This is a genomic window from Celerinatantimonas sediminis (assembly GCF_046054195.1).
Taxonomy (GTDB): domain Bacteria; phylum Pseudomonadota; class Gammaproteobacteria; order Enterobacterales; family Celerinatantimonadaceae; genus Celerinatantimonas.
Map to the genome: position 1 here is coordinate 57,672 of NZ_JBEQCS010000007.1, position 57,671 is coordinate 115,342.

Sequence of the window (57,671 nt, forward strand, 5' to 3'; positions counted from 1 at the left end):
TGATACTAAAGTGCTAAAAATATCTAATGAATTAGTTTGAGTAAATAGGCGTAAAGTATTTCTGTTTCATGCAGATATATGTGTTAACTCACTTTTTAAAGTGATGAATGATTCTGATTAGAAATTGATTTTCCTTATCTTGTCTTGCTCATCTCAGTGGTGCTTGTCACTTCAGTAAATTTTTACATGCGTGTGAGGGAGCAATGTCGGTCTTAGTCAAGAGTAGTAGTTCAAAAGGAGTTAACGCATGAAGCGTTTTTTTGAAAACCTCTCAATAGGTAATAAATTAGCCTCGGGGTTTGGCGTCGTCTTAGTTCTCACCGCAATTGTTGCCTGGACAGGCTATTATGGTTTGGGGCGGCTCACAGAGCAAACCCATCATATGAAATATCTCTCTGATATGGGTGAAACTTTTCTTAAGCTCAAAGTTGATCGCCAGCAATATATCAACACGCATAATGAAGCTGACGCAGATACCTTTACTAAAGAGTTAAATAACTATCGAGAATTGCTCGGACACTATCAACAGACTTTAGGAGCTAATGCTGGTTACGATACAGCTAAGACCCAACTTGGGCAGTATGAAGATTCGTTTAATCAGCTACGCAGTAAAATCAAACGAGCCAGTGCTCTGACTGCTCAGTCGTTTGAATATGTTGAACAAATTGCTAATGATTTTCCAACGTTGATGCAAAGCTTGGCACAAGCTAAAGATAGTCAGGCATTGCTGAATGCTGCTAAAGCAGAGCATATGTTTGCGCTATTAAATACCACGTTGCAGATGGAAGCAGTCCAAAATAAACCTCTAACTGTCAGCACTGCTGAAGAGCAAGCAAGCCAAATTGATAGTCTTTTAGATGAGATCACAAGCTCCAATGCTGCGAGCACATCGACTGTGTCTGATATTAAATCCATATTGCACAGTTATATGCAGTTGGTACACGAATACAGTGTACGCATGAAAGAAGCCGTTCAGGAACAACACAACTTTGCGGCCATTGCGGCGCAAATGAATGTCCATCTTGATAAAGTCAGAGCCACTCAGCGCCAAGAGCAGTATAAGGTCACAGACCGCACCTCCAAGACATTGCTTATTGTGTCATTGGTAGCGATTTTATTGGGAATTTTCTTTGGTTGGTTTATTCGCTATCTAACCATTATTCCATTGTCTAGAGTAATGGAAATGGCAACCCAGCTGGCTGATGGTAAACTGGCGAATATTCACGATATTGAGCGCAAAGATGAACTGGGCCAATTGCATAATCTGTTCGCTAAGTTAAGTAACAATATGCGTGAAGTAATTGGCGATATTATTGCTGGGATGAGCCAACTTAGCAGCGCCGTAAATCAGTTATCTAAATCGATTGCTCAAAGCTCCGCTAAAATGAGTGATCAGCACCAAGAAACTGACCAAGTGGCAACAGCCATTAACGAAATGGCCGCAACTGTGCATGAAGTGGCGAATAATGCTGAATCAACTGCACATACAGCGATTGAGACTGACCGACAAGTTGAGCAGGGCAACGAAATGGTTCATGGAGCAGCGGCTCTGATTGCAGGCCTTGCCAGTGAACTTAATAAAACCACTGAAGCGATGAATGAACTCAAACAGGACTCGGATAGTGTTGGGAACATTTTAAGTGTGATTAAAGATGTGGCTGATCAGACTAACTTGCTAGCGCTTAATGCTGCTATTGAAGCAGCTCGGGCCGGCGAAGCTGGTCGCGGCTTTGCGGTGGTGGCAGATGAAGTGCGTAATTTAGCAAGTCGTACCCAGCAGTCGGCCGAAGAGATTGAAATACTCGTAAATCGCTTGCAAGTGCGCGCTGATAGCTCTCTTGAAATGATGATCCAAAGTCGTGATAAATCAGCCGATAATGCCGATAAAGCGCAAGGTGTGATTACGGTCTTTAAACAGATTAATGAATCAATGACTCAGTTGCAGGATATGTCGCAACAAATTGCAACAGCGGCCGAAGAGCAGAGTCAGGTTTCTGAAGATATTAATCAGCGGGTGATTTCTGTTCGCGATCTTGCCGATGAAACATCTAAGGCTTCGCAAGAAGCTGAACAAGCGATTATCAGTCTGAGTGCGTTAAGCACACAGATGAAACAACTGACTGAACGTTTTAGTCTTGCTGATTAAAACTGGCAATGAGCCGCTTTATGCGGCTCATTTTGATGGCTACAGTTTAGAAAATGCGTAATCAGCGGCATCCAAGGTAGTGTTGATTTCCCGTTGGCCGTGAGCGGCTGACATAAAGGTTGCTTCAAATGGCGATGGTGCTAAATAAATTCCCTGTTCCAGCATCAGGTGGAAGAACTTATTAAAGCGTTCCTTGTCGCTTTGGCATGATTCACTAAAGCAAGTAACCTTTTCTAAATCAGTAAAGAAATATCCCATCATCGCCCCAACTTGGTTGACGACCAGATTCACACCATGTTTTTTCGCTCTATCACGCAGCCCCTGGGCGAGTTGCTCACTTGCTTGTTGTAAATGCAGATGAACATTTTGATCGCTAATTAAGTTCAATGAGGCATGTCCGGCTGCCATGGCAACTGGATTTCCTGATAATGTCCCAGCCTGATAAACCGGCCCAATTGGGGCAAGATAATCCATCACATCGCTGCGTCCACCAAATGCACCGACTGGCATCCCACCACCGATGATTTTACCCAATGTCGTTAAATCAGGGGCGACGTTGTAATATTCCTGAGCACCGCCTCGAGCCACACGAAAACCGGTCATGACTTCATCAATAATTAATAAACTGCCATATTGATCGCACAAAGCGCGAAGCCCCGGTAAGAATTCTGGTTGCGGTAAGATACAGTTCATATTACCAGCGACTGGTTCGACAATAATTGCGGCAACTTGTCCTGGGTTTTGCTCAAACAAAGTTTTAACTGAATCCAGATCGTTATAAGTGGCAGTTAAGGTGTGCCGTGCAAAATCAGCGGGTACTCCAGGTGAGTCAGGTTCGCCTAAGGTCAGTGCTCCAGAGCCGGCTTTAACCAGAAGTGTGTCAGCATGACCGTGGTAGCAACCTTCAAACTTAATGAATTTGTCACGATTCGTGTAGCCACGAGCCAAGCGGATAGCACTCATGGTGGCTTCTGTGCCTGAGTTGACCATGCGCACTTTTTCCATCGAAGGCATCAGTGCGTGAATTTGCTCAGCGACCGTTGTTTCAATCGCGGTCGGTGCTCCGAAGCTCAAGCCATGGCTTACGGCATCAATCACCGCTTGGCGAATCGCTGGATGGTTATGTCCCATGATCATCGGTCCCCAAGAGCCTACATAATCGATGTAAGCCTTGCCATCAACATCATAGATATACGCGCCGTCAGCACGGTCAATAAAAAGTGGCGAACCGCCTACACTCTTAAATGCACGAACTGGCGAGTTTACGCCCCCGGGAATAGCCTTGAGGGCTTGTTGAAATAGTTCATCTGAACGAGACATAAGCGAGATCCTTGCCCGTAAAATTAGTGAATTGAATAACCGCATATCATAGCAAACTTTGCATATACGCTAAACGAACTGCTATAAAATGATTCATTATATATACCTGTTTTAATCCCGATGGTAATACTTGAACTCTTTACTCAGGTATTGGATAATTTATTCATCTACAAAGTTTGAGGTAATAAACGTGTCTGATTCTATGCCTGTTCCGATTCAGTTTACTGATGCGGCAGCTGCTAAAGTCAAAGCGCTGATTTCGGAAGAAGAAAATCCAAATCTAAAATTGCGGGTTTATGTCACTGGGGGCGGATGCTCTGGGTTCTCCTATGGCTTTACCTTCGATGAAAAGGTCAATGAAGGCGATACTAAAGTCGATAATGACGGCGTATCGATGGTTGTTGATTCAATGAGCTTGCAGTTTTTAGTTGGCGGTATTGTTGATTATACCGAAGGGCTGGAAGGTTCTCGGTTTTTAGTGAATAACCCTAATGCCAAGACCACCTGTGGTTGTGGCTCTTCATTTTCTATCTAATCATCTTCTTTTATAAACTCACACAGACATGCACCGAATGATTCGGTGCTGTGCTGTTTTAGTGCAAATGAGTATCTTCGGGGCACGATAAGCTGTCACCATTTAAAGTTCGAATGATTGTGGCTCTGAGGGTATTTCATCCTGCGAGTATTTTTGCGTGAGTGAATCATCCTAAATTCTATTTTTTATATATTTTTATATAGATATTTAAACTCATATAAACATTAAATTCAGAATTTAAAACTTTTATCTTATTTTTTTATGAAATTTTTAAAATCTTGGTATGAGATTTTCATATGTTATAGCGTGGACTCAACATCCACCGTTTCTTTTAGTTAACGCTCATTGAGTGTTTCGATGAGAAATGACATGGTTCTACTAAAGAAGTGTTCTCGCTTCTCCTTTTGCTCTCACCCCGTTGGCTTCAGCGGGGTCTTTTTTTATCTGCAATTTATTATCGCCATCTCATGAGTTGTTTTTAAATCAACTTAACATCATGAATAATCAGTAAATATATTGAAAAACCTCACTGATTATGTGCATTATTGAGTCTTCGTTGATTCTAATGTAAATGGTCCATGGCAAATCCGTATCGCCATATGTTGGCAAATCCTGGCGCTGTTGCGTTGATGATAACCAGCTTTTTTATCAAGCTCCCTCAAGCGATGGTCAGTATAGGTCTTATCACGATGCTGGTGCAGCATCAAAAACTTTATTGGTTAGCTGGTGGTGTTGCAGCGACTTATACCCTGGTTAACGCATTTTTAAGTCCTCAAATTTCTAAACTAGTTGACCGTCTTGGGCAAAGCCGTGTTTTACCGTTTGTCACCGCCTTTAGCCTGATAATGTTGCTCATATTGCTTGGTTGTGTTCATTTGAATGCAGCTCTGCCATGGTATTTTATTTTTGCAGCCCTTAGTGGAACAATGCCAAATATGTCGGCAATGGCACGTGCGCGTTGGGCAGAATTGTTTCGTGGTCGTTCAATGCTACATACTGCGTTTTCATTGGATTCGGTTTTAACCGAAGCGGCCTATGTCATTGGTCCGACATTAGCCATTGGTCTTAGCACGAGTTTATTTGCCGAAGCAGGACCTTTGTTGGCGGTGGTTATTCTAATTTTTGGACTTACTGTTTTCTTGTGTCAGCGCAAAAGTGAGCCGCGAGTTAATAAAAATGCGCCCTATCAAAAGGGCTCAGCGTTGGCGATTCCAAGCATCCGCTTAATTTTGCTCTCTTTTATCGCGATGGGAACGATTGGTGGCTCCGTTGATGTCGTCGTAGTTGCTTTTGCCAAAGCCCAGCACATAGCTCAAGCTGCAAGTTTTATTTTAGCTGCCTATGCGTTTGGCTCAATGGTCGCAGGATTAGTGTTCGGACTGGTGAGGGTGAAAATTCCCATGGAAAACCAACTGCTTATCAGTGCTATCGCAACATCAGTAACTATTATACTGCCTGCGATTTCCCCTAATGTTATGATAATGACGGGGGCGGCATTTATTGCTGGGATGTCCTTTGCCCCTACGGTGGTGATTGTGATGAGTCTATGCAGTTTAATTTTGCCATCATCAAAACTCACTGAAGGAATTACTTGGGTTTCAACTGGCCTTGGTTGCGGTGTTGCTTTAGGTGGAATGCTAAGTGGCCGCGTGATTGACTCATTTGGCGCTCGCGCCGGGTTTTGTGTGCCTGTTTTAGCCGGGTTTGTGGTGGTATTTGCGGCTATTTTAGGCATGCGTGTTTTGCGCCAAGGCCAAGCATCGCTTAAAGAGATTGAAGTATCTGCCACATAGTTATAGGTTCTCCTAAAATATTAGAGGCTAACGATGAAATATCGCTCTTCATTACTTGCTGTGACTGATTCTCTAAATTCCAGTTATCTATGATGTCGATATCGGGCATTTAGCTCCTAACTTGCTCTGTTCCTAATTGGGCTTTGTCATGGCGCTTATGCTCAGCTTAATGTCAGTACCGAAAGTAGAATTCACTCAAGCCCTTAATTTAAGATGATTGCATCAAGTTAGAGCATTTTACCGCTGTTATTTAGTGGGATGACACATAGTCATTGATCGCTTGAGCGGGTGGAATTGCAAAATGCGCTTTCATGCGTTTTACTTCTTCTGCAGGTGGCAAGCCAAATAGTCGTTTAAATTCACGATTAAACTGTGATGGACTCTCATAGCCAACCGCATAACTGGCGCTGACGGCTGTCATCGATTGTCGAGCCATCAGCATTCTTGCTTGATGTAGCCGAACGGATTTGACGTATTGCATCGGTGGCAAGGCTGTTATGGCCTTAAAATGGCTATGAAACGTTGGAACGCTCATACTGACTGAGTTGGCAAGCTCGGGCAAAGTTAATGGTTGTTTATAGTGATTGTGAATATATTTAAGCACCGAGTTGATCTTAGCAAATGGCCCTTGCATGGATAACGCCGAGCAAATGACATTTCCCTGTTCTTTACTTAAGAAATGAAAATAAAGCTCTTGTAATAATGTTTGGCCTAACACCGCAGCCTCAAGTGGCCGACTAAGAACTTGTAAAAAGCGTAAAACGGATGCTTTTAAAGCATCATCCATTGGTGTAGACATCATACTTTGTGGCGCTTCTTTGGGAAGCGTGAAACCATGCTCTTGCATTTGTAAAAGCATTTTAGACGCGAGCTCAAAATCAAGGTGGATATAAATCGCGAGCAGTGGCTGTTCTTTACTTGCGATTGTTTGCATTGTAAAAGGCACGGGTACTGAAACAGCCAAATATTGCTGGGCATCATAGATATAACACTTGTCGCCAAAGTATCCTTTTTTACAGCCTTGGCAGACAATGACGATTCCTGGGTCATACAACACTGGGGTTTGAGATAAATTTTGATCAGAGCGTAATAACCGAACATCTTTTAGAGGTGTCAGATTGTAGCCCTGCGTTGGTGCTAGAGCTTTAAATAAGCTTACAATCTGTTCCTCGCGCGAGGTCTCTTGAGCCATGACGTCTCCTGATTATTTTGACTGTTTATCCAAAATCATAAAATTAGGCAATTATTTTAGAATATCAGGCCTAATTTACCACTATTTATAATAATATTATGTCACTTCTTGATTTTCTAGGAGTGACATAATGTCAATGAATAAAACTATTTTAATCACCGGTGTTAGTAGTGGTTTTGGGCAAGCTTTAGCGCAGCAAGCGCTTAAAAGTGGAAATACCGTGATAGGGACAGTGCGCCGCGAATCTGATTTACAAGCCTTTGAAGCGCTTGATAAAGAAAGAGCAATTGGCCGAATCCTCGACGTCACCCAAAGCGATGACATGAGCGAAGTCATTGCTGAGATAGAGTCATCTGTTGGTCCGATTGACGTGTTGGTAAACAATGCTGGATTCGGCCATGAAGGGGTGATGGAAGAGTCATCAATGCAGGAGATCAGACATCAGTTTGATGTTAACGTATTCGGGGCAGTTGCCATGATGAAGGCTGTAATCCCATTTATGCGTCAACGTAGAAAAGGGCATATCTTAAATATCACCTCAATGGGTGGGTACATTACGATGCCTGGAATTACCGACTATTGCGGTAGTAAGTTTGCGTTGGTTGGAATATCAGAGGCGCTTAGCAAAGAGCTTAAGCCTTTTAATGTCTTTGTGAGCTCTGTGGCGCCGGGATCTTTTCGGACTGATTGGGCCGGACGTTCAATGTGCAGAACAGCTCGTTCTATTGCTGATTATGATGATAGTTTCGGCCCTATTCGAGAGGCTCGAGAGGTTAAACATGGTCAACAACTAGGGGACCCAATTAAAGCGGCGCAAGCAATGTTAGAGCTAATCCAAAGCGAAACGCCTCCTGCGCATTTGTTGCTTGGTTCTGATGCATTAGGTTTAGTCAGAGAGCATTTAGCAAGCTTCAGTGAAGATATTAACCGTTGGGAAAATTTGACTCGTTCTACAGACGGTTAACGCGCTCAAATCTATGAACTATTTCAAATAGGCTTTAAATTAAATGGCTTCTATTTAGAAGCCATTTTGTGAGTGAGCAATTTTTTCGCTCGCTCTTAGAGCATTGAGTTGTTGGCACAGTTGCCCAATGCCTTTGACTAAACGCGGCCCAAAGCGGCTCATCCAGTCTGGGTTTAATTGAATCAGATGATGTTTAGCTGGCGTATGCCATTGTTGCCAGATTTTTGCACCTTGTGGGTTGTTGCTCGATAATAAAATGGCCTGAGGTCGCGTTGATAAAATCTGCTCTAAATTCACCTGGGGATAGGCCGTTGCTGCATCGGCAAATACATTACTCGCCCCGCAAAGCGTTAGCGCATCATTAAGCCAACTTTTCTTCGAAATGGTGATAAACGGATGATGCCAAATCTGATAAAACACTCTTACTTTGGTTTTCCCTGCATAGTTTTTGGCAAAGTTATCCAGTTGAGCTTGCTCTTGCTGGGCAAGTTTGTGCGCCTGCTGTTCTCTTGAAATAGCTCGGCCAATTTTTTTAGTAATCTCTGGTAGCTGGGCAATATGTTGCGGTGATACATCCACAATTGGGATATGAAATTGGCGCAGCGTTGCTAATTGTTGCGGCGGATTGCCAGCTGCCCAGCTTAAAATAACGGTTGGTTTCAAAGCGAGAATTTTTTCTATATCAAGATGTTGATAGTCGCCAATAACTGGTTTGTGTTGAGCCTGAAGTGGATAATCACTATGGGCAATAACTCCCACTAAGTCAGAGCCTGCTCCCAACGCATAGACAAATTCAGTCAAATTTGGGGCAAGACTAATAATTCGCTCAGAATCTGCCTGAACCTGATGTGAGCCCATCAATAACAGAGCGAATAACGTAGCGTTTATAAACCGGTGATGATGTAGCGACATAATAATAATGGATAAACAACAAGGACAAGATAGTAACCCGCAACTAGATAACAGCGGATACACAGCTGTTTAAAATCGCTGGTTAATGCGGCCTGATTTTTAGGGCCGAATAAGGCAAAGGAACTGACGAGCCCTTGATAATAGCGTTGTCCACCTAATTGGGCATTTAGCCAACTGGAGGTCACTCCAATCAGGCGACCACTAGGGGTTCTTGGCCAGCGAAAACCTAATTGATACTGGCGCCAGTTTTTCCCAGGCGAGCCAATCAAGCACATGAGCCAAGCGAGTAAAAGATCCGGTAAATAACATAGCAATTGATGAAGCTGGTCAGCACTTTTACCAAATTGCTGATAATCCGCTATTTTGCGGCTCCAGGTTTGGTGTAGTAGTTCGATGATGCGGTAAAATAGTGCTCCATAAATGCCCAATAATGCATACCAGAAAAGCGTTGCAAACCAACCGTGGGCGAGGCGAATAATCAGTGATTCACTAGCCGCTGCTGTAATTTGCGCTTGCGAAAGTTGGTGGGTATCACGCAGAACCCAATTTGCTAGCTGCATCCGCGCTAACGGTTCTTGACCATTTTGCAGTTTCTCGCTCACCTGTTTGAGATCGTGCATCACCGGGCGCCATGTGAGCAAGAAAAACAGAATGACAATATCTAATAACAGCGGCATATCAGCTAATACTGATAACCCCCAGTAGATGAGCAAAATGACGGCTATCAACAGCCACATGGCGATTGAACCCGCTAATTGTTGCTGTTTGAGGCCGTTTTCGGCGCGATTAACTCGGGCCGATAGGGCTTTGGCAAATACTTGAAAATAATGAAGAGGATGCCAAGCCTGTGAAGGACCTAGCAACCATTCTGCAACGGCTGCGCCAATGGGAAGAAAAAGAGCGACGACGCTTAGCCATTGCTCGTTCATTAGTTGAGCTCGTCAAGCAATGCTTCAACCAGTGCGGTTGAGTTTTCAGCAGCCGTTTCCAAAAATTCATCAAACGATTGTGGCGATTCTTTGCCTGCGATGTCAGATAGTGCTCGAATCACAACAAATGGAACTTTTGCAAGGTGACAAACTTGCGCAATTGCCGCGCCTTCCATTTCAACGGCTTCCATGCCAGGGAAATTATCCCGAGCCTGTTGAATTCGCTCCGGCTGACACATAAAAATATCACCGCTGGTAATCAGCCCTTTGACAATTTGATGATCGCTTACTTTGCTTGCAGCGCGCTCTGCAGCATTGATTAGAGCTGAGTCAGCTTGATAGCGCGGTGGGTTGGCTGGAAGCTGGCCGATTTCATAGCCAAAAGCGGTGACGTCCACATCGTGATAAGCCAGTTCACTTGAAATAACCACATCGCCGACATGCAATTTAGGATTAAAACCACCCGCAGAACCGGTGTTGATAACAGCACTTGGTTGATAGCGCTGCAGAACAACACTAGTGGCGATAGCCGCCGCGACTTTACCAATTCCTGAGCGAGTAATGACAACATCATGGCCATTGAGTTGGCCGGCGTAGAATTCACAGCCAGCAAAAGTATAGGTATCTAAATTGGTCAGCTTATTGCGAAGAGCAGTGACTTCTTGCTCCATTGCTCCGATGATGGCGATTGTCATAAATATCTCTTGAGAAAAGGAAAATGGTTGCTGGAATTTTAGCAGGGAGTTGCTTGCTCTTCCATGCTTGGTGTTTTACAAACACTTAAAACGACGAAAGCCCGCTTAAAAAGCGGGCTTTCTGAATCTGGCTCCTCCTGCTGGGCTCGAACCAGCGACCTGCGGATTAACAGTCCGTCGCTCTACCAACTGAGCTAAGGAGGAATTTTGGTGCCCAGAGGCGGAATCGAACCACCGACACGAGGATTTTCAATCCTCTGCTCTACCGACTGAGCTATCTGGGCGACGGGTCGCTATTAAACGTTTTTTGCAGATTGAAGTCAACCCTATTTTTACTGATTTTGTTCGTTTGTCTATGTTTCAACCAGTTTTGTCTTATTCTATGGTTTTAAATGGTGCTTAACACTAAAAATCACGATTGTGCGAGTAATCAGACTACTCATTTAATGAACACTGTAATAATATAACGGCCTATTAATCGAACAGCGGTAAGTTTATGCAGCAGCCATTAGCCCATTTAGTGCAAAGTGCCGAACGTTATTGTGAACAGAATCGACAGCGTTTAACGCCAAATCGGCGTGATGTTTTGGCTATTTTAGTCGATAGTCATATGCCGATGAGTGCTTATGACATTCTGGATGCGATGCGCGCGAAACAACCATCGGTTAAACCGCCAACGATTTATCGAGCTCTCAAATTTCTACAAGATGCCCAACTGGTTCATTCGATTGAATCAACGAATCAATTTTTGGTTTGCTCTCATCTTGATAGTCCCCATCAACCGCAGTTGCTGGTGTGTCAGGTTTGTGGGCAAGTCGAAGAGATCCCATTGAGTGAACACATGCAAGCTCACTTAAATGAGAGTGCTAAAGAACATGGGTTTCATCTGATTCATCATGCAATTGAACTGCATGGGATCTGTCAGCATTGCCAAGAGTCATCTCTATCATCAAACAATCACATCCTGTAGATTGAGAACAAAATTTACGGTTGGTTTGTACGCTAGCTGAGACGATGCTAAGTGAAGCTGCTAAGATAATTGAGAGTCATAAAGTGATTGTGATGATGCTTGAATCTTTGTGTCACAGGTAAAATTTTTGCATACGAGTGTCACAGATTCGCTAAGTTTCAGTATAAACTCGTATCGAATGGTCTCTATATTCAAACTCGTCTATTCAATGCTAAAACAAGCCAATACTCTGATATAAGGTCTAATTGAGTAAGAAGTTATATGCCTTTAAAGAAGTTTAACCAAATTTTATCTCGCTGGCGGCAATTACCGAAACGACATCGGCGAGTGTTATTTTCACTAGTCGTTATCGTTATCGTTGCTTTGTGTTGGTCCCCATCTTCAAATCTCTCGGGCGAGGTCAACTTGCCTCATGGTGAACAGGCCGACAGTTCAAGTGATGATTTTGTCTCTAATAGCCCAGAAATGAAGCCAGCAAGTGATGCTCAGGTGCCAGACAGTGAATATACCATTGTCAGTGGTGATACCTTGGGCGGGATTTTTGCAAAGCTTGGGCTCAGTCAAACGCAGATGCGTAACATCTTAGAAAGTGACCAAACTCAGGCTCTGGATACATTAAATCCTGGCGATAAGCTGCGTTTTTGGCGGGATCAAAATAATTTAACTCGCTTTCAGGTGTATTTTAACCCTGGTTATTACGTTGATTTTAATTTACTTGAAGATGGTAGTTACGACTCAAAAGTCATTCGTTTAGAAGGCGTCTGGAAGCAGCGTGTCGTTAGTGGTGAGATTAAAGGGAGCCTTTATTTATCTGCGCGAAAACTGGGTTTAACACCAGCACAGATTGAGCAAATTGGCCAAATGTTTAAAGACAAAATCAACTTTAGTCGAGAACTTCGCTCTGGTGACCCATTTAAAGTTGTCATTGAAGATCAGTTTGTTAAAGGCCAATCTACCGGTGAGAATAATTTATTAGCGGTGCAAATTATCAATCAGGGACGCCATTTTAATGCGTTTTTGTTTGATAATGGTAAATATTATGATGAAAAAGGCCAAAGCCTGACACGAGCATTTTTGCGTTATCCGACCAAGCGTCATTATCGCATTAGTTCACCATTTAATCTGCACCGGCGTCACCCGGTTACTGGGCGGATTATGCCTCATTATGGCACTGACTTTGCCTGCCCTGTCGGCACTAAAATTATGGCAACGGGCGATGGCGTAGTAACGCGGGTGATTCGTCATCCATATGCTGGGTTGTACATTGTGATTCGCCATGGCAGCACTTACATCACGCGCTATCTGCATTTGAGCAAATCTTATGTGCACCGCGGTCAGCCAGTCAAACGTGGACAGGTGATTGCCTTATCGGGGTCCACTGGGCGTGTTACTGGGCCTCATCTGCATTATGAGTTTCGGATCAATAATCGCCCGGTCAATCCGATGAGCGCTAAGATCCCAATGGCGGCGGCAGTTTCACGCAAAGATATGCCTGAATTTAAGAAAAATGTTGAAAAATTATTGGCGGTAATGGCTAAAAGTTAGCCGATTGAGAGCCGTCATAACTTGAAAAGCCTGCGATTGCAGGCTTTTTTACTTTAACTCTGTGGCGCTTCGTTCATGGCATTGTTGAGCAAGTCATGCAGGCTTGCTAAGACTTGTTTATGTCGCAGTTGGCCCAAGTATTTGCCCTTGGCGTCAATGACTGCAAGATCGCGTTGTTTAGCTGGGCCTTCAGCTATCACTTCACTAAATGGGCGCTCATCGGTGATAGTGGGCAATAGATCTAAAAACTCATTCAACTGGGCACTTTTTTGCTGTAGTGCTCGGTTAACCTGATAGAGCGATAATCCGCCGACAAGCTTTTTCCCATCGAGTAGGTAAGCATAACTACTGCGAGCCTGTTGCATCGCTTTTAAGGCGCTATCGGGCAGGGTATGAATATCTAGCGTTAGTGTTGGCCATTTAGCCAACTGACCAGCGGTTAATGCTTGCAGTGGATTGATGTTAGCCACCAGTTTGCGAAGGGCCGGTAAGTTATCCTCAACCAGTAATTTAGCCGGAGTTCCGTGCGTGGTGCAGTTACCCTTTTCAAATAGCAATAAATAATCCGCTTGATGGCATAAGCTTGCCAAATGAGTGGTATGAATGACTACAATGCTTTGGCGGCTTTGACAGAGCTGATGCAAACGCGAATGCCATTTTTCTTGTAAAGGCTTAGGCAATTCATTGAGTAAGGAGTCGATAAGTAGTAATTCAGGCTGACATAGATAAGCGCGCCACAAAAGCAGTTGAATGTGTTGGGCATGGTTCAGCTGTTGCGGCGTTTTATCTAAGTGCTCGAGCAGGTTATCTTCTTCAAGAGCTTGTTGAATTCGCTCTTGGGCTTTGCGCACCGAGTAACCACGAACTTGTAAGACAAACAAAAGATTATCATTAACGCTTAGCCATTCGAGTAACGGTAGCCGCCATGAGATCAGCATTACCCCTTTATGGCGCCATTGCTCAAGTGCATTGGCTTGCTGAGGAATAGGTTCGCCGTTGTAGCGAACTTTCCCTTGTAGAGGGCTTTTTTCTCCGAACAAGACTTTGAGCATCTCCTCGCTGCCAGAACCAATGTCGCCATAACAGGCAACCAGTTGGCCACCGCCAATAGTCAGCTCGACTAAGGTCTTAAACTTTTCTGCTAATGCGAAGTTAGATATCTGAATTTGACTCATAAGACCTCTTTATGAGCATTATCGATGCTCCATAATAGCAGTTGTACTAACACTAATGTTGCAATGGATTGGGCCACACCCACGAGTTGCCCTTGGGTTAATCCTTGATAAAAATGTTGCCCCAGTCCAGGTAAGCCAATGATCCCGGCAAAAGCACAATAGAGCAGGCTCAGTTGCAGTGTTCCTGCTCGCCAGCTGTTGAGCCGAGGGGTTAACCAACGTTTGGCGACCCATTGCATCCGCTGACTTCTATTGGCTCCAAGCATTTGAGCCTGTTCCAACGGTTTGTTGGGTAACTGGGCAAATAATTTGAGTCTTTGGCAAATAAAAGCGGGGATCAGGGCGATGAATGCACTGATGAGCCCAACTAACCAGCTAGGATGAAATATCACAACAGAGCAGAGGCCGACATAAAGTGGCCAGTAAAAATGGCAGCGATTGGCAATTTTTAAGCAAGTGGTACTTAGCATTAAATAGTGTGTTAAAGCCCGGCACAGAGCAAAACTGGCCAGCCAAATCATAAACCACCAACCTAACTGTTCAATGAACAATCCCCAAAGATCTAATCCATAGGCAATAAAAGGAATAATGATGGCCGCAACTGCTGAAAGAGGGCGTTTGCGAGCTAAACTAATCACCAGTGCCACAGCGATAATAGCCCAAAAAGGCACGAGCATGAGTAAGTGGTTCAGCCATTGCACAAATTGCTCGGGGGCGTTGACGGATAGCCAAGGGGCAGTGGCTAGTTTTTCCCATAGTGGCCATGGCACCATGCTAGCTAATCTCCTTTTATCACTCGGTTAGCGTTACGAGTGTGAATAAGTGTTCGGTCCAATGAAAAAAGCGCTCTAAATCGCTCTTATCTATCACCCAAGTTTGCCGATTATCCCCTGGGTGACATTGTAAGGCTTTGGCATCATGCCATAGATTTTGTTCAATCCATAATTCAACCTTCTGATCTTTATCAAAAATTAACCCTAATGGCGAGACACTCCCCGGCGTTAAGTTAAGATATTTTTGCAATCTACGCGCTGAGGCAAAACCAAGGCGCTTGGTCTGGTTGTCACTGGCAAGCTGTTTTAAGTTGACTTGAGTATGCGCTGGAACAACCAGTAAAAAATGACGCTTACCGGGATTATCTTGTAAAAAAAGCGTCTTTATTCGCTGCCCTGAGCGCACTAAAGCAAGCTCATCAGCTCGATGGCAATTGTCTAATGGCGGATGCTCATAACATTGATAGGTTATATTTAGTCTGGCTAACGCGTCCGCGATGCATTGCCGTTTTTCTAAAAATGGATCGTATTGATTCATCCATTAAGAATAACACGGTGTATCGTCGCTGCAGCATATTTTGCATATAAAGACATACAGTTATGAATTTCTAATTGTAAGGGTGAGGGCATTGATAGCTGTTTTGTCAGCATAAAAAAGCCCTGCAAGCAGGGCTATATGATTAGCTTTAAAACTTACAAAAAAAATTTTTAGACTTCGAGATAATCTAAAATACCTTCAGCAGCTTTACGCCCTTCAGCAATGGCTGTGACTACCAAATCAGATCCTCTAACTGCATCACCGCCAGCAAATATTTTGCTGTTGCTTGTCTGATAGGCAAAATCGCCTTGTTCAGGAGCCTTAATTCGGCCGCGCTCATCAGTTTGAACGCCTGAATCAGTTAACCATGATTTTGGATCTGGTTTAAAACCAAATGCCATGACGACAGCATCGCACTCAAGCGCGTATTCACTACCTTCAATAGGCTGTGGACGGCGACGGCCATTGCTGTCTGGTTCACCTAATTCAGTTTTAACCACTTCAATCGAGCTAACTTGATCATCGGTTGTATTGATAGCCAAAGGTTGCAGGTTCCAGAGAAATTCAACGCCTTCTTCTTTGGCATTTTTTACTTCCCGTCGAGAACCCGGCATGTTGGCTTCATCACGGCGATAAGCACAATAGACCTTACGAGCACCTTGGCGCACGGCTGTGCGAACACAGTCCATTGCTGTATCCCCACCGCCTAGAACAACAACGGTTTTATCTGCAAAATCAGTGTATGGATATTGTTCACTATCGAAATTAAGCAGGTGGTTGGTATTGGCAATCAAAAATGGCAGTGCGTCATAGACGCCTTTGGCATCTTCATTAAGCAACCCACCGCGAATGTACTGATAGGTACCAACGCCAACAAATACGGCGTCATACTGCTCAGTGAGTTCATCAAACTGAATGTCTTTGCCAATCTCAGTTGAGAGGCGAAACTCAATGCCCATCCCTTCAAAAATTTCTCGGCGGCGCTGCATCACTGATTTATCAAGCTTAAAGGCCGGGATCCCAAAGGTGAGTAGTCCACCAATTTGTGGATGACGGTCATAAACAACGGCTTTGACACCATTACGCGCGAGAATATCAGCGCATGCAAGGCCAGCAGGTCCCGCGCCAATAACAGCCACTCGTTTATCAGTTTGCTCGACATCGGACAGATCGGGTTTCCAACCCATCGCGAATGCTTTATCGGTGATGTATTTTTCAACATTACCAATAGTTACCGCACCAAAACCATCATTTAACGTACAAGAGCCTTCACACAGACGATCTTGCGGACAGACGCGTCCGCATACTTCTGGCAGGCTGTTGGTTTCATGGCACAATTCAACCGCTTCTAAAATCCGTCCTTCATTGGCTAATTTTAGCCAGTTCGGAATATAGTTGTGAACGGGACATTTCCATTCACAATAAGGGTTACCACATGACAAACAACGGTCAGCTTGTTGCTGGGCTTGATTGTCATTAAAGGGTTCATAAATTTCAATAAACTGCTGACGTCGCACCGGAATTGGTTTTTTCGGCGGATCAATACGCTCAACATCAACAAATTGAAACACATTTTTACTCATCTGATGTTTGTCCTCTGTTCTTTATTGCGCCTGGATCCGAAGTTCGGCCGCTGACTGGCTGGTATGACCAAGCAGTGACTTCACATCCGAAGATTTCGGTTTAACCAATTTGAACATTGGTAAGTAATGCTCAAAATCAGCTAAAATCGCTTCAGCGCGCGGGCTGTTTGTTTCGTGCCAGTGCTGGTTAATAATGCCACGCAGATGCTCTTGGTGAATGGCCAGCTCACTGATATCGATAAGTTCAACCATATCGGTATTGGTGCGATGATCAAAATCACCTGTTTCATCTAAGACGTAGGCAAAACCACCCGTCATCCCAGCTGCGAAGTTAACCCCCGTACGACCTAGAACAGTGACAATTCCCCCTGTCATATATTCACAACCATTATCTCCAAGCCCTTCAACGACAGCATGAGCCCCAGAGTTACGAACGCCAAATCGCTCACCAACTCGTCCGGCTGCGTAAAGTTTGCCGCCAGTTGCACCATATAGGCAAGTATTCCCGGCAATGGTTGCCAGATGAGATTGGAATGCAACGCCAATATGAGGTCGAATAACCAGTTTACCGCCAGTCATTCCTTTACCAACGTAGTCGTTAGCATCCCCAGTGAGAATCATATTCACACCGCCTGCATTCCAAACCCCAAAGCTTTGGCCCGCGGTTCCATCGAAATTAATCTCAATTGGGTCGCTGGCCATCCCTTGGTTACCGTATTTTTTCGCAACCATGCCAGAGAGCGCTGCGCCAACTGAACGGTCAGTGTTGCGAATTTCATAGCGCAGTGATGCACCGGTTTTATTTTCTACGGCAGCTTTAGCATCAGCCACAATTTTTTGATTGAGAGGGCCGTTATCAAAGGTTGGGTTTGATGTCTGACAGAACAATCCTTCGTTATGCGGTGATTTTGGTTTGTATAAAATCCCGCTTAAATCCAGTTTGCTTTGTTTGCTGGTGTAACCTTCAATGGCGCTGAGCAACTCAGTTCGGCCAATCAGGTCAGTTAGTTTGCTGACGCCACAAAGAGCGAGTAGTTCGCGAACTTCCTGTGCTAAGAAGCGGAAGTAGTTCATTACCATTTCTGCTTCACCGGCAAAGTGTTTACGACGCAGTGTTTCATCTTGGGTCGCAACGCCAGTTGCACAGTTATTTAAGTGACAAATTCTAAGGTATTTACAGCCTAAGACCACCATTGGTCCAGTGCCGAAACCAAAGCTTTCAGCTCCTAAAATTGCCGCTTTTACAACATCTAATCCAGTTTTTAGACCGCCATCAACTTGCAAGCGGATTTTATGGCGAAGACCATTTTCAACCAGTGCTTGCTGGGTTTCAGCAAGGCCTAGCTCCCACGGACTTCCCGCATATTTAACCGATGTTAATGGGCTTGCCCCTGTGCCACCGTCATAACCAGAAATTGTAATAAGGTCAGCATAGGCTTTTGCAACACCTGTGGCAATCGTGCCAACACCTGGTTCAGACACCAGTTTCACCGAGATGAGTGCACTTGGATTAATCTGTTTTAAATCAAAAATCAGCTGCGCTAAATCTTCAATCGAATAGATATCGTGGTGCGGCGGTGGTGAAATCAGTGTAACCCCTGGTACGGCAAAGCGTAATTTGGCAATTTCAACACTCACTTTATGACCTGGCAGCTGACCACCTTCACCTGGTTTAGCGCCTTGAGCGACTTTAATCTGAATCACGCTCGCATTCATCAGGTAATGAGGCGTTACGCCAAAGCGGCCAGATGCAATCTGCTTAATTTTAGAGTTACGATCACTATTAAAGCGATTTGGATCTTCACCACCTTCACCAGAGTTTGATTGTCCGCCCAACCGGTTCATCGCTATCGCTAATGTTTCGTGAGCTTCTCGGCCAAGTGCGCCGATAGACATCGCGGCGGTATCAAAACGAGGAAATAGTGCACTAGCAGGTTCCACATCATCTAACGCAATGCCTTGTTCTGGCGGCGTGAGTTTGAGCAGATCGCGAAGAGTGGCTACCGGGCGCTCATTCACCAGTTTGGCAAATGCTTTGTATTGGGTATAGTCACCACTGCGTGTAGCTGCCTGCAGTGTTTTAACGATGTCTGGGTTATAAGCGTGATACTCACCGCCATAGACATATTTAAGCAGACCACCGGCCGGAAGTTTGCGGCGTTTGAGCCAAGCCTGGCGCGATAAATTCAACTGGTCTTGTTGAATATCGTCAAAATCAGCGCCGCTAATTCGACTCGCCACGCCGTTAAAGCAAAGATCAACGACTGATTCATTCAGACCCACGGCTTCAAACAGCTGTGAACAGCGATAACTTGCAACCGTTGCGATGCCCATTTTGGACATGATTTTATAAAGGCCTTTATTAATGCCATGGCGATAATTTTGAATCGCTGTGCGCAAATCGTGGTCAATCGTACCGTTTTCAACCAACCGAGCCAGTGATTCATAAGCCAGATATGGATAAACAGCCGTTGCGCCAAAGCCAATCAGCACTGCAAAATGGTGCGGGTCACGAGCCGATGCTGTTTCGACCAGAATGTTTGCATCACAACGTAGCTGATTTTCTAGCAATGCATTTTGCACCGCGCCCACTGCCATCGCCGCTGGAATTGGCAAAGTATCTTTGCTCAGATGGCGATCGGATAAAACAATTAACACCGTGCCCATGCGAGCGGCGGTTACCGCTTCATTACAGACCCGTTGAATAGCCGCTTCAAGGCCTTCACTTGGCTGATAATTAAGGCTGATGATGCTGGAGCGGTAATGCTCTTCATCAAGCTCAAGCAATTGGCGAAGATCGCTATAGACCAAAATCGGTGAGTTAAATGTATAACGAGCCGCGTGACCAGTTGTTTCTCGAAAAACGTTTTGCTCACGGCCAATACAGGTGGCCAATGACATCACATGCGATTCACGCAGTGGATCGATAGGCGGGTTGGTGACCTGAGCAAATTTCTGCCGGAAGTAATCATAGAAGTTTCGGCTTTGGCTGGATAATACTGCCATTGGCGTATCATCACCCATAGAGCCAACGGCTTCTTGGCCATTTTCGCCAAGCACTCCTAGCACTTGTTCGAGCTCTTCTTTGCTGTAACCAAATTGTTTTTGATAGACCAACAGCTCTGCATCGCTAAAGTTGCGATTGCCAACATGCTCGTCATCAAGTTCTTCAAACGGTTTGATGCGGTGGAAGTTCTCGTTAATCCACTGACGGTAAGGGTGGCGAGCTTTTAAATCCTGATCAATTGCAAACGAGGTCCAAAGCTTGCTGGTATAAGTATCGATAACCAACAATTCACCAGGTCCAACACGACCTTTTTCCAGAACTTCATCTGGGGAGTAATCCCAAATCCCAACTTCTGACGCTAAGGTTATGAGGTTGTCATTGGTGATGACATAACGCGCTGGACGCAGGCCATTACGGTCGAGGCCGCAGGCTGCAAAACGACCATCGCTCATGACAATCCCCGCAGGGCCATCCCATGGTTCCATATGCATGGAGTTAAAGTCATAGAAGGCTTTGAGATCATCGTCCATATCCGGATGGTGTTGCCATGCAGGTGGAATCAACAGACGAAAAGCCCTAAAGAGGTCCATCCCGCCGGCTAAAAACAGCTCAAGCATGTTATCCAGTGATGATGAGTCAGAACCTTCAGTATTTACAAATGGTGCTGCGCTTTGCAGATCCGGTAATAGTGGCGAGCTGAATTTATAAGAGCGCGCTTTGGCCCACTGGCGGTTACCGGTAATCGTATTAATTTCACCATTGTGTGCTAAAAAGCGAAATGGCTGGGCGAGCGGCCATTTTGGTGAAGTGTTCGTTGAGAAGCGCTGATGGAACAGACAAATACTGCTTTGCATACGAATATCGCCCAGATCCGGATAGAATCGGGTTAAATCCGCAGGCATACATAAACCTTTATAAACGGTCGTCAGTGTCGACAGTGATGCGATATAAAATTCTGAATCAACGGGGTCTAGCTGCTTTTCAATCCGTCGACGAGCAATATATAGACGCCGTTCAATATCTTTAGCAACCCATCCTGCTGGGGCATTAATAAAGACCTGTTCAATCTGAGGGCGATTTGATTTAGCTAAATCACCAAGCACACTATCTTCGACAGGAACTTCACGCCAGCCAAGGACTGTTAACGTTTCTTGTTCGAGTTCTTTTTTTATCACCTGGCGGGCATTCGCAGCCAGGATTGGATCTGTATTTAAAAAGATCATCCCAACCGCATACTTACGGCCAAGACTCCATTTTTTCTCTTCAGCAATGGCCCGGAAAAAAGCATCTGGTTTTTGCATCAAGAGACCACAGCCATCACCGGTTTTACCGTCGGCTGAGATCCCTCCACGATGCTGCATGCGCGTTAAAGCAGATATCGCAACGCGGACTAATTTATGGCTTGCTTCGCCTTCCATATGGGCGATCAGGCCAAAACCACAGTTATCTTTTTCCAGGGTCGAGTCATAAACAGACATGACACTTCTCCTTGCACTTCCCAATTATGGTTGCTGTTGTTGTGATAAGGGAGTGAATTAAGCGTTATAGTTATAGGCGTTAAACCAGTTTCCGTTAACGAATTTGGTCTCTGGCGAATCTCCCAAACTAGCGAGAAACGTCGCTAAGGTCAATTGCCAAATGAGGCAGTGATACCAAAAACTCTATGAAGAAGGTGAATTTTCTACTACGGTGGCGAGTAAGTTTAGATTTTTGCGCCAGATGTAGCCAAAAAGCTAGCGAACTGTCACAAGGATAAGTTTATCTGAAGAATATCTATTTCTAATTTATTTTAATTTGTTTTTGATCTGAGCTGGCGCCCTTCATGATTTGGCTGATTAAACTAGCATTTATATTAATTAGCAAGGGAAAAACACGTGCAGTTAACTGATTTTGTGCACACGATCGGATCTGACCTTCGTTCTCGCTATCAGCAGCGGGTGCGCAAGTTAACCATTGATGCGCAATTTACCTGTCCTAATCGTGACGGCACTATTGGGCGGGGCGGATGTACGTTTTGCAATGTAAATTCATTTGCAGGTGATATTCCCGATGAGCTTTCTATTGAGGAGCAGCTTTGTCAGCGTAAGGCTGAAATGAAGCACCAAAACATCTTGTATCTGGCCTATTTTCAGGCTTACACCAGCACCTATGGTGAATATCAAAAGCTTTATCAGCTATATCAGCAGGCACTTGATGCGCCGCAAGTGGTTGGTATCTGTGTCGGTACTCGCCCTGATTGCGTCAGCGATAAAGTTCTTCAGCTGTTAAGCGATTATCAAAGCCAAGGCAAAGAAGTTTGGCTGGAGTTGGGGCTGCAAAGTGCTAACGATCGTACTTTAAAACGTATTAATCGCGGGCATGATTACAGTGCTTATCAGCGCGTTGTTGAAAAAGCGCATCGCTATCAAATAAAAGTATGCACCCATTTAATCTTAGGTCTGCCTGGAGAAGACAGTGATGATTATAACCAGACCTTGCAGCGGGTACTTGATGATGGTGTGAGCGGGTTGAAATTGCACCCTTTGATGGTGGTTCAAGGCAGTGTGATGGCCAAGGCTTGGCAGTCGGGAAGGCTCTCTATATTATCGCTTGATGAGTATGTTAAAAATGCGGCGATGCTCATTGCCAAAACGCCATGGGATGTGGTTTTTCACCGAGTTTGTGCCACTGCTCGAGCACCAACATTACTCGCTCCTCATTGGTGTGAGCGGCAATGGCCTCCGCTGACTGCTATTTGTCAGTATTTAAGCGAAAATGGCAAACAGGGAAGTGGGGGTGTATCCAAAGTATGAGTAAAATTTCACCTAAAATAGCTATTCACATCCAAGCGTTGATATGCAGAATATTGTAAACGATGAGAATATGTTAACTAACCATGATTGGTTGGTGATGTGAGCCGGCACACTCTGGTCATTAAAAGGATGTTTCAATGGATCAGCTAGTTCAAGTAGTCTTCCCAACTTCCTGGATGGTTGCTGGTGCTTTGGCTGTTTGTGTCGTTATTTTGTTAATTTTGTTTACGTTGCGCCACCAATTTCCACAATTGTTGGGGCAGTTGTTTATCCAAAATGGTCCCGGGGCTATTTTCATCTTTAATGCCCATACGAAACAGTTTCTCTATGCCAATTCTCTGGCATTTGAGATGTTACCGTTAATTCGCCAAAAACATCGTTGGCAACTTCTAAATGAAACGTTGGAAAATTCTTTAATTAAGCTGCTGGGCCAGAGTTTATCTAAATCTGGTGGCGTTAATTGGACGTTTCAAACTGGCCAAAAGCAATCTAATGTACGCTTGTATGCTCGCCGTGGTCACTATTTACGCCAGCAAGTTTGGTTTATTCACTGTTTCGATGACCAAGAGAATGTGGCTGAGCATGTTCGCTTAAAAACGCAAGTTGAACGCTTGCATGATGCGTTTAATTCATTACCTAACTTTGTTTACTTTTGCGACCGCAACAATCAGATCTTGGGCTGTAATCAGGCTTGGGCCAATTATCATGGTTTGCAAGCGCAGGATATAACAGGCAAAGCGTTGCACGATTTTTTTACCGATTCAGAGATGCAATTGCATCAGCGGTTGGTCGAGCAGGTTTTAGCTGGTAAACCAGAACCTTTGCGTCAGTGGATTATTCGTGGCGATGGCAAACGCAAGTTATTAGAAACCAATGGCTATCCTTTGTGTGATAGCGAGCAAAACACCCTAGGAATGATGAATATTTCTGCTGACGTCACGCTTTGGCATGAACTTAACCAAGCCTTAGAGCAAGAAAATCAGCATCGAATTGCCACTGAAAAAGAACTCCATCGGCAAAATAATTTAATTCGTTCAGTTTTTAATGCCTCGCCTGACCCCATTGGTTTTATCGATGCCAACGGCGTTGTCACAGGCGCCAATGGGCCTTTTGCAAGATTATTGGGCAGTTCCCAGACAGAGCTTTCGGGGATGCACTTAAGTGAATTAGTTGGTGCGGTTCGGGCTAAATTTCATCAAGATCAGCATCGGGAAATTTTTGCCACAGGCAAAGGGATTAGTTATGAGTTTATGCAAACGAAACTGGCCAATGACGATGAGCAAAGCGAGAGCTGGTATGAGATTCGCAAAGCGCCATATCATGACAATGTCACCGGAGAGCAAGGCATTGTGATGATTGGCCGGGATATTTCTGAGCGTAAACAGAGCGAGCATCAGCTAGCATGTACAGTGAAACGGTTAGAGAAACTGAGCTTTTTAGATGGACTGACGCAAGTTGCCAACCGTCGAAGCTTTGATAAAGTGCTCGCTCAGCAATGGAATATTCATCGGCGAAGTGGCGATCCTCTGGCAATGCTTATGCTCGATATCGACAGCTTCAAACAATATAACGATAACTATGGGCATCAGTGCGGTGACAAAGTGCTCAAACAAGTGGCTAATATTTTACAAATGGTCGCCAAACGGCGCAGTGATTGGGTGGCCCGCTACGGCGGCGAAGAGTTTATTATTTTGATGCCACAAACTGACCTTAATGGCGCGTCGTTGGTCGCTCAACAGGTTTTAGATAAAGTCAGAGAGTGTGAAATCGAACATCTGTATTCTAATGTTGAACGGTATCTGACGGTCAGTATTGGTGTTGCAAGCACACGTTTATTTGAACATTATCCTTGTCAGGAGCTCACTCGCACCGCTGATCGCTGTCTCTATCAGGTCAAACATAGTGGTCGTAACGACTACCAAGGCGCATTAATCAGTGAATTGGCTGATGTTGCATCATTTTTACCACAAAGATAATCAAAGCGTTTATAACTGATTTTGGTTGGCTCCTGCCTCTGGCATAATGGCTTCTTAGCAAACGTTTTTTAAACAGTGATAACGTTCTCGCGCTCATCACCACGGATAATCAATATGGATGATAATTTAATCGTCAAGCCGCTGCGTAATCTGGCTCATTATTATGTACATCTTCTTTCTCGTCTGGGGCTCGTTAAATTTACCTTAAGTTTGGCAACACTGATTATTGTTGCTGCTCTAGCCATTCAGATGGTCTTAACTTTTTTCCTAACCGGTTCTATGGCATCAAAAGATGATGTGGTCCGCTCAGTTTTCTTTGGCTTGGTGATAACGCCTTGGGCTGTCTTTTTTATGTCGGTGGTGGTCGATCAGCTAGAAGATTCGCGCCAGCGCCTGACTAAAATGATCCGAAAACTTGAAAAAATGCGCACCCGGGACCTTGAGCTCAATAAAAAACTAAAAGAGAACATTACACTTTTAAATAGTGAAATTGGCGAGCGTAAACGTGCTGAAAAAGCATTGCAACACACAATGGCTGAGCTTCGCCAAGAAGTTCAAATCCGTCAACAAGCGCAAGATGAGCTCGAAGAACGCAGCGCCTTGCTGCGCAGTTTTATTGATACATCGCCTGATTTAGTCTTCTATCGTAATCAATCTGGGCAGTTTTCTGGCTGCAATATCGCGATGGAAAAACTGACAGGTAAAACTGAGCAACAGATGATTGGTCTAACGCCTATCGAGGTCTATAGCGACGATGTGGCGCAATTTGAAATGCAAACGGATAAAGAGGTGTTTGCCAGCGATGAAAGTATGACTTATGCCCAGTGGCTGACTTATCCTGATGGTCGTAAAGCATATTTTGAGCTGCATAAAGTGCCATTTTATAGCGGTGATGGCCATCGCCTTGGGCTACTCGGGTTTGGCCGTGATATTACCGAGCGCAAACATTATCAAGAAGGGTTGGAGCGGGCGAGCCGCGAAAAAACTGAGTTTATTTCAACCCTGAGTCATGAACTGCGCACCCCTTTAAATGGGGTGGTTGGCTTAAGTCAGATTCTATTAGATAGTCCGCTCAATCCTGAACAGCGCCGACAACTGCAGACCATCTATATTAGCGCCGTTACGCTTGGCAATATCTTTAACGATGTCATTGATTTAGATAAGTTGGATAGACGTCGTTTTAATATTAATAAAGCGCCCATGGAGCTACCAGCTTTCTTGCATGACTTGGAACGCTTAGCTGTATTGCAGCTGGAAGCGAAAAATTTATCTTTTAGTATCGATTATCCTCAGCAATTACCGGTGTGGGTCGAAACGGATGCGACTCGGCTTCGCCAAGTGTTATGGAATATTATCAGCAACGCCACGAAATTTACCGAGCAGGGCGGAGTCACCATTCGTCTGAGCATCAGTGAGCGTACTGAAGAGCATTGTGTCTTAACCTTTGATGTGGCGGATACGGGCATTGGGATCCCGCATGATGAGCTAGAGAATATCTTTGCTATGTATTATCAAGTCGATAATAAAGCGCAAGCCACCGGAACCGGTATTGGTTTGGCCGTTTCCAAACAGTTTGTTGAGGCGATGGATGGTCAATTAAGTGTGACCAGCGAGCTTGGTGAAGGAACCTGTTTTACCATCTGTTTACCGATGCGAATTTGCGACCAGCAACAGATAGATGAAGATGATGAACTGCCACCGCTACATCTGTTGCTGGTGGAAGATGTTGAGCTTAATATTCAGGTTGCAAAAACCCTTCTAGAAAAACAAGGGCATGAGGTCAAAGTGGCTAAAACAGGCCAACAGGCCCTTGATCAAGTGCTCGCAAATGATGACTTTGATGTTCTGCTTTTGGATATTCAGCTTCCTGACATGACAGGCTTTGAGCTTGCCGATACGTTAAAAGAGCGCTTTAAAGATGATCTCCCACCGATGGTGGCTTTAACTGCTAACGTGGTTAATCGTAAAGAAGATTACCAGCGTCACGGGATGGTCGATGTCGTGCGCAAACCGTTGTCAATCAAAGCGGTCAATAAGGTATTTAATCATCTATTTTCTGTTTCCGGCGTTAGCTCGACGATGGCTGATGCACCGAGCGTTAGTGAGGCTGAAGTTGTACCTAGCCACGTTAACAACGAATCGCTTATTTTAGATGAAGAAGTTTTAGGAGAATTTTGTCAGGCTCTAGGTACCGAGGGAATGGCGAAAAATGTGGATCTATTTGAACAGGCGATTGACCCCTATTTAGATGTTTTACATTCTAATTTAATTGCCCAAGACCATGATGGTATTGTCAGTGAGGCCCATAAAATTAAAGGGGCGGCAGGCTCGGTTGGCTTAGCTCGCATGCAGCGCTTAGCCAATCAGATGCAGAGTCCTGATTTGCCTGCCTGGCAGCATAATTTAACCCGTTGGTTTGAAGAGCTCAGCAATGCTCGCAAGCAAGATATAGCAACGCTTCGAACATGGTTGAGTGAGCATCGGCAAACATTTAGCCGCTAATATAAAATGATAACCAGATAGCGATGAAGGCCGGACAGGCTAAAGAGAGTAAAAATCCACTGACAATGGCAACTGGTACACACTGAGTGCCACCGCTTTTGGCAATAATTGGCAGGGTAAAGTCCATTGATGTTGCCCCGCCATAGCCAATTGCAGCGCTTTGAGAGATGGGCATTAACAGTGGGATTAAAATAATCGCGATGAGCTCACGCAATAGATCGATAAAAAATGCGCTGCTTCCCATCAGAGCATTGACTTGGCCGCTAATTAAAATTCCTGATAATGAATACCAACCAAAGCCGCTGCTTAGTGCCAGAGCCAATGGTTTTGGAATATCTAACAGCCAGCCTGCTAATAGTGCCGCTGGTAAGGTGCTGATAAAAACGATTGCCGCAATTAACATTCCTCGATGATCAAGCAAGACCTGCCTGAGAGTGAGATCACTGGCGCGAAGTTGTAAGCCAATCAGTGCCAGTAGCAGCATGAGCACATAATCACTGAGCTGGGTTTGATATGGAAGGTGCCAGTGGCCAAATAGTCCCAGGGCAAATCCACCTGCGACAATGGCAACCATCGAGGCGGAATCTTTAAACATCGCCGGCGTGAGTTTAAATTTTCCGCCTTGTGCGGTCTCTTTAGACCATTGAAGATAACGACGAAATAAAAATAAGCCAGCTAAATTAAAGAAAGTAATCGCGCTAATAAACACCGAACAGATAAGAACTAATCGAGTAAGATTACTGGCCAGATTATCGATGAACGCTAAGTTATATCCCATGATAGCTAAAATGATATAAACCATTTTGCTAAGGCTTGTATTAATTAGCTGGATTAGCCGAGGTTGTTTAATCTCTATGGCATACCCAATAAAAAGAGGGGCAAGAATTAAGGCAATACTGAACAACATGTAATTTCTCTGGCTAATACAGATATCTAAATTAAATCAGGATGTATCATAGCAAACCCGCTGCTATATAAATATATTTTGTTTTTCATCCTATCGTTTGCACCCCACGCCAGACAAGCGTTTACAGACTCTTCAGACAGTTAGATAACAATATAGTTGTCAATTTTTCAGACGAATATAGATAGATAAAAACAAAAAACAGAATAATTGTGTTTTATGTTATTTCGAATAGCTTTCGTTATTTTTAATTGCTAGTATTTTCAAAATATTTCAAGTTATTAGATAAGTTTAAGGAGGTTTTATGCACCCAGTTATGACTCATAATACATTAAGCCTTCTTAGCATCGAACTGTATCAATCTTATACCTCAGCATCATATGGTTTGGATTATAAACGATGAAACCAATGCTTAATCGTATTATCCAAGCTGATTATTTGCGTGCTAGCGCAAGCCATATGCTCTGCTTAAACCATTCTATAAAACATCTGTTTTTAGATTATTAGGCGAAGAGTATCTTCGGGCTGCGCAGCTGATGCGTAGTTCGGTGTTTGATGTTCTTCGTATCGCTGTGTTTCCCGATTATTTGTAACTGTAAAAATAGGGAAATATTATGTTATCAATTCGATTAAAACTCACTCAGTGGTTAATTGATGGACTGCTCGGTTATCAGGACCAATTAGAAACTCGTCAATGGCTAAAGCAGATGCGCAAAAACCAGATCTCGATAGGTGAAGGAATGAGCTCTCATATACGCCGAGATATCGGTCTTTCTCAATCCGTCGTGTATAAAGCGAAAGAACCTAAACTCAGTCGAACAGATGTTGAGAAAACACCTCGTAGTCGCCGAAAAATGACAGTGAGTGGTCGTATGCAGCATGTGAATTGGCCTCCAACGAGCAGGCGGAGATTACTCCGCCAACGTGCAACTCGATAAACAGGGCCCCGTTAACGCGGGGCTTTTTTATGGACCAAAACTGATGCTAAGCCATTGTAAATAGCTGCCTTTAGCAAGAGCGATTTGCGAGCTTGCACAACTGTTTAAGCCACGTGAAAGCAACGATTGTTCTGGCGTTTGTTGTTGATATTGATAATGGTGCATCAGTGTCAGTTTAGGCAAATCTCCGCTGAGAATAGCCTGATGACGCTGTATTAATGTGGTTTGTTTGGCTAGTAAATCGCGTTGATAAGGACCGTGAATGGTACTGACCAGTGTCAACGATTGGCCGTTTGCCTGGGCCAAAATGACCCACACTTTTTGCTCAAAGCCTGCAGCTTGGTTAAATGTGCCAAGGGTTTTAAGCTCTGATGGCCTAAAAAACAATGCACTTTGAAAGCCATTTACCACTCGGCTTAATTTTAACTGCCAGTTAGCGCCGAGTTGTTGGAGCAAATCTTTGGTTTGAGCGGGGGCTTTTTTACTATTTAAATTTGTCACAAGTAGTGCACCAGAGCGTTTAATCTGTGCCATTGCTGCTTTGGGTAGCGGCTGGTTAAGCGCTTTTGCATTTAAGCTCGCTAAGGTAAATGCATCCGTTGGACAATCGGTAAAATTTAAGTCATCTGCTGACAAGCTCGATATTTTTACTGACTCTGCAGCCTTAGCTTGGACTGTGAAAAGAGCGAGTAAAAAGGTCAGTTGTAAGATTTTATTTATTCTCATATTAAAGCTTATTTGCGATTTTAGTCTGATAGGATAGAAGACTCGACAATGGAGGGCAAACCTTTGTAGGAGGTTGTATGGCTGGGTTTCAAAGTGGCTGGATTCAGACACTTCAAGATTGTCCAAAACAACAATGGCAAACGTTAACACAAGATAATGGACCATTCGTCCAGTACGATTTTCTTCGTATTCTTGAGCAAAGTGGTTGTGTGGGAGGCGATACCGGTTGGCAAGTTTGTCACTGGTTAATGTGGCACAACGACAGGCTAATCGCCGCGGTTCCTGGATACATAAAATATCACTCTTTTGGCGAATATGTGTTTGATTGGGGATGGGCGGATGGTTACCAGCGCTCTGGTATTGAGTATTATCCAAAATGGATTAGTGCCGTTCCATTTACCCCAATTACCGATGATCGGCTGTTAATCGCCCCGGATGCAGATGAAAAGCTGATTTTGCAACGGTTGCACAGCGATCTGGTGCAACTGAGTGAGCAATATCATCTCAGTGGCACGCATTGGTTATTTACCCCAGCCCATTGGCAGGCCCCTCAAGATACAATTCAGCGGTGTCAAATTCAGTATCATTGGCATAATAAGTTCTACCACGATTTTGATGATTTCCTGGCTCGGCTAACTTCGCGAAAACGCAAGATGATTAAAAAAGAACGCCGCGCAGTTGCTGATTATGGCATTGAGATTGAGCAAGTCGATGGCGATGCGATGGGCCCGCTCCACTGGCAGTGTCTGGTGCAATGCTATCAGCAGACATATTTAGAACACAGTGGTCATTCAGGATATCTTAATGAGCAATGGTTTGCTCTGCTACGTAAACATCTGAGCCAGCAAATGATGGTTGTATTTGCGTCATTTGATGGTCAGCTGATTGCTGCAAGCCTCTTTTTTAAAGGTAAGAACACTCTTTATGGGCGTTATTGGGGATCGCTTGCGCATGCTGAGTTGTTACATTTTGAGCTGTGTTATTATCAGGGCATCGAGTATTGCATTAAGCATCAATTAAGTCATTTTAATGCCGGTGCCCAAGGCGAGCATAAATTGCTGCGTGGCTTTGAACCTACCTATTGTTATTCATACCACCATCTGGAACACCCTGATTTTGCGAAGGCGTTAGCTGAGCTGCTCAGTCAGGAACGTGAATATATAACTGAGCAGTATCAGCAAGCTCTGGATGTTTTACCGTTTAAGCAATCAGGTGGGTAAGAATCGCTTGTTACGGGGCATTAGCGAAGCGGGTTTTCGCTGGCCCGAAATAATCGTCTGCGCCGGCGAAATAATCTCGCTATAGATGCTTTTACAACCATAAATAAAATCGCAAAAATAATTCCGCACAACAGGGCGGATTGATTAATCACAATCCCCGGTTGATAGTGATTCAAGGTGGACAATAATAGTTTGGGTTGGGGGTAGCGAATTAATGCCCAGAGCTGTTTGCCAAGACTTGGACTATCTAATGACTGAACCGAAGTTGCAAGATTTTGTGTTTCATCCTGAGTGGTTTGAATTAACTGGGCTGTTTGCTGGCTGGCGCTATCTTTGCTGTTTTGTAATTGCAGAACTAATTTGTCCACCGATGCTAAATTTTGGCTCTTAGCAATGGTATTAAATTTATCTAGAACACTTTGATTTGATTGCAGATATCCTTCAACTCGCTGTTGATATAAGCTGATAAATTGGGGCACTTGCATAGCTATAATAAAAATAGCTACAAATAACAAACGATCAATGATTCCAAGTAAAAAGCGCATAAGAACTCCGTGAAAAGCGATGCATAGGCCATCCAATGGCAAGAATCATCTAAGTGATAAAATAATACGATGACATTTTATAGCATATCTTTATGAAATTTCGGTAGTAATTCGCGTCTTATATCGTGTTTTAACTGCGCTCAAACCGCTACTTTGTAAAAGTTACCGTATTAATAGTAGAGTAAATAGAGAATAGTCCCAATTTTTGTCGGTTTATTTTAATTATTGAGGGCTTAAAATGACAAAAGTTATTGATGTAATCAGGTGGATCTCATGCAATCGACAGAAAATTTTCGCATCGCAGTTGTTGGTGGCGGAGTCGCCGGCAGCTTGTGTGCTTTGCGTTTGGCTGAATCAGGACTTCATGTCAGTTTATTAGAAAAAGGTCCCGAATTGGTAAATGGTCCACCGATTTGTCATTTGCATGCTGGCGGAAGCTTATATCGGGAATTAAGCGACGGACAATGTTTGGCTCTGCTCGAGCAGTCAATCTATACCGCGCGAAGCTTCTCTCACTCTATGCGTTATCGCCCCACTTTAATTGCTATTCCCAAGCGAGATCCTGGTTATATCGAACAACTTTTGCCTCGTTTTGAAAAACTAAGGGCGCATTACCGCCAATTAGTGAATCAGGACCCTCTTAATGAAGTGATTGGTCAAGTGGATGATTATTTCCAGTTGGTCAATCAGCCCGATGCCCAGCGGCTTGCCAAGTTACCTGCGGTGGCTGAGCCTAAGAGCGCCGAACAATGGCTCATTAATGCGCTGCGAGAGCTTGACTTGGATAAACTCAAATTTCCTCTGGTATTGGTTCAAGAATATGGTGTGAGCTTATTTCGTGTCGCAGCTTGCGTCTCTTTGGCCGCAGAAAAATTAAATTCGTTGAGTGTCCACCTTAATAGTGATGTTGAAAAAGTGGATGCGCTAGAAAAAGGTTGGCGGGTGCATTATCGCCAAAATGGTCAAGCCAAAAGTATGGATGTTGATTATCTTGTTAATGCAGCCGGTTTTCGAAGCGGTAGCATCGATGATTTACTCGGTGTTGAATCTGCTCGAATGGTTGAATTTAAAGCCGCTTATCTGGCGGATTGGCCTCAAGAGCAGTGCCCATGGCCAGAAGTAGTCATTCATGGCCAACGGGGTACTAAACATGGCATGGCTCAATTAACTCCCTATGGACAAGGTGTGTTTCAGCTCCATGGTATGGCTCCTGGAGTGACGCTGTTTGAGCAAGGTGTGGCAAAAAGCTCAGCAATGAGTGCCCAACCACAATTGAGCGCTGAGTTATCGTTATTGGCGAATGGGCAATGGAGTCAAGAGTTGGCCTCTGAGCGTACGCAAGCGGCGATTAATTATTTGGCTGAGTTTGTTCCATCTTTTAAAAGTGCCAAAGTGATTATGAAACCTCTTTCGGGAGCGCAGCAGATCCCAGGCAGCGATCTTAATCAACGAGTCAGTGGCGCAAGCTTTGCAGCTAGTCGCTATGCTCGCAGTGAAATCGTAAAATTTTCATCAGCGCTTGATGCCGCTGACGATATTCTGGCTGATATCGGCCAATTGATTGAGGTGCCGCGCGCTCTCAGTGGCGAACTTACTAGCGTTACATCTGTTGCGATAGAATCGATAGATAAACTTGCACAAAAAATAGCACTGCGTCGGAAATTCCCTAAAGCGCTCGCAACTCAGTGTTAAAAGCGCCCGCAAGTTAGTTACTATTCACCTATTAATGACACAAATAATTATAACGGCAAGTGCATTGCCGTTATTGCTTTTTCTTTATTTATTTGACCTACCTGCATTTGCTTGCATTTCAATTTTTTCTTAAGAAACCGGTTTCTTGAAATTTCTCCCTGATTAGAATATCAGCGATTTCCTAATGGAATATCAAAGGTATTAATAGATTAATTAGATATTAGATTCTAAGTATTAATTGTTTTTGAAATGTTCTAATTGATTAGAATTAGTTCACATATTAGTATATTTGCCCATATATATGTGATTTTGTGTAACTTATGTATGTGTAACCGTTGCGAGACAAGCCTTTGTGGCTGTTTTGGTCTCGCATGGTTAAAGATTGAGGTTCTTTAAAAGAGTAGGTCGTACCGTTAGGAATACCTGACGTAGGATAGGAATTCTCTTTGTTTAGTTAAGCAATGTTTCTATAAATATTTCAAAAATAATAACTGGCTTTTTTATATGTTAACGAGTACCTATCACTTTAAAAGTGCACATAAACGTGAGCTGTTTTATAAATGCTTAACGCCTGCGTTTGTGTGTGATGCTAAAGGTTGCTTGTTAGATGCTAATGCAGCTGCTGAGCCTTTGCTCAGTGGGCAACAGACAAAAAATCTTTGGCATATTTTCGATATAGGACGAGGGCTGCTATCTGAAAAAGATAAACATTGTCAGGTTGTCCCGCTTATTCAGGACTCCTCAGGGCAAAGTCTATTTTTATTGTATGTTGATAAACTTGATGAAAAAGAACAAACCTATTTAGTTCGGGCTCAGCCGCAACTTAAAGATTTTAACCAACCTCTGGGAATGCGTGAGCGTCCATTTTTCTATGATGCTTTAACCGGGTTGGCGAACCATTATGCTTGGTATCGACGCGATCAGCATCGACAGTATACTGAGCCCAGCGCTCTGGTTTTAATTAAATTACACAATTTACGCGCCATTAATATTTTGGTGGGGATGCAAAGTGGTGATGAACTTCTGCGAGAACTGGGTGAATCATTTAAGGCGCTGAGTAATGAGTCGATGCATATTTATCGCTTCCCTGGTGCAAAATTTCTCTTGGTGTTAAATCAACCTGTTGATTCTCTTAAAAAGTGGTTATATGAGGACTTATCACAACTATTAAGCGAGCAGCTCTCTTTTCATGATCTGCAAGGCATGCACATAGAATGGCGTGCTGGCGCAACTCTTTATCGTCATCAAGTCAGCGCTCAAGCACTGATGGAAGAGTGTTCAATTGCGATGGCTCATGCCAGCCTATCCCAGCCATATGTGTGTTATCGAAATGAATATCAGGTGGTTATAGCCCATCGAAATCGCCAGCAAAATCGTATTTATCAGGCTCTTGAAGATGAACAGCTGGAATTGTGGTTGCAACCGCAGACATTAGATAGTGGTAAAGTTGTCGGTTATGAGTGTTTGTGTCGACTGAAGGATGCGAACGGGGAGATTATTCCACCTGATGAATTTTTACCTTATGTTGATTTAAACAACTGGTATGCTTGGCTTGCTCAGCTGGTTTGGGCGCGAGCTTGTGAGCTGTTATCCGATTGGGATGAACGATTAGGGAATGTTCCCATCTCAATTAATCTGGCGGGTCCTGAGCTACTTGATGAGCGATTTTATCAGATGCTGTTAAAACGCTATAGCCAGTCAGCGCTATTGCGCCAGCGTCTCGCGCTTGAGTTGACTGAAACTTCTATGGTTGGTCAGCTGGCACAAACCAAGCAACGGCTGAGTTCTCTTGCCCAAGCGGGAGTTACGGTCCTGATTGATGATTTTGGCACAGGGCACGCATCACTGGCCCAATTAGTTGATTTATCTATTTCGGTATTAAAGATCGATCGCCTGTTTGTCTCGCATGTGCTGGATTCAGCAATCCACTCGAATATTATCAAAGCCTCAATACAACTCGCTGATAGTTTGGATATGAGAGTGATTGTCGAAGGCGTTGAAACAGCCGAAGAGCTAGAGGCGCTTAAAGCGCTCGGGTGTAAAATGTTTCAGGGATTTTATTTTGGCCATCCTCAGCCATATCAAAAATTGCTCGAGCAGTTTAATCCGTGAAATATATTACGCCATATAGAAAATAGGGCTTTTTGAGAAAAACTGCTTTATTATAGCCGGACTTTTTTATCTGCTTTTGTCGCTTTTCATGCGGGATTTTTCTTGAGTCTTTGCTTGATGGTAAGCACCAAGTAGGCTTGGAGAAATCATGGTTCCTGCGTTTCCGCACGCTGTGCAGCGTCTTTATCTTGAGCGTGTCGCAAAAAGTACTCGTCCTTATTTAGCCCGTGGTCATCAAGTTGTTCGATGCCCAAATTGTTTATTGGCTGTTGAGCATTGTCAGTGCCATCTGCGCGCTCAGGTGCCATCACAATGTGCGTTTTGTTTGGTGATGTATGATGGGGAAATTTTAAAGCCGAGTAATAGCGCTCGATTGATTGCTGATCTGGTGGCTGATACCCATGCTTTCACTTGGTCTCGCACTGAGCCGAATGAGGCGTTACTTTCTCTTTTAAAACGCGATGACTATCAACCGATTGTTATTTATCCACAGGAAAATGCAGTAGCGACCCAACCTGTTGTGACAGATGAGCAGTTGGTTACTGGGGGAGCTAAAAAGCCACTTTTTATTTTGTTAGATGGCACTTGGCGTCAGGCGCATAAAATGTATCGTAAAAGTGTTTGGCTGCACGATCTGCCGCTATTGTCATTTCACCTGAGTCAGCCACCAACTTCTTATAGTTTGCGCCAAGGAAGTTTAGACTTTCAATTAGCGACCGCTGAAGTGGCCGCTTTAGCACTTAACAAAGCCCATGAAGATGCGAATGCTAATGTTTTATTGCGCTGGTTTGAGGTTTTTTGTGAAGCCAGTTTAATGGCAACTTCAAAAACCTCATTAGTGAAAAATCGCAAACCATTAGCACAGCTGCAACAAGAGTATCAGCAAGCGTTATCGCTGGCTAACAAAGCATCTAGCTGAGCGAGTAAGCGCTGCGTGTAGCGCACGCCAAAACCACTGATCGGTGTGGGTTGATGAGCAAGCGGTATTTTGGGGTTAAAGGCGCTCAAATCAATGTGGATCCAGTTATCATGGGGCTCTATAAAACGCAGTAAAAAGCGAGCCGCATGAATGTGATCAGGGCCAGGCCCTGGTGCACATTGTGCTATGTCGGCAATTTGCGAGCGAAAGTCATCATCATAGTCGCTATCTAGTGGCTGCGGCCAGACACGTTCACCGCATTGCTCCCCAATCTGGGTAAGTTCCATAAGCCAATCAAAACGGTTACTCCACAAGCCACTTCGATTGTTCCCCAAAGCGCGTTTGCAACTGCCGGTGAGCGTGGCATAGTCGATGATTAACTGAGGCTTTTCACGACTCGCTAATGTGAGCGTATCGGCTAATACCATACGGCCTTCTGCATCGGTATCGACGATCTCAATTGTGGTCCCGTTAAGAGCTTTAACGACTTCCCCTGTTTTATAAGCATTTGGGGCAACATGGTTTTCAGCTAGAGCGAGATAACAGTCAATTTGATATGGAACATTGAGCTCACTGGCAGCTAGCAATGAACCTAGCGCTACCGCTGAACCGCCCATATCCATGTGCATGCCACTCATATTGCTTTTTAAGTTATAGCCTCCAGTATCCATACAGATGCCTTTACCAACGAGGGCAATATGCTGTTTAGGAGCCTTGGGGGTATAGCGAAGACGGACGATGGAACTTGGATGATTGTCGCCTTTGGCAACGGCTAAAAACGCCTCTGCTCCAAGAAGCGCCAGCGCATCTTCATTATAGATATCAACCTGCCAGTTATATTGACTCGCTAATTGCTGAGCCAGTAATTGGTAGCTTTTGGGGTTAAGCTGATCGGCTGGTTGCCAAGCTAGATAGCGCGTGAGTGCATTGCCTTTTGCTTCGGCGCAAAGCTGTGCAATCTGCCCATCACTTAAGGCCACATCAGTTAAGTACAAAGTTTTTTCACTGGAGAGAATTTCTTGTGAGTTGTGTTTGTAATTGGGCAATGTGTAGTTTGCGGCTAACCAAGCACTGACAAAGGCCTCTTGTAAAATCGCATCGCTGCATTCAAAGCTGAGTTTTTTGAGTTTTTCGAGATTAGCCTGTTCAATGAGTTTTCTGGCCCATGTGAGTTTTGCAAACATGGTATTTTCACTGACAGGTTGAGCATTTAATAGCAAAGCCGGATAAGGCTGAGTGATGCTCCAAAACTGGCTATCGGGAAAAATAGCTTGTTGCTCTTTAAACTGAGCAACAACATGGCTCTGTAATTGGCTGAGATCGTCACAGCTGAGATAGACTCTGACGACATCATTATTTAAGCTTGCCTCGGCAGCTTGGATGGATAAATTTGGATAACTAAAAGGCTTCATAAGTGCAGTTCATACAATCAAACAATAGAGCTAGAGTAGCACTTAGCCTGTAGGCTGTCAGGTGCGTTAATTAAGCGCTTGCGTGTAGATATCACCGTATTGGTAGGCCGCTTTATCCCAGCTGAATTCTCGCTGCATGGCGCGTTTGCGCATCAGAGATATTTGCTCTGGTTCTTCAAGATAAGCCAGTAATGCTCGGCGTAACAGGTTGAGCAATTCACTACTTTCAGGGGGATAGAAAATAAAGCCATCGGCATCATCAGGATTTTGGTCATAATCAACCACCGTATCTTGCAACCCTCCAACACCGCGAACGATAGGAATGGTCCCATAGGCAAGGCTATACATTTGGTTGAGTCCACAAGGCTCAAACAGCGATGGCATTAAGAAAAAATCACTGCCAGCTTCAATCAGATGGGCCAAGGGGTTGGAATAAGTATTAACAAAACGCAGTTTTTCTGGATAGCGCTGTTGCATTTGATCGAGCTGTTGGCTGATTTGGCTATCGCCGGTTCCTACAATCACAATCTGAACGTGGTGGCGTAAAAATTTCTCAAGAGCAGGAAGTAGCAGATAAAACCCTTTTTGTTCAGTGAGTCTACAGACCATGCCAAAGACGGGTTTTTGTGCAACGGGTAACTTGAGTTCATGTTGCAGTGCTTCTTTGCAGCGCCATTTACCGCTTAGGTCATCACCATTGTAATGCTCTGGCAGCATGTTATCAGTGGCTGGGTTCCAATCTCGGTAGTCACAGCCATTTAAGATACCGGATACATCACTGTGGCGCTGCTGAAAAAATTCATGCAGGCCATGCGCGCCTAAACGGGTCATTAATTCGTTGGCGTAATTGGGGCTAACCGCGGTGATTTTATCGCTAAAGCGGATCCCTGCTTTGAGCATATTAAGGCATTGATATCCATCGAGCAGTGTATCAACTAACGGTGCGATAAGATCGCCAAACATGTCAAATTGTCTGCGTTCAAATTGCCCCTGGAAAACGGCGTTATGGATAGTTAGAACGGTTTTGGCTTTGCCTAAAACTGGATGTGTACGGTACTGGGTTTTGACTAGATAAGGAATGAGCGCAGTGTGCCAATCATTACAATGGATGATATCGATGTTCAGGTTCAGCCGCGCAGCCACTTCTAGGGCAGCTAAATTGAAAAAGGCAAAGCGCTCGCCATTATCAGGATAACCATATTCACCTTCACTGTAGGGCTGTGAGCGATCATAGTAATCGTGTTGCTCAATGCAATAGACACAAATGTCGTCAAGCATTAACCGCCATAGCCCCATCTCTTTTTCAAAACCAGCATCAGTTTTGATAGTGATACGATCAACAAATTGTGCTTCTTCGCGATGAGCTATCGTGCGAAAAAAAGGCATGATCAAAGTGACCTGATGGCCTTGTTTGCGAAGAGCAAGAGGCAAATACTTGGCAACATCTGCCAGGCCCCCTGTTTTGATAAAACCTTCAATTTCTGAAGCTACAAACAAGACATTGACTGATTCTGTGGCCACTCATCACTCCTTTTGGTTCATGAGGCTCCTTTGCCTGCCTTGCTGTTTGATAGTAGCAAAAAACAGTGCAAATTGCTGAATTTAGTCATCATACTCGCCCAGGATAGAGGCTGCACTAGATGTGACTATTTAGCTTGTTCACTGAGCATCATGGCATTGATTAACTGTTCTAGCTCTTCTATTTGCTCACACATCTTACGACTGAGCCAGATATAGCCATAAATTGAGAAAATGGCGTTTTGGGGATAGTTCTGCGTGTCTGGCGTATATTGCTCAAGCTGGGTGACTAAATCTTCCAGATCTTGCGTTAAAGAGGGTTGCGTATTGCTAGAGCCATCGAGCAAAAATATCGATAAATTACTGAGTTGCTGCTGGATAATTCGGCGTGTCTGACGCAGTAACTGCGCGTTAATCATCCAGAATCGGCCATCTCGAGAAGCCCAATAGCTTTCAATTAACAGCTCAAACGTACCTATTAGATCCCGGCAAACCGTCTGAGTCCGGTCAAATTGGGCGTGTTTGATATGTGTTTCGCGACTGGCTGCATTGATGAACGCGCGCATTTTAATGACGCGACTAAGCTCTGCTTGTAAGCGATTGGCTAAATGCGGACGTTCCACAAGGTTGATAGAGGTATAGGCACCATAAATCTTCCCCAGCGAATTTAGCGCATCACTCATCTGCATCCGCCAATGAATAAACGCTCGCTGAGGATAAATACTGGTCAACAATAGTGCGATTATCGCGCCAAGAATGACATCCCCTGCTCGCCAGATGGCGGTGGTGAAATCTCCAGGCTCGGCGCTGGCAACAACGGCTAAGGTGATACCAATTAAAATTGCCATATATGGGCGTTTGCCAAGGGCTAAGTAGCCACCAAAAAACATGACTATAGCGCACCAAATCAACATCAATGGCACTGAATAGAGCTCAATATAGAGCGCGACCAATCCTGAACTTGCCCCTATGATTGTGCCTAAAATTCGGTGCAAAGAGCGTTGCTTGACGTTGCCCCAGAATGACATTGGTCCAAGCAATACCACAAGAGTGATGAGTGGCCAACTGCCTTCAGGAATGCCACTTAAGCGAATCGCCACCAGCGTAATAACAAACGCCAAGGCAATACGAACGCCGTGAGCAATTCGATAATGGCGATACAGAATATTTTCGAATTTACCGATTTTGTGACTTAAAGACACTGTGGTACCGTTTCTAAGGTTAGAGTGGGCAAGAAAGCGGCAATTTTAGCGGACAGCGCTATGACATAAAAGAGTTGATAGCACTTTTATTTTATAAAGAAGGTAATTGTTCAGTAAGCGCGATAAAACGCTTACTGAACGAAGGGTCAATATTACTGTTTAGCGCTGCCTTGTTTGGCAACCGCGGCCATTTTTGCTTCCAATTCAGATTGGTCGCCTAAGTAATAATGTTTCAGCGGTTTGAGGTTTTCATCGAATTCATAAACAAGTGGTACCCCGGTTGGGATGTTTAATCCGACGATGTCATCTTCTGAGATATTATCTAAGTATTTAACCAGGGCTCGAATACTATTGCCATGGGCGGCAATCAGCACTTTTTTACCTGCTTTAAGATCGGGGGCAATGACATCTTCCCAGTAAGGTAGAACTCTATCAATGGTGGTTTTTAAGCTTTCAGCTTTAGGCCACTGACTCGGTTCTAAATCTTGATAACGAGGGTCATTACCAGGGTAATAGTCACTATCTTCATCTAGCAGTGGCGGCAAAGTATCAAAGCTACGACGCCAGATGAGGACTTGTTCATCACCATATTTTTTAGCAGTTTCAGCCTTATTTAATCCTTGCAGAGCACCGTAGTGGCGTTCATTCAAACGCCAGCTGCGAACAACTGGGATCCACATTAAATCTAACTCTTCAAGAGCCAGCCAAAGTGTTTTAATGGCTCGTTTTAATCGAGAGGTATAAGCAATATCAAATGTAAATCCTGCATCTTTTAGTAGTTGACCACCCTGTTTGGCTTCTTCAATCCCTTTGGCGGATAGGGGAACATCAGCCCATCCGGTAAAACGGTTTTCTTGATTCCACTGACTTTCGCCATGGCGAATTAACACTAATTTAATAGGGGCCATGATTTCTCCTCATGATTGATTTACGCTAATTATTGACTTCTGCTCCACTTCTTTAATCACAGAATAACGAAAGAACGTTTCCTGTTTGTTATTTTGTTGTTGATTATCTTCGTTGCCTTGAGAGCATCCGTCAAGTGTTGAGCTGTTTTTCGCGATCGTTGATAATAGTCCAACGCCAAGAAAATCATTTGATTGAACTACGAGCCAATAGGGCTGCAGGCTAACCATAAAGCGTTATTGATAATCATCATTGTTTCATTTAGATCAACGCTTGCCATCAGAAAAGTTATTAGGATTGAGAAAAACGATACAAAGGAGGTTCGTTTGTCATTTTACCAGCAATTTATGATGTTAGTTGGGGTGTTTGAACGAGCCGCTTTAATTCTTATGGTATTGTTTTTACTGACTCGGACGAGCCATTTTCAGAGCTTGTTTCGCAAGCAAAATCACCATCCATTTGAATCCGGTGTGATTGCTCTGTTGTTTACCCTCTTTGCCGTGTTTAGTACTTATACCGGGATCCATGTCGATGGCTCGCTGATTAATGTGCGTATTATTGCCATCATGTCGGGTGGCATCTTGTTTGGTCCGGTGGTGGGCATCCCCGCTGGGGTGATTTCTGGGTTGCATCGATATCTCATTGATATCAATGGCCCAACATCATTGCCGTGCTTGATTACCAGCATCTTAGCAGGTCTGTCATCTGCGGTTATTCATATGCGCGTTAAAAAACAGCAGTACTGGATCTGGGGGATCTGTGCCGGGGTTGTTTGTGAATTACTGACAATGACCTTGATTTTGGTTTTTGTTGAGGACCGCCATCAAGGCGTGTTGATTGTCAAAGCCATTGCCATGCCGATGATTATCGGCGAGGTCTCAATTGGATTGATGATTCAACTGGTGCAGAGCCTTGATAATGAGAATGACCGAGTCGCTGCCACTCAAGCCAAATTAGCGCTCGATATTGCCAACAAAACACTTCCCTATTTTCGAGAGAGTAGCCGCGAGTCGATGCGCAAAGTCTGCGCAATTATTCGCAATGATATTGAGGCAGATGCGGTGGCGATTACCGATACCAAAAATGTGATGGCATTTGTCGGTGAATATGAGCATGAATATTGGAAAAATTATCAAGGGATGAGCCGTTATACTCGGGCAGCTTTGGTTAAAGATGAGATATTGATCCATAACGAAGCAGATTTTGACGGTTTTCACTCATTACTTATTATTCCGCTGCACGAGTCTGGCAGCATGACTGGGGCGCTAAAAATCTACTATAAACGGCGCTATAAAATCACCAACGCCTTAAGAGAAATGGCGATTGGTTTATCCCATGTCATCTCAACACAGATGGAAGTGGCTAAGGTTGAGAAACTTAAGCAAGCCGCCACTAAAGCCGAATTTTCGGCGCTGCAAAACAAAATTAACCCTCATTTTCTGTTCAATACGTTAAACGCTATCTCGTCGTTAATTAGAATGCGTCCGGATGAAGCGCGAGAGCTGATTGCCAGACTAGCGGATTTTCTGCGTTATAACCTCACCCATAATGAGGCGCTTATCCCAATTGATGAGGAGCTGGCGCAAGTTCGCGATTATATAGCTATCGAAAAAGCTCGTTATGGCAACAAGCTCAATGTCATCTTTGAGGTTGAGCCGCTGGATATCAAAATCCCGAGTTTGATGATCCAACCGTTAGTTGAAAACGCGATTGGCCACGGTATTCAGCCTAAAAAAGGTCCGGGCGAGGTGGTGATTAAGGTTATCTATAAAGATAATCCTCCACAGGCAGAGATATCGGTGCGAGATAGTGGGGTGGGGATTGACCCGGCACTTATCGAGCAGCTGCATGAGGGAACAATAGGCAGTAAACATATCGGTTTAAGTAACGTGGATCAGCGAGTGCGCATGCTATATGGCGAGCAGCTCAAAGTGAGACGTTTAGAACCTGGAACCGAAGTGAAATTTTCTATTCCGCTGTCGCCTAAGCGCAGCTAACTGATGACAAGAGTAATTATGCGAGCCATCATTGTTGAAGATGAACCCTTAGCGCAACAGGAGTTAGCGTTTTTAATTGAAAAATATAGCCAGATTGAAGTCATTGGATGTTTTGACGATGGCTTAGAGGCGTTTAAATTTTTGCAGTCCAATGAAGTGGACGTTGCGTTTTTAGATATTAATGTGCCATCGATTGATGGCATGTTACTGGCAAAAAATATTCACCAATTTGCTAGACGCCCCCATATCGTGTTCACGACAGCCTATAAAGAGTACGCGGTGGATGCCTTTGAGTTAGAAGCATTTGATTATCTGTTAAAGCCGGTGAGCGAAAAACGCATTAAGGGTGTGTTAAATAAACTCGAACAGGCCGCTGTTGCAGCGCCCGCGACTTTAACTGAGCCTCGTGAAGAAACTCATCAAAGTGTTAATGAAGAGGAAGCACCTTCTACACCAGTTGTGAATTCACCGGTACAAGGAGCGTTAAGTGTTTCAACGGATGAAGGGCGAATCGCCGTCATTAAAATAGCCGATATTTGTTATTTAGAAGCGAGTGAAAAAATTACCTTTGTGATCACTGATAAAGGTCAGTTTCGTCTTAACCAGATGCTCAGTGAGGTTGTGAAGCGATTACCTGAGCAATTTTTTCGTTGTCATCGTTCTTATTGCGTTAACTTAAATCAGATAGCCGAAATTATTCCTGGATTTAACTCGACCTATCAGCTTCGGCTGCGGCACGTTAAAACCACAATCCCGGTGAGCCGTTCGAATCTCAAACAGTTCCGTGAACTGATGCAGATTTGCTAGGTTTTGAGCTTTGAAATACAAGCAATAAAAAAACCGCTGCAAAGGCAGCGGTAAACGAGGCTAAATGTAATTAGTGAGTTTGCTGAGCTAAATTGCCCTGATGTTCAAAGCCTTTACTTTGAACAGCCCCTGGCTGGCGAACGATTAAAGATAAGACCAAAGAGACAGCCAGCAACGCTAAGATAAGATAGAAAGTTGGAATAAACCCGCCTAACAGGCTTGATACCACTGATGCTGCCAGTGAGCCAATCCCAAACCCTAAGTAGATTGCACCATAGTTTTTAGTTAGGTTAGTCATCCCAAAGAAATCGCTGACCAATGATGGGAACACGGTAATCGTGCCACCGAAACTAAAGGCAATGCAGGCGATAGCTAGATAGAAACTCATGCTGCCACTGGTATGGAACAATAAAATTGCAATCCCACACAGACTTAATACCAGTGCGATAGTCACTACCCGAATTCGCGCCATTTTATCGGATAACACCCCTAATACTAACCGACCAAGCAGGTTAGCTAGCGCGATAACTGCTACTGATTGAGTTGCTGTTGCAAGTGATAGGTGAACCAGATTTGTCCCGATATCTTTCGCTACACCGATAACATATAAGCCACTCATGCACACGGTTAAGAAGATTAGCGCTAACATCCAAAATTGTGGGCGAGTGATTGATTCAGCCAGCGTAAATTCTTGTACTTTGACGTTTGATACGGTTGCATCTGATTGATTGCCTGCAACTGGTGCATCTTTCATCATTAAGCCACCGATGAGAATGATAGCCAAACACAGAATGCCCCAAATCTGAAAGGTTTGCGCTAGATGAAAATGATTTAGCAAAAATAAGTTAATGTATTTAAAACCTAAACTGCCAAGACCATAAGCCCCGATAGAAAACGCGCTAATAAGGCCTTTGCGTTCAGGGAACCATTTCACGCAATTTGAAAGTGTCATCAGGTAGCCTGTGCCATCGGCAAAGCCCAAAATGATCCCAGCGAACAGATATAACGACCATAAGTTAGAACTGACAGAGGTGAGCATCAAACCTGCACCCATTAAAATGGCTGCGGCAATCGTTACATTTCGCACACCAAAGCGATCTTGTAATTTACCAGAAATTGATGAAGCCACCGCTAGGGCTAAACTTAGCAAACCAAATGAAAATGCAACTTGATTCACGGGTTCATGAAGTTTGCTGGCCAGACCTGAGTTAAACAGACTCCAAGTATAAACAGAACCTAAAGCAAATTGAGCCATGATTGTGCCAATCAGTGTCATCATTCTGACCCGTTGTTGCTGTTTGCTATGAATCATCACAGCCTCCTTATTAATCGTTATTAACCTTATCTGTGGTTAATAAACCGCATTTTAGAAGGTCAGGCAATAGGTTGAATTAAAGATAAAATGAGCGGTTTTATCCATGGAATGAATGGCATTTATAAAGAATGAATGACCTTTGAAAATCAACTGCAATTGATGCTTAAGTTAATTATTTGAGATAGATCAATTTATTTATTTTGCTGAGAAAATGCGCTACTCGTTGAGGGGAGTAATATTGTGTTGATAATCGAGCAGTTAAACTATCAAGCTAGTTAGTCATCGCCAATCGCGTAGCTATCGAGCTTGTTATAGAGCGTTTTTACACTAATCCCAAGCTGCTCAGCTGCTCTGGTTTTATTATTATCGCAGGCTTTGAGGGTTTCTATAATGAGCGTTTTTTCTGCTTCTTTGATGGATGTCCCAGGACCGATTTGCGTGGGGGACAATTGCGATTGAGGGGCAATCGTTGGCAGTTCATCTGGTGAAATTTGCTTATCGGCTAGAATATGAGCGCGTTCTATGCAGTGTTTTAACTCACGGACATTACCCGGCCAACGGTAGCGCATTAATTGTTGTTCAGCCTCAGGCGTTAGAGTGATGCATGTGCCGGTTTGCTGATTGCGGTAGGCTAAAAAATGCTTGGCAAGCGCCAGAATATCATCGCCCCGTTTATTTAATGCTGGCAATTGAATTGGAAAATGGGCCAATCGAAAATAGAGATCTTCGCGCAGATAATTTTCTTCAATCGCACTTAGCGGATCGCGGTTAGTCGCGGCAACAATACGCACATCGACGGATTGGAGCTTTTCACTGCCTACTTTATGGTATTCCCCTGTTTCTAAGACGCGCAGCAATTTACTTTGTAGCGCCAACGGCATCTCTGTAATTTCGTCTAAAAAGAGAGTGCCGCCTGCACATTGAGCAAATAATCCATCTCGATTAGCTATCGCACCCGTAAAAGCACCTTTTTCGTGACCAAATAGCTCGCTTTCAATTAACTCACTACTAAAAGCGGCGCAATTGACTGCGATAAAAGGGCCATCGGCACGTAAACTTTGTTGGTGGATAGTCTGTGCGGCGAGCTCTTTACCACTACCACTTTCGCCAATTAGCAAAACATTGGAGTCAGTTTGAGCGACTCGGCGAATGAGCCGATAGAGTCTGCGCATGGGGGCACTGGAACCTAATAACAGACCAAATTGATCTAGATTAGAGCTTAATGCTTGCGCTTTGAGCGGGCGGTTTTCAGTGCGATACTCATTGAAAAATTCGCGAAAGACTTCCTGAATATGTTCAAACTCAAGTGGTTGGCGAAAATGATAGGCTACCCCATGGTTCATCATTTTATCGTACCAACGATTGGGGTTCCCATCGCTGATTAAAATCCAATCGGCGCTATTTGACAGCGGATGTTTGATAAAATACTGATAGTCTTGTTGGCCAAACTGGCTGGGCGCAAACACAACCAAGTCAATGTCTTCGCAACTGTTTTGTACATCACGAAGATGAGCGAGGCTAGTGATTGAGAACCCAATCTTTTTTAAAACTGGATGAAGTAACGTATACAGTTGTTCGTTATCGCTAATCCACAGCAGTTTGGCCATATAGCGTCTCCTCATGATAATGAGGAACAATATAACATTGTGTTTTAGGCTTTCCTATCGCAAGAAACCCCTAGGCAACTATATTCAAACGTAAGATAACGAGTAGAGCACTTAATAAAATAAACGGCATTGTTAAAGGGAAAAGGGTTTTTAGAGGTCTTAAAATAAAATTAAACATGGATTCCTTATGGTTTGTTAAACATACGAACTGATTTTGGTGTGCTTGAACACATCCCAGTTCAGTGAATAAACCAGCATGGTTTATTTTTCTGGCCAGTCAGCTAAAAGATGAGTGCTTGTATCACATGTTAATTGCAGTGATGCAAGGTAACTGGCTAATTCTTTTGCAAGCGATTTATTGGCTTGTTTTCGAATCGCCAAACGGAAGTAATCGAGGACGCTTTGCTCACAAAGCAATAATTCAAAAATATCCTGTTTGGTTAACTTTTGCTGCATTTTAACACACTTTTGTTGATAATTCACCTGCAACTGTGTAATGGCGTTTTTCGGCCTCTGCTGGTTGAGGGGCAATGACTGCATTTGAGTTTTCAGTCGAGACATAATTTTATCTCGGCAATTAAACATGTCTCGACTGATTTTTCTCAGTAAATATTGGTCAGTGTTTTGTTGCAGGGTCTGATAAAACTGCGTACCGCTTTGGCAGGCAATCAACAATTCTTGGCTAAGCAAAGCGTCGTTACTGGCCATGATCGTTTCCCATTATCAAAACTATATAAACCCAGATTTAGCGATATTAATCAATTCGTAATTTGTTAATGACTTTCTCTACATGATCATGATGTTGTGCTTTGGACTCGGCCAAATCTTTAGCGGCTAAACTGTCAACGTGACCCGTTAACGTAACAACCCCATGATCGGCAGAAACATGAATATCTGTCGCACTTAAGCTTTTACTTGCGGCTAATTGCGCTTTAATCATGGTCATCGTGGTCAAATCATTCCATTTATTCGCAAATGCTTTGCCCGCGTGGTTGACCTTGTCAGAGATACTGACATCTGATTGCACATCCAACTCATTATCGACAGATTTAACCCCATCGACATTCTTGGCAATTTCACCGGCTAATTCTTTTTCGGCATCAGTTTTTACAGTCCCGGATAGGGTTGCTTTACCTTGTGATACGTCTGTATCAATTTCAAAGCTGTTAAGGGCTCGATTTAATGTGAAAGCCGTTTCTATTTTTCCATCAAGCCAGGCATCGTTGGCTTTCCCCTGCCAAGACTGCGCAAATACGCCCGGAGCGGCTAAAACTGTGGTTAATGCCACAACAGAGGCTGCTTTGGTTAGTTTCATAGTTGCTCCTCAATAAGTTGTTATTTCAATAGCAAGGGAGTGATATGACGCCCTAACTGGATGAGTGTCGTTGAAATCGTTGTTTTAGTTCTCGATGAACTCGCCACAAAAGCGCCACATAGTGCTGCACTAAGCAGCACCTGTGGTGTGCCAGCTTTGTTTTTTAAAGTGCAAATACACTGGCGCTGAGCTTGATTTCTTTTTTCTGTTAACTCGATAAGTTTGCGTTGCTGCGCATCAAGTCTGTGACGCATCTTTTTATCCCCGCTCATTGTCTGCCTCCTGCTGGCGCATCGGATGGTTAAACAGAGCTTGTGCTGAGCGCTCTAGCGTGATGCGCGCAAGGTAACCTCTTGCTAATCGCCATAGCGCAAAAGCGAGTATAAGATGGCAGAGCGCTGCAATAGCCAGCATCCATGCCAATGATATCCCTAATAGATATCCTAAGCTGATAACGCAGGCCAGTAGCAACCCCCAGCCACTGATCAATAACAGTGCTGCTATGAGAGATAAAATGAGAACTTTAATTATGCAGCTAAAGGCATATTGGCTCTCAAGTTCAGCAAGCTTTAACCAGTTTTCAAACCACTGTTGATAAATATTAATAAGGTTTGAAAAAGGTGTTTGCTCCTGCTCGGTTGTCTGCGCTATCTCACTCATCATTTTGTCCATCGTTGGTATTAATGACGACGCAATAGGGCGGTAACAACAGCGCCAGCGGCAAATGCTAGACCTAAGCTTTTGACCGGATGATTTTTGGTATAATCACAAGCTGCTTTGGTTGAGCGTTTGGATACATCAGATGCTTTAGTGCTGAGTTTATCTGCTTGTTCTCGCATCTGCCGGGCAATCTCAGCAAGTTTTTCTTCACTAGAACCACTGACCTTGGAAGCTTTGTCAATGGCGTCATGAGCGCTTTGAGCGGCTTTATCAACACCTTGATGCATTTTATTGCTGTTTGTGTTTGTTTCATCTGCCATAACTGTTCTCCTATGGTTTGTGTTTGTATTGTTTATTAATCACAAACCATGCCAAAAAGTTAACTTATTGAATTAATTAAATTTATTGTATTTTTTGAATTTTATGCAGATTTTAAGGTCTGTAAAATGCACACGATTATGTAATTTTTACAGGCTTCTTAATTACTAAAAAAGCCGATACGAAGATCGGCTTATCATGAAATGGGGTGGATTAACTGGTTTGGTTAGATAATTAAAAACAACACACCAATAATCGCCAGAGGAACTGCCCAAAATTCAAATTTTATGAAAAATAAAGAGTGAGAGTTTCGAAGAATAACTCGTTGACCTGTTTTTTCATCTAAGAGTTCACGTCCTTGTCCACCATTAAGTTTGCGCCCGACGAACCAGACGGCAATGGCGCTTAATATTACGGCGACAGCACTATAATAGTGTGAGTAAGCCGCAAATCCACTGTGAAATAGCGAATCTCCAAGCAGAATAACTGCCATGTAAATTGCCAGGGTGATTAATACAACTAAGATTCCCCAACCACGCCAAATGATCATCCTTTTTCTCCTTTATAATACATCTACTTTGATACTCATCTATTGCAAGCGGGCTAATATAATAAATTTATTAACAGTTGTCAGGGTTTTTTAATAATATTGTAGTAAATAGCATTTTGCCTTGTTGTTTAATATAACTTATTGTTTTTTTGATATTTTATTTTAAGTTTTCTGGGTGAACTTCATTTTTGGAGCACAGATACGATATAACGTACTGGTAATGCGTGATTTTTTACTAAAAGTAGAATGAATATTAGATTTGAATAAAAATGATTAAAAAATCGATGTTGGCTATTTATATTTTTAAATAAGCCCGATTTATTGATTCGCCAATATTTATCTTAAACCTCTCAGAAGCGATAGATTTTTGTCACTTAAGCTAAGCAATGATGATTAATACAAAGATCAAATAGTGATGAGTATTCACGGCTGTTAGAAAAAATTAGGTGATGGGCATTAGATGTAGCATCTTGCTCGAAACATCTGAAGTCGCTTATTTGTATGGCGCTGTATTTCATACAACACTTGTATTTACCGATGTGCTTTATGCAGTTAAGGCGTTTAAACCAAATGAGTCAGTTCATATCCAAAGCACGACATAAGCGTAAGAAAAACTGGGAATTTTATAAGATTTGAGATAAAAGCAGGGAAGAGTAAATCTAGTAGAAGTGATTACTTTAGAAAAAGTATATTAGCAATTAAGAATGGTACCAGTGGGCGGACTTGAACCGCCACGCCCGCAAAGGCAACGGATTTTGAATCCGTCGTGTCTACCAATTTCACCACACTGGCACTACTCGCTGGTCTTTACCAACTCAGCGAGAGGCATTATAAGGTTGCTTGCGTAATTGGCAAGAAAAAATTAACCGATTGTGACAGAAATCGGTTTGTTTGCTTAACTTCTGTCCAACACGCTGAATAAAATAGCACTTCGCTATTTTATTCGTCGATTGATCATGTACAGCGCTAACACAAAAAATAGCAAGCTTGGGCCCATGGCACCAATGATTGGTGGCATTTTATAAACGAGGCTTACGGATGCGAGAACTTGGTTGAGTACATAGAAGCCAAAGCCAGTCATGATCCCCATAATTAGTCGAGCACCCATGCTGACACTACGCAATGGACCAAAAATGTACGATAGCGCTAACAACATCATAATCACCACCGTAAATGGCATCATGACCTTTCGCCACATTGCGAGTTCATATGGCGCTGCATCTTGGTGGTTCTGATGCAAATAGTTAATATATGAATAGAGCCCAGAGATAGGTAAATTCAATGGCTTGACGACGACAACCCCCAGCTTTTGTGGCGTTAGCGAGGAATACCAATCATAGGTTCCTAACTGTTTACTCTGAATCTGCCTATCACTTAAGAGCGTCATTGAGGCATCGGTCATTTTCCAGTTGCCGCTATTTTTCTGATACTGTGCCTCTGGTGCTCGTAGAACTTGGTAAAGCGTCTGATTTTTATCAAAATAGTAAACGGTTACCTGGCGCAGTTCTTTACCGTTACGAACTTGTCCAATATTCACAAAACTGTTTTTGTCTTTGGCCCAGACACTATTTTGCACGGCAATCATTGCGCCGCCTGATTTTTTCGCTGAGCGCATTGTGTTCGCCATCAGCTCAGCTTTGGGGGCGACAAACTCCCCAAGTAGCATCATGATAATCATCATCGGCACGGCAGTTTTAATGACTGCAGTTGAAATATTGGCTTTTGATAGACCAATGGATTGCATGATTACCAGCTCGCTACTGGTGGCGAGGTTTCCCAAACCAATAAGTGCTCCAAGTAAAGCCGCCATTGGAAAGAACAGTTCCAACTCTTTAGGAATCGATAATATGACATACCAAAGCGCATCAAGGATCTGGTAATTGCCTTTGCCCACATCGCCTAATTGGTCAACAAACTTAATGATGGCACTTAAGCCTTGCAACGTGACAAGAACGAGCATGGTTGTTTTTAAAATTGTGCGGCCAACATACCAATCAATAATCCGAAACACGACGCTCTCCCTTAAAGACTGCTTTGACCGTTAAGAATTTCTCGCTTCGGACAAACAAAAAGCTACTGGCTATAGCCAACATGAGTAGGTGCACAAGCCACATTCCTAAGTACCAAGGCATGTGACCATCTTCGAGTGATGAGCGTGCCGCACTCATTAATAGGTAATAACTTAAATACAACATAATTGCTGGGAAAAGTTTGGCATAGCGCCCTTGCCGGGGGTTAATTACGCCCAGAGGAACAACCATTAAGACTAAAATGATTACTGAAACTGGCATCGCAATACGCCATTGCAGCTCGGCAATTTTATCAGGATCATCGCTGCCAAACAGTTTTATGGTTGGCATGGCACGGATTTTTTCTCGTTGCTCTGAAGCGGAGCGATCTTTAAGACGGACGCTATATTTGTCAAAGCGCATCACTCGGTAATCTAAGTCGTTTAGATTACCTTCGTAGCGGGTTCCGTCCGTTAAATCTAGCCACTGTGAGCCATCTGGTCGCTCTTTTAAATTCCCTTTGTCTGCCATTACAACCGATGGCCGGCCTTTGCTTGCCGGTGGATTGTGGGCAACAAATACTTTCTGCATATTTTTGCCATCGTTGGTAATATCCTCAACAAAGGCAACGGCCTGATTGCTCAGTTCGACAAAACGCCCTGGAGTGATGCTCGATATGCCGCTATCTGCTTTTACATTGGCCATCACCTGTTGTTCCAGACTATTGACATAAGGCGTTAAAAATAGCGTATTAGCACCTGCTAAGATAAAGGTTACTGCGCCAACCGCCGCTGTAATGCCTAAAATTCTATTCGGGCTATAGCCACAGGCAAATAAAACGCTCATTTCGCTATCAGCATAGAGCCTGCCGTGAGCAAATAAAACGCCAATAAAGAAGCTGATCGGTAAAATCAAGATCGCTAAATTAGGGATATTTAATAACAATAACTTAGCGACAAATGCCCCGGGAATATGGCCGTCTGCGGCATCCCCTAAGATCCGGACAAACTTCTGGCTGATAAAAATCAGCATCAAAACCATCATCACCGCAAACTGGGTTTTTATTGTCTGTTTGAATAAATAGCGAAAAATTAACACCGGCGACCCACTTTATACGTTGTTTTTTACTGGAAACACGCAACAATTACGATAAACTTTCTATTTTGCGAACTTTGCTCTCACATGGCAGAGGTAGTTTATCACGATCTATAAAAAGACCATTCTAGCAAGTTCGTTATATTAACGCAGTATAAAGGAGTCTTCATGGAGTTCAGTGTAAAAAGCGGTAGTCCGGAGAAACAACGCAGCGCCTGTATCGTTGCCGGAGTTTACGAACCTCGACGTTTATCTCCGATTGCCGAACAACTAGATAAGATTAGCGATGGGTACATTAGCGCACTGTTACGTCGAGGGGATCTTGAAGGCAAGGCGGGGCAGGTTTTGCTATTGCATCATGTTCCGAATGTGTTAAGCGAACGAGTTTTATTAGTAGGATGTGGTAAAGAACGCGATTTAGATGAACGTCAATATCGACAGATCATCGAAAAAACCATCGCGACTCTTAATGATACCGGTTCAATGGAAGCGGTTTGTTTTTTACCTGAGCTGCATGTGAAGGCTCGAGGGACTTACTGGAAGGTTCGCCAAGCAGTTGAAACAACACTCAACTCGCTCTATACCTTTGAGCAACTTAAAAGCAAACCCAATGAAGTGCGTCGTCCGCTACGTCGATTAGTGTTTAATGTTTCGACTCGTCGTGAACTCGCTGTTGGTGAAAAAGCCATTGCCCACGGAATGGCCGTTTCACAAGGAATGAGTAAAGCGAAGGATTTAGCGAATTTACCAGCGAATATCTGTAATCCTGTTTATCTTGCCGAGCAAGCGGAAAAATTAGCCGCTCATCCAGCGGTCACATTGACCAAAGTCGATGAAAAGCAGATGCAAGAGCTTGGCATGAATGCTTATCTGGCGGTTGGCCGAGGCAGTGCCAATGAATCGGTGATGAGTATCATTGAATATTGTCCAAAGGGGTTTGAAGAGCAAAAACCAATTGTGTTGGTGGGCAAGGGGCTGACCTTTGATGCCGGTGGTATTTCACTAAAACCTGCCGCCGGCATGGATGAGATGAAATATGACATGTGCGGCGCCGCTAGTGTCTATGGTACCATGCAAGCGGTCATTGATTTGGAATTGCCGGTGCGAGTTATTGGAGTGCTAGCCGGCTGTGAAAACATGCCTTCTGGCCATGCGTATCGCCCTGGTGATGTGCTCACGACTATGTCTGGACAGACAGTTGAGGTGCTTAATACGGATGCTGAAGGGCGACTGGTGTTGTGTGATGCCCTAAGCTATGTGGAACGATTTGATCCAGAATTTGTGGTCGATATCGCAACACTGACCGGTGCTTGTATTATTGCATTGGGCCATCACACCACAGGGTTGATGAGTCCGCAGAATCCGCTTGCGCACGAAATTTTGACTGCCGCTGAGCAAAGCGGTGACAAAACTTGGCGTCTGCCGCTCAATGATGAATACGATGAACAGCTTAAAAGTAATTTTGCCGATTTAGCCAATGTGGGTGGTCGGCCAGCTGGAGCGATTACTGCTGGGTGCTTTTTATCGCATTTCACTAAAAAATATAATTGGGCGCATTTGGATATCGCTGGAACAGCGTGGAAATCTGGAGCGCAAAAAGGCGCAACGGGACGCCCTGTGCCGCTATTGATCCAAATGTTGATGAATAAAGCCGGGATTGAGCTCGAAGATTAATCTCTCAACGTGTAGAATAGGGGAGCCTTTTGGCTCCTTTTTTATATATGAAAGCAGTAAAATTTTATATTATGCCTGATGATGCAGTATCTGGAAGCGATAAAATGCTAGATGCTGTCTGCCATATTATAGCCCGCCACTATTATAATAATGAGCGGGTTTTTGTGTTGTCTGAAACAAAGCAACAGGCCGAAGCTTTGGATGAGTTGCTTTGGCAGTTCGATGCTGAAGCTTTTGTGGCTCATAACTTGGTCGGTGAAGGGCCTCGCTCCGGTGCACCGGTAGAGATTGGTTGGCAGAGCGCGCATAATCGGCGCCAAACTTTGGTTCATCTGAATACTCAGATAGCACCTAATTTAGATTTATATCAACATATTGTTGACTTTGTACCCGCAGATAAAGCTGGCAAACAACAAGCCCGCGAACGATACAAAGCATATCGACGGTTGGGTCTGATGCCTCAGACCGAGCCTTTGGACATTTAGACAGTATGAATTGTCATATTGTTAAAAATAACAGTTAGAGTCAGTATCCGATGGAAAAAACGTATAATCCGCAATCTATTGAACAAGCTCTTTATCAGCATTGGGAAGCACAAGGCTATTTCAAACCCAATGGTGATACCAGCAAAGAATCATTCACTATTATGATCCCGCCACCGAATGTCACTGGTAGTTTGCATATGGGGCATGCTTTTCAGCAGACCATCATGGATACATTGATTCGTTACCAGAGGATGCAGGGCAAAAACACGTTATGGCAGGTCGGTACCGATCACGCCGGGATTGCCACGCAAATGGTGGTAGAACGTAAAATTGCTGCCGAAGAAAATAAAACTAAACACGATTATGGTCGTGAAAAATTTATCGAAAAAGTATGGGAGTGGAAAAAACACTCCGGCGGTACGATTACCAAACAGATGCGTCGTCTGGGTGATTCGCTAGATTGGGAGCGGGAACGCTTTACCATGGATGAAGGTTTCTCCAACGCCGTGCAAGAAGTATTTGTGCGTCTGTATGAAGAGGGCTTAATTTACCGCGGTAAACGTTTGGTGAACTGGGATCCGAAGTTACATACCGCCATTTCTGATTTGGAAGTGGAAAACAAAGAACAGCAGGGCAAAATGTGGCACCTGCGTTATCCACTGGCCGATGGCGCTAAAACGGCTGAAGGTAAAGACTATTTAGTAGTTGCCACTACTCGCCCTGAAACCATGCTTGGTGATACCGGGGTTGCGGTGAACCCTGCTGATCCTCGTTATAAAGATTTGATCGGAAAAGAAATTTTACTACCAATTGTAAATCGCCGTATTCCAATTGTGGGCGATGAACATGCCGATATGGAAAAAGGTACAGGTTGTGTAAAAATCACGCCTGCCCATGACTTTAACGACTATGAAGTTGGTAAACGTCATAATTTGCCGATGATCAATATTCTGACGCTTAATGCAGATATTCGCGATCAGGCTGAAGTGTTCACCACAACGGGTGAACCAAGTGATGTTTATGACAACACGATCCCTGAAAAATATCGTGGGATGGAGCGTTTTGCTGCGCGTGATGTGATTGTCGCTGATTTTGATGAAGCAGGTCTGCTGGTTAAAATCGAAGAACATCCAAATACCGTTCCTTATGGCGACCGTGGTGGCGTCATTATCGAACCAATGCTGACTGACCAGTGGTATGTTCGAACCAAGCCATTAGCTGAAGAAGCCATTCGTGCGGTTGAAGATGGCGAGATCAAATTTGTCCCTCAGCAGTATGAGAACATGTATTTTTCTTGGATGCGGGATATTCAGGATTGGTGTATTTCTCGTCAGTTGTGGTGGGGCCATCAAATCCCTGCTTGGTATGATGATGCGGGCAAAGTTTATGTTGGTCGCAGTGAACAAGAAGTTCGGCTCAAACATCAACTTGGTGAAGAAGTTAATTTACGCCGAGATGCTGATGTACTCGATACTTGGTTCTCATCTGGCTTATGGACGTTTGGCACCTTAGGTTGGCCAGAACAAACCGACGATCTGGCAACCTTCCATCCAACCAATGTGCTGGTGACTGGTTTTGACATTATTTTCTTCTGGGTTGCCCGGATGATTATGATGACGATGCACTTTATGAAAGATAAAGATGGCAAACCACAGGTTCCATTTAAAACCGTCTATGTAACTGGTCTGATTCGCGACGAGAACGGGGCGAAAATGTCCAAATCCAAAGGGAATGTATTAGACCCTCTGGACATGGTTGATGGGATTGATTTGGAATCGCTGGTGACCAAGCGCACAGGCAACATGATGCAGCCTCAGCTTGCGAAGAAAATTGAGAAAATCACCCGTAAAACATTTGCCAACGGCATTGAAGCACATGGTACTGATGCACTGCGCTTTACATTAGCTGCGATTGCCTCTACCGGCCGCGATATTAACTGGGACATGCATCGTTTAGAAGGTTATCGTAACTTCTGTAACAAATTATGGAATGCCAGTCGCTATGTATTGATGCAGTGCGAAGAACAAGACTGCGGGCAAAACACCGATCAAACGATGGAATTTTCATTAGCTGATCGCTGGATCCAAGGCCAGTATCAGCAAACGGTGAAAGCTTGTCGCGAAGCATTAGATAATTTCCGTTTTGACTTAGCCGCGCAAACACTCTACGAATTTACTTGGAATCAGTTCTGTGACTGGTATTTGGAGCTGACTAAACCGGTATTGTTTAAAGGTAGCGAAGCGCAAATGCGTGCCACTCGTTATACTTTAGTCAATGTACTGGAAAGTTTGTTGCGTCTGATGCATCCAATTATTCCATTTATTACCGAGACAATTTGGCAACGTGTTGCTTCGCTTTGTAATCTCAAAGCTGATACCATCATGCTCGCGCCATATCC

At 43.9% G+C, this 57,671-nt stretch carries 46 protein-coding genes and 3 tRNA genes (1 of these 49 only partly in view); 19 read left to right on the plus strand and 30 right to left on the minus strand.

Annotation, left to right across the window (positions count from 1 at the left end):
• The first annotated feature begins 247 nt into the window (after positions 1–247).
• Positions 248–2,146 (plus strand): HAMP domain-containing methyl-accepting chemotaxis protein, encoded by a 1,899-nt coding sequence (locus tag ABTQ23_RS10030; RefSeq protein ID WP_408615580.1) that lies wholly within the window; start codon positions 248–250, stop codon positions 2,144–2,146.
• 39 nt (positions 2,147–2,185) lie between these two features.
• Here ABTQ23_RS10030 and hemL read toward each other — a convergent pair whose 3' ends face one another.
• Positions 2,186–3,466 carry a glutamate-1-semialdehyde 2,1-aminomutase gene (gene hemL, locus ABTQ23_RS10035; protein WP_408615581.1) on the minus strand — a complete coding sequence of 427 codons (1,281 nt, stop codon included), beginning with the start codon at positions 3,464–3,466 and terminating at the stop codon, positions 2,186–2,188.
• Positions 3,467–3,668: 202 nt separating this feature from the next.
• On the opposite strand from hemL, the gene erpA reads away from it, so the two are divergent.
• Entirely contained in the window at positions 3,669–4,001 is a 333-nt protein-coding gene (erpA, locus tag ABTQ23_RS10040; protein ID WP_408615702.1) for an iron-sulfur cluster insertion protein ErpA, read from the plus strand.
• 578 nt (positions 4,002–4,579) lie between these two features.
• The gene (locus ABTQ23_RS10045) at positions 4,580–5,794 is read left to right on the plus strand and encodes an MFS transporter (protein WP_408615582.1); all 1,215 of its coding nucleotides are present in this window, start codon (positions 4,580–4,582) and stop codon (positions 5,792–5,794) included.
• A 250-nt stretch (positions 5,795–6,044) separates the two neighbouring features.
• Here the strand turns inward: ABTQ23_RS10045 and ABTQ23_RS10050 are convergent, their stop codons facing one another.
• The gene (locus tag ABTQ23_RS10050) at positions 6,045–6,986 is read right to left on the minus strand and encodes an AraC family transcriptional regulator (protein WP_408615583.1); all 942 of its coding nucleotides are present in this window, start codon (positions 6,984–6,986) and stop codon (positions 6,045–6,047) included.
• 130 nt (positions 6,987–7,116) lie between these two features.
• Here ABTQ23_RS10050 and ABTQ23_RS10055 point away from each other — a divergent pair, with 130 nt between their 5' ends.
• Positions 7,117–7,950 (plus strand): oxidoreductase, encoded by an 834-nt coding sequence (locus ABTQ23_RS10055; RefSeq protein ID WP_408615584.1) that lies wholly within the window; start codon positions 7,117–7,119, stop codon positions 7,948–7,950.
• A gap of 54 nt (positions 7,951–8,004) precedes the next feature.
• Here ABTQ23_RS10055 and ABTQ23_RS10060 read toward each other — a convergent pair whose 3' ends face one another.
• The 5 genes from ABTQ23_RS10060 to ABTQ23_RS10080 form a co-directional block, all read right to left on the minus strand.
• Positions 8,005–8,862 carry a cobalamin-binding protein gene (locus ABTQ23_RS10060; protein WP_408615585.1) on the minus strand — a complete coding sequence of 286 codons (858 nt, stop codon included), beginning with the start codon at positions 8,860–8,862 and terminating at the stop codon, positions 8,005–8,007.
• Positions 8,835–9,791 carry a cobalamin biosynthesis protein CobD/CbiB gene (locus ABTQ23_RS10065; RefSeq protein WP_408615586.1) on the minus strand — a complete coding sequence of 319 codons (957 nt, stop codon included), beginning with the start codon at positions 9,789–9,791 and terminating at the stop codon, positions 8,835–8,837. The genes ABTQ23_RS10060 and ABTQ23_RS10065 overlap by 28 nt, the downstream gene beginning before the upstream one ends.
• Positions 9,791–10,486: a 5'-methylthioadenosine/S-adenosylhomocysteine nucleosidase gene (mtnN, locus tag ABTQ23_RS10070; protein ID WP_408615587.1), complete on the minus strand. Its 696-nt coding sequence runs from the start codon at positions 10,484–10,486 to the stop codon at positions 9,791–9,793. The genes ABTQ23_RS10065 and mtnN overlap by 1 nt, the downstream gene beginning before the upstream one ends.
• A 128-nt stretch (positions 10,487–10,614) precedes the next feature.
• Positions 10,615–10,690, minus strand: a tRNA-Asn gene (locus tag ABTQ23_RS10075).
• A gap of 4 nt (positions 10,691–10,694) precedes the next feature.
• Positions 10,695–10,770 (minus strand) — tRNA-Phe (locus ABTQ23_RS10080).
• A gap of 212 nt (positions 10,771–10,982) precedes the next feature.
• Between ABTQ23_RS10080 and ABTQ23_RS10085 the strand changes: the two genes are divergently transcribed.
• Positions 10,983–11,456, plus strand: coding sequence for a Fur family transcriptional regulator (locus ABTQ23_RS10085; protein ID WP_408615588.1), 474 nt, complete (start codon positions 10,983–10,985; stop codon positions 11,454–11,456).
• 261 nt (positions 11,457–11,717) lie between these two features.
• Positions 11,718–13,001: a peptidoglycan DD-metalloendopeptidase family protein gene (locus ABTQ23_RS10090; RefSeq protein WP_408615589.1), complete on the plus strand. Its 1,284-nt coding sequence runs from the start codon at positions 11,718–11,720 to the stop codon at positions 12,999–13,001.
• Positions 13,002–13,054: 53 nt separating this feature from the next.
• On the opposite strand, the gene ABTQ23_RS10095 is transcribed toward ABTQ23_RS10090, so the two are convergent.
• The 5 genes from ABTQ23_RS10095 to gltB all read right to left on the minus strand — a co-directional run bounded on the left by ABTQ23_RS10095 (position 13,055) and on the right by gltB (position 21,555).
• A complete protein-coding gene (locus tag ABTQ23_RS10095) occupies positions 13,055–14,176 on the minus strand; it encodes an ATP-binding cassette domain-containing protein (RefSeq protein ID WP_408615590.1) in 1,122 nt (373 codons plus the stop codon).
• Entirely contained in the window at positions 14,173–14,949 is a 777-nt protein-coding gene (locus ABTQ23_RS10100; RefSeq protein WP_408615591.1) for a hypothetical protein, read from the minus strand. The genes ABTQ23_RS10095 and ABTQ23_RS10100 overlap by 4 nt, the downstream gene beginning before the upstream one ends.
• Before the next feature lie 19 nt (positions 14,950–14,968).
• The gene (locus tag ABTQ23_RS10105) at positions 14,969–15,487 is read right to left on the minus strand and encodes a YbaK/EbsC family protein (protein ID WP_408615593.1); all 519 of its coding nucleotides are present in this window, start codon (positions 15,485–15,487) and stop codon (positions 14,969–14,971) included.
• Between the two features lie 170 nt (positions 15,488–15,657).
• Positions 15,658–17,070: an FAD-dependent oxidoreductase gene (locus ABTQ23_RS10110; protein ID WP_408615594.1), complete on the minus strand. Its 1,413-nt coding sequence runs from the start codon at positions 17,068–17,070 to the stop codon at positions 15,658–15,660.
• Positions 17,071–17,091: 21 nt separating this feature from the next.
• The gene (gene gltB / locus ABTQ23_RS10115) at positions 17,092–21,555 is read right to left on the minus strand and encodes a glutamate synthase large subunit (protein WP_408615595.1); all 4,464 of its coding nucleotides are present in this window, start codon (positions 21,553–21,555) and stop codon (positions 17,092–17,094) included.
• A 396-nt stretch (positions 21,556–21,951) separates the two neighbouring features.
• On the opposite strand from gltB, the gene mnmL reads away from it, so the two are divergent.
• From mnmL to arcB, 3 genes are all read left to right on the plus strand, one after another.
• Entirely contained in the window at positions 21,952–22,869 is a 918-nt protein-coding gene (gene mnmL, locus ABTQ23_RS10120; RefSeq protein WP_408615596.1) for a tRNA modification radical SAM protein MnmL/YtqA, read from the plus strand.
• A 137-nt stretch (positions 22,870–23,006) separates the two neighbouring features.
• Positions 23,007–24,845: a sensor domain-containing diguanylate cyclase gene (locus ABTQ23_RS10125; protein WP_408615597.1), complete on the plus strand. Its 1,839-nt coding sequence runs from the start codon at positions 23,007–23,009 to the stop codon at positions 24,843–24,845.
• A 114-nt stretch (positions 24,846–24,959) separates the two neighbouring features.
• A complete protein-coding gene (arcB, locus tag ABTQ23_RS10130) occupies positions 24,960–27,347 on the plus strand; it encodes an aerobic respiration two-component sensor histidine kinase ArcB (RefSeq protein WP_408615598.1) in 2,388 nt (795 codons plus the stop codon).
• Here the strand turns inward: arcB and ABTQ23_RS10135 are convergent.
• Positions 27,337–28,149, minus strand: coding sequence for a LysO family transporter (locus tag ABTQ23_RS10135; protein ID WP_408615599.1), 813 nt, complete (start codon positions 28,147–28,149; stop codon positions 27,337–27,339). The two genes, arcB and ABTQ23_RS10135, sit on opposite strands and share 11 nt — an antisense overlap.
• Before the next feature lie 716 nt (positions 28,150–28,865).
• On the opposite strand from ABTQ23_RS10135, the gene ABTQ23_RS10140 reads away from it, so the two are divergent.
• Positions 28,866–29,189, plus strand: coding sequence for a hypothetical protein (locus ABTQ23_RS10140; RefSeq protein WP_408615600.1), 324 nt, complete (start codon positions 28,866–28,868; stop codon positions 29,187–29,189).
• Between the two features lie 27 nt (positions 29,190–29,216).
• Here the strand turns inward: ABTQ23_RS10140 and ABTQ23_RS10145 are convergent, their stop codons facing one another.
• A complete protein-coding gene (locus tag ABTQ23_RS10145; RefSeq protein ID WP_408615601.1) occupies positions 29,217–29,915 on the minus strand; it encodes a hypothetical protein in 699 nt (232 codons plus the stop codon).
• A 77-nt stretch (positions 29,916–29,992) separates the two neighbouring features.
• Between ABTQ23_RS10145 and ABTQ23_RS10150 the strand changes: the two genes are divergently transcribed.
• Positions 29,993–31,135 carry a GNAT family N-acetyltransferase gene (locus ABTQ23_RS10150; protein ID WP_408615602.1) on the plus strand — a complete coding sequence of 381 codons (1,143 nt, stop codon included), beginning with the start codon at positions 29,993–29,995 and terminating at the stop codon, positions 31,133–31,135.
• A 20-nt stretch (positions 31,136–31,155) separates the two neighbouring features.
• Here the strand turns inward: ABTQ23_RS10150 and ABTQ23_RS10155 are convergent, their stop codons facing one another.
• Positions 31,156–31,680, minus strand: coding sequence for a DUF2937 family protein (locus ABTQ23_RS10155; protein ID WP_408615603.1), 525 nt, complete (start codon positions 31,678–31,680; stop codon positions 31,156–31,158).
• 273 nt (positions 31,681–31,953) lie between these two features.
• On the opposite strand from ABTQ23_RS10155, the gene ABTQ23_RS10160 reads away from it, so the two are divergent.
• From ABTQ23_RS10160 to ABTQ23_RS10170, 3 genes are all read left to right on the plus strand, one after another.
• Complete coding sequence (locus tag ABTQ23_RS10160) at positions 31,954–33,372, plus strand: FAD-dependent oxidoreductase (RefSeq protein ID WP_408615604.1); 1,419 nt, start codon at positions 31,954–31,956, stop codon at positions 33,370–33,372.
• 504 nt (positions 33,373–33,876) lie between these two features.
• Positions 33,877–35,484: an EAL domain-containing protein gene (locus ABTQ23_RS10165; protein WP_408615605.1), complete on the plus strand. Its 1,608-nt coding sequence runs from the start codon at positions 33,877–33,879 to the stop codon at positions 35,482–35,484.
• 148 nt (positions 35,485–35,632) lie between these two features.
• Positions 35,633–36,403, plus strand: a complete 771-nt coding sequence (locus tag ABTQ23_RS10170) for a tRNA-uridine aminocarboxypropyltransferase (RefSeq protein ID WP_408615606.1) — start codon at positions 35,633–35,635, stop codon at positions 36,401–36,403.
• Here ABTQ23_RS10170 and ABTQ23_RS10175 read toward each other — a convergent pair.
• The 4 genes from ABTQ23_RS10175 to gpmA all read right to left on the minus strand — a co-directional run bounded on the left by ABTQ23_RS10175 (position 36,364) and on the right by gpmA (position 41,443).
• The gene (locus ABTQ23_RS10175) at positions 36,364–37,815 is read right to left on the minus strand and encodes a M17 family metallopeptidase (protein WP_408615607.1); all 1,452 of its coding nucleotides are present in this window, start codon (positions 37,813–37,815) and stop codon (positions 36,364–36,366) included. The two genes, ABTQ23_RS10170 and ABTQ23_RS10175, sit on opposite strands and share 40 nt — an antisense overlap.
• Before the next feature lie 66 nt (positions 37,816–37,881).
• Positions 37,882–39,336: a glycogen synthase GlgA gene (gene glgA, locus ABTQ23_RS10180; protein WP_408615608.1), complete on the minus strand. Its 1,455-nt coding sequence runs from the start codon at positions 39,334–39,336 to the stop codon at positions 37,882–37,884.
• Positions 39,337–39,461: 125 nt separating this feature from the next.
• On the minus strand, positions 39,462–40,535 hold the full coding sequence (locus ABTQ23_RS10185; RefSeq protein ID WP_408615609.1) for an FUSC family protein: 1,074 nt from the start codon (positions 40,533–40,535) through the stop codon (positions 39,462–39,464).
• A gap of 152 nt (positions 40,536–40,687) precedes the next feature.
• Complete coding sequence (gene gpmA, locus ABTQ23_RS10190; RefSeq protein ID WP_408615610.1) at positions 40,688–41,443, minus strand: 2,3-diphosphoglycerate-dependent phosphoglycerate mutase; 756 nt, start codon at positions 41,441–41,443, stop codon at positions 40,688–40,690.
• Positions 41,444–41,788: 345 nt separating this feature from the next.
• Here gpmA and ABTQ23_RS10195 point away from each other — a divergent pair, with 345 nt between their 5' ends.
• Entirely contained in the window at positions 41,789–43,438 is a 1,650-nt protein-coding gene (locus tag ABTQ23_RS10195) for a LytS/YhcK type 5TM receptor domain-containing protein (protein WP_408615703.1), read from the plus strand.
• Positions 43,439–43,453: 15 nt separating this feature from the next.
• Positions 43,454–44,245, plus strand: coding sequence for a LytR/AlgR family response regulator transcription factor (locus ABTQ23_RS10200; RefSeq protein WP_408615704.1), 792 nt, complete (start codon positions 43,454–43,456; stop codon positions 44,243–44,245).
• 70 nt (positions 44,246–44,315) lie between these two features.
• On the opposite strand, the gene ABTQ23_RS10205 is transcribed toward ABTQ23_RS10200, so the two are convergent.
• The 11 genes from ABTQ23_RS10205 to lptF all read right to left on the minus strand — a co-directional run bounded on the left by ABTQ23_RS10205 (position 44,316) and on the right by lptF (position 53,117).
• A complete protein-coding gene (locus ABTQ23_RS10205) occupies positions 44,316–45,557 on the minus strand; it encodes an L-lactate MFS transporter (protein ID WP_408615611.1) in 1,242 nt (413 codons plus the stop codon).
• A gap of 278 nt (positions 45,558–45,835) precedes the next feature.
• Positions 45,836–47,167 carry a sigma-54 interaction domain-containing protein gene (locus ABTQ23_RS10210; RefSeq protein WP_408615612.1) on the minus strand — a complete coding sequence of 444 codons (1,332 nt, stop codon included), beginning with the start codon at positions 47,165–47,167 and terminating at the stop codon, positions 45,836–45,838.
• A 261-nt stretch (positions 47,168–47,428) separates the two neighbouring features.
• On the minus strand, positions 47,429–47,875 hold the full coding sequence (locus ABTQ23_RS10215) for a hypothetical protein (RefSeq protein WP_408615613.1): 447 nt from the start codon (positions 47,873–47,875) through the stop codon (positions 47,429–47,431).
• A gap of 46 nt (positions 47,876–47,921) precedes the next feature.
• Positions 47,922–48,482 (minus strand): BON domain-containing protein, encoded by a 561-nt coding sequence (locus tag ABTQ23_RS10220; RefSeq protein WP_408615614.1) that lies wholly within the window; start codon positions 48,480–48,482, stop codon positions 47,922–47,924.
• Positions 48,483–48,502: 20 nt separating this feature from the next.
• Positions 48,503–48,754 carry a hypothetical protein gene (locus ABTQ23_RS10225; RefSeq protein ID WP_408615615.1) on the minus strand — a complete coding sequence of 84 codons (252 nt, stop codon included), beginning with the start codon at positions 48,752–48,754 and terminating at the stop codon, positions 48,503–48,505.
• A complete protein-coding gene (locus tag ABTQ23_RS10230; RefSeq protein ID WP_408615616.1) occupies positions 48,741–49,145 on the minus strand; it encodes a hypothetical protein in 405 nt (134 codons plus the stop codon). Before ABTQ23_RS10230 ends, ABTQ23_RS10225 begins: the two co-directional genes overlap by 14 nt.
• Before the next feature lie 17 nt (positions 49,146–49,162).
• A complete protein-coding gene (locus ABTQ23_RS10235) occupies positions 49,163–49,462 on the minus strand; it encodes a hypothetical protein (RefSeq protein WP_408615617.1) in 300 nt (99 codons plus the stop codon).
• A 224-nt stretch (positions 49,463–49,686) separates the two neighbouring features.
• Entirely contained in the window at positions 49,687–50,010 is a 324-nt protein-coding gene (locus tag ABTQ23_RS10240; RefSeq protein ID WP_408615618.1) for a hypothetical protein, read from the minus strand.
• 705 nt (positions 50,011–50,715) lie between these two features.
• Positions 50,716–50,802: transfer RNA gene (locus tag ABTQ23_RS10245), tRNA-Leu, on the minus strand.
• A 142-nt stretch (positions 50,803–50,944) separates the two neighbouring features.
• Positions 50,945–52,021 (minus strand): LPS export ABC transporter permease LptG, encoded by a 1,077-nt coding sequence (gene lptG / locus ABTQ23_RS10250; RefSeq protein WP_408615619.1) that lies wholly within the window; start codon positions 52,019–52,021, stop codon positions 50,945–50,947.
• Entirely contained in the window at positions 52,005–53,117 is a 1,113-nt protein-coding gene (lptF, locus tag ABTQ23_RS10255) for an LPS export ABC transporter permease LptF (protein ID WP_408615620.1), read from the minus strand. Before lptF ends, lptG begins: the two co-directional genes overlap by 17 nt.
• A 165-nt stretch (positions 53,118–53,282) precedes the next feature.
• On the opposite strand from lptF, the gene pepA reads away from it, so the two are divergent.
• The 3 genes in view from pepA to ABTQ23_RS10270 are tightly spaced (at most 50 nt apart) and all read left to right on the plus strand, a layout consistent with a single transcriptional unit that may run on beyond the window.
• Positions 53,283–54,788, plus strand: coding sequence for a leucyl aminopeptidase (gene pepA / locus ABTQ23_RS10260; protein WP_408615621.1), 1,506 nt, complete (start codon positions 53,283–53,285; stop codon positions 54,786–54,788).
• 47 nt (positions 54,789–54,835) lie between these two features.
• Entirely contained in the window at positions 54,836–55,273 is a 438-nt protein-coding gene (locus tag ABTQ23_RS10265; protein WP_408615622.1) for a DNA polymerase III subunit chi, read from the plus strand.
• 50 nt (positions 55,274–55,323) lie between these two features.
• A protein-coding gene (locus ABTQ23_RS10270) for a valine--tRNA ligase (protein WP_408615623.1) crosses the window boundary here: on the plus strand, positions 55,324–57,671 show its 5' portion. It continues 511 nt past the right edge of the window; only the first 2,348 of its 2,859 coding nucleotides appear in the window; the start codon lies at positions 55,324–55,326; its stop codon lies beyond the right edge, outside the window.

Excerpts from the sequence above, each read along its gene's own strand:
- ABTQ23_RS10195 (WP_408615703.1), top strand. The coding sequence starts at position 41,789 with ATGATGTTAGTTGGGGTGTTTGAACGAGCCGCTTTAATTCTTATGGTA.
- ABTQ23_RS10220 (WP_408615614.1), bottom strand. The coding sequence starts at position 48,482 with ATGAAACTAACCAAAGCAGCCTCTGTTGTGGCATTAACCACAGTTTTA.
- arcB (WP_408615598.1), top strand. The coding sequence starts at position 24,960 with ATGGATGATAATTTAATCGTCAAGCCGCTGCGTAATCTGGCTCATTAT.
- ABTQ23_RS10170 (WP_408615606.1), top strand. The coding sequence starts at position 35,633 with ATGGTTCCTGCGTTTCCGCACGCTGTGCAGCGTCTTTATCTTGAGCGT.
- ABTQ23_RS10055 (WP_408615584.1), top strand. The coding sequence starts at position 7,117 with ATGTCAATGAATAAAACTATTTTAATCACCGGTGTTAGTAGTGGTTTT.
- hemL (WP_408615581.1), bottom strand. The coding sequence starts at position 3,466 with ATGTCTCGTTCAGATGAACTATTTCAACAAGCCCTCAAGGCTATTCCC.
- ABTQ23_RS10100 (WP_408615591.1), bottom strand. The coding sequence starts at position 14,949 with ATGGTGCCATGGCCACTATGGGAAAAACTAGCCACTGCCCCTTGGCTA.
- ABTQ23_RS10060 (WP_408615585.1), bottom strand. The coding sequence starts at position 8,862 with ATGTCGCTACATCATCACCGGTTTATAAACGCTACGTTATTCGCTCTG.
- ABTQ23_RS10230 (WP_408615616.1), bottom strand. The coding sequence starts at position 49,145 with ATGATGAGTGAGATAGCGCAGACAACCGAGCAGGAGCAAACACCTTTT.
- ABTQ23_RS10135 (WP_408615599.1), bottom strand. The coding sequence starts at position 28,149 with ATGGTTTATATCATTTTAGCTATCATGGGATATAACTTAGCGTTCATC.
- mtnN (WP_408615587.1), bottom strand. The coding sequence starts at position 10,486 with ATGACAATCGCCATCATCGGAGCAATGGAGCAAGAAGTCACTGCTCTT.
- ABTQ23_RS10165 (WP_408615605.1), top strand. The coding sequence starts at position 33,877 with ATGTTAACGAGTACCTATCACTTTAAAAGTGCACATAAACGTGAGCTG.
- ABTQ23_RS10225 (WP_408615615.1), bottom strand. The coding sequence starts at position 48,754 with ATGAGCGGGGATAAAAAGATGCGTCACAGACTTGATGCGCAGCAACGC.
- ABTQ23_RS10140 (WP_408615600.1), top strand. The coding sequence starts at position 28,866 with ATGTTATCAATTCGATTAAAACTCACTCAGTGGTTAATTGATGGACTG.
- ABTQ23_RS10085 (WP_408615588.1), top strand. The coding sequence starts at position 10,983 with ATGCAGCAGCCATTAGCCCATTTAGTGCAAAGTGCCGAACGTTATTGT.
- ABTQ23_RS10090 (WP_408615589.1), top strand. The coding sequence starts at position 11,718 with ATGCCTTTAAAGAAGTTTAACCAAATTTTATCTCGCTGGCGGCAATTA.
- gltB (WP_408615595.1), bottom strand. The coding sequence starts at position 21,555 with ATGTCTGTTTATGACTCGACCCTGGAAAAAGATAACTGTGGTTTTGGC.
- ABTQ23_RS10105 (WP_408615593.1), bottom strand. The coding sequence starts at position 15,487 with ATGAATCAATACGATCCATTTTTAGAAAAACGGCAATGCATCGCGGAC.
- ABTQ23_RS10095 (WP_408615590.1), bottom strand. The coding sequence starts at position 14,176 with ATGAGTCAAATTCAGATATCTAACTTCGCATTAGCAGAAAAGTTTAAG.
- ABTQ23_RS10110 (WP_408615594.1), bottom strand. The coding sequence starts at position 17,070 with ATGAGTAAAAATGTGTTTCAATTTGTTGATGTTGAGCGTATTGATCCG.
- ABTQ23_RS10265 (WP_408615622.1), top strand. The coding sequence starts at position 54,836 with ATGAAAGCAGTAAAATTTTATATTATGCCTGATGATGCAGTATCTGGA.
- ABTQ23_RS10050 (WP_408615583.1), bottom strand. The coding sequence starts at position 6,986 with ATGGCTCAAGAGACCTCGCGCGAGGAACAGATTGTAAGCTTATTTAAA.
- ABTQ23_RS10205 (WP_408615611.1), bottom strand. The coding sequence starts at position 45,557 with ATGATTCATAGCAAACAGCAACAACGGGTCAGAATGATGACACTGATT.
- ABTQ23_RS10045 (WP_408615582.1), top strand. The coding sequence starts at position 4,580 with ATGGCAAATCCGTATCGCCATATGTTGGCAAATCCTGGCGCTGTTGCG.
- gpmA (WP_408615610.1), bottom strand. The coding sequence starts at position 41,443 with ATGGCCCCTATTAAATTAGTGTTAATTCGCCATGGCGAAAGTCAGTGG.
- ABTQ23_RS10125 (WP_408615597.1), top strand. The coding sequence starts at position 23,007 with ATGGATCAGCTAGTTCAAGTAGTCTTCCCAACTTCCTGGATGGTTGCT.
- ABTQ23_RS10175 (WP_408615607.1), bottom strand. The coding sequence starts at position 37,815 with ATGAAGCCTTTTAGTTATCCAAATTTATCCATCCAAGCTGCCGAGGCA.
- ABTQ23_RS10235 (WP_408615617.1), bottom strand. The coding sequence starts at position 49,462 with ATGGCAGATGAAACAAACACAAACAGCAATAAAATGCATCAAGGTGTT.
- ABTQ23_RS10150 (WP_408615602.1), top strand. The coding sequence starts at position 29,993 with ATGGCTGGGTTTCAAAGTGGCTGGATTCAGACACTTCAAGATTGTCCA.
- ABTQ23_RS10155 (WP_408615603.1), bottom strand. The coding sequence starts at position 31,680 with ATGCGCTTTTTACTTGGAATCATTGATCGTTTGTTATTTGTAGCTATT.
- pepA (WP_408615621.1), top strand. The coding sequence starts at position 53,283 with ATGGAGTTCAGTGTAAAAAGCGGTAGTCCGGAGAAACAACGCAGCGCC.
- ABTQ23_RS10215 (WP_408615613.1), bottom strand. The coding sequence starts at position 47,875 with ATGGCCAGTAACGACGCTTTGCTTAGCCAAGAATTGTTGATTGCCTGC.
- ABTQ23_RS10160 (WP_408615604.1), top strand. The coding sequence starts at position 31,954 with ATGCAATCGACAGAAAATTTTCGCATCGCAGTTGTTGGTGGCGGAGTC.
- ABTQ23_RS10210 (WP_408615612.1), bottom strand. The coding sequence starts at position 47,167 with ATGGCCAAACTGCTGTGGATTAGCGATAACGAACAACTGTATACGTTA.
- ABTQ23_RS10030 (WP_408615580.1), top strand. The coding sequence starts at position 248 with ATGAAGCGTTTTTTTGAAAACCTCTCAATAGGTAATAAATTAGCCTCG.
- ABTQ23_RS10145 (WP_408615601.1), bottom strand. The coding sequence starts at position 29,915 with ATGAGAATAAATAAAATCTTACAACTGACCTTTTTACTCGCTCTTTTC.
- ABTQ23_RS10065 (WP_408615586.1), bottom strand. The coding sequence starts at position 9,791 with ATGAACGAGCAATGGCTAAGCGTCGTCGCTCTTTTTCTTCCCATTGGC.
- ABTQ23_RS10240 (WP_408615618.1), bottom strand. The coding sequence starts at position 50,010 with ATGATCATTTGGCGTGGTTGGGGAATCTTAGTTGTATTAATCACCCTG.
- erpA (WP_408615702.1), top strand. The coding sequence starts at position 3,669 with ATGCCTGTTCCGATTCAGTTTACTGATGCGGCAGCTGCTAAAGTCAAA.